The organism is Pseudonocardia sp., from assembly GCF_029263155.1.
GTDB lineage: Bacteria > Actinomycetota > Actinomycetes > Mycobacteriales > Pseudonocardiaceae > Pseudonocardia.
Genome location: NZ_JAJCYB010000028.1, coordinates 1 through 54,755, shown reverse-complemented (window position 1 = coordinate 54,755; position 54,755 = coordinate 1). Strand labels below are relative to the sequence as shown.

Annotated in this window: 57 protein-coding genes and 3 pseudogenes (1 of these 60 running past the window's edge); 38 read left to right on the top strand and 22 right to left on the bottom strand. The window is 72.9% G+C overall.

Translation table 11 applies throughout. The annotated features are described in order from the left end of the window. The 14 genes from glyA to Q1K26_RS04720 form a co-directional block, all read left to right on the top strand. On the top strand, nt 1-942 hold the 3' portion of the coding sequence (glyA, locus tag Q1K26_RS04785) for a serine hydroxymethyltransferase (RefSeq protein WP_300007934.1). Its footprint begins 339 nt before the window's first position; 942 of the gene's 1,281 nt are visible here — the last part of the coding sequence; its start codon lies off the left edge, out of view; it ends in the stop codon at nt 940-942. A gap of 5 nt (nt 943-947) precedes the next feature. After that, on the top strand, nt 948-2,114 hold the full coding sequence (locus tag Q1K26_RS04780) for an MraY family glycosyltransferase (protein WP_300007933.1): 1,167 nt from the start codon (nt 948-950) through the stop codon (nt 2,112-2,114). Between the two features lie 275 nt (nt 2,115-2,389). Then, nucleotides 2,390-2,590 (top strand): AtpZ/AtpI family protein, encoded by a 201-nt coding sequence (locus Q1K26_RS04775; protein ID WP_300007932.1) that lies wholly within the window; start codon nt 2,390-2,392, stop codon nt 2,588-2,590. A 16-nt stretch (nt 2,591-2,606) separates the two neighbouring features. Beyond that, nucleotides 2,607-3,002 (top strand): hypothetical protein, encoded by a 396-nt coding sequence (locus tag Q1K26_RS04770; RefSeq protein WP_300007931.1) that lies wholly within the window; start codon nt 2,607-2,609, stop codon nt 3,000-3,002. 28 nt (nt 3,003-3,030) lie between these two features. Next, on the top strand, nt 3,031-3,765 hold the full coding sequence (gene atpB / locus Q1K26_RS04765; protein WP_300007930.1) for a F0F1 ATP synthase subunit A: 735 nt from the start codon (nt 3,031-3,033) through the stop codon (nt 3,763-3,765). 78 nt (nt 3,766-3,843) lie between these two features. Beyond that, nucleotides 3,844-4,122 (top strand): ATP synthase F0 subunit C, encoded by a 279-nt coding sequence (gene atpE, locus Q1K26_RS04760; protein WP_300007929.1) that lies wholly within the window; start codon nt 3,844-3,846, stop codon nt 4,120-4,122. Between the two features lie 10 nt (nt 4,123-4,132). Continuing rightward, complete coding sequence (locus Q1K26_RS04755; protein ID WP_300007928.1) at nt 4,133-4,699, top strand: F0F1 ATP synthase subunit B; 567 nt, start codon at nt 4,133-4,135, stop codon at nt 4,697-4,699. Next, nucleotides 4,699-5,229 carry a F0F1 ATP synthase subunit B gene (gene atpF / locus Q1K26_RS04750; protein ID WP_300007927.1) on the top strand — a complete coding sequence of 177 codons (531 nt, stop codon included), beginning with the start codon at nt 4,699-4,701 and terminating at the stop codon, nt 5,227-5,229. The genes Q1K26_RS04755 and atpF overlap by 1 nt, the downstream gene beginning before the upstream one ends. Continuing rightward, the gene (locus tag Q1K26_RS04745) at nt 5,229-6,059 is read left to right on the top strand and encodes a F0F1 ATP synthase subunit delta (RefSeq protein WP_300007926.1); all 831 of its coding nucleotides are present in this window, start codon (nt 5,229-5,231) and stop codon (nt 6,057-6,059) included. Before atpF ends, Q1K26_RS04745 begins: the two co-directional genes overlap by 1 nt. Before the next feature lie 75 nt (nt 6,060-6,134). Continuing rightward, nucleotides 6,135-7,790, top strand: a complete 1,656-nt coding sequence (gene atpA / locus Q1K26_RS04740) for a F0F1 ATP synthase subunit alpha (RefSeq protein ID WP_300007925.1) — start codon at nt 6,135-6,137, stop codon at nt 7,788-7,790. A 10-nt stretch (nt 7,791-7,800) separates the two neighbouring features. Further along, nucleotides 7,801-8,772 (top strand): F0F1 ATP synthase subunit gamma, encoded by a 972-nt coding sequence (locus tag Q1K26_RS04735; protein WP_300007924.1) that lies wholly within the window; start codon nt 7,801-7,803, stop codon nt 8,770-8,772. Nucleotide 8,773: 1 nt separating this feature from the next. Continuing rightward, a complete protein-coding gene (atpD, locus tag Q1K26_RS04730) occupies nt 8,774-10,207 on the top strand; it encodes a F0F1 ATP synthase subunit beta (RefSeq protein WP_300007923.1) in 1,434 nt (477 codons plus the stop codon). A 5-nt stretch (nt 10,208-10,212) separates the two neighbouring features. Beyond that, entirely contained in the window at nt 10,213-10,596 is a 384-nt protein-coding gene (locus Q1K26_RS04725) for a F0F1 ATP synthase subunit epsilon (RefSeq protein ID WP_300007922.1), read from the top strand. Between the two features lie 9 nt (nt 10,597-10,605). Then, nucleotides 10,606-11,055, top strand: coding sequence for a DUF2550 domain-containing protein (locus tag Q1K26_RS04720; protein WP_300007921.1), 450 nt, complete (start codon nt 10,606-10,608; stop codon nt 11,053-11,055). A gap of 13 nt (nt 11,056-11,068) precedes the next feature. Here Q1K26_RS04720 and Q1K26_RS04715 read toward each other — a convergent pair whose 3' ends face one another. Beyond that, a complete protein-coding gene (locus Q1K26_RS04715; protein WP_300007920.1) occupies nt 11,069-11,647 on the bottom strand; it encodes a cob(I)yrinic acid a,c-diamide adenosyltransferase in 579 nt (192 codons plus the stop codon). A 116-nt stretch (nt 11,648-11,763) separates the two neighbouring features. Here Q1K26_RS04715 and murA point away from each other — a divergent pair, with 116 nt between their 5' ends. Continuing rightward, nucleotides 11,764-13,032, top strand: coding sequence for a UDP-N-acetylglucosamine 1-carboxyvinyltransferase (gene murA, locus Q1K26_RS04710; RefSeq protein ID WP_300007919.1), 1,269 nt, complete (start codon nt 11,764-11,766; stop codon nt 13,030-13,032). A 25-nt stretch (nt 13,033-13,057) separates the two neighbouring features. On the opposite strand, the gene Q1K26_RS04705 is transcribed toward murA, so the two are convergent. Beyond that, a complete protein-coding gene (locus tag Q1K26_RS04705) occupies nt 13,058-13,387 on the bottom strand; it encodes a hypothetical protein (RefSeq protein ID WP_300007918.1) in 330 nt (109 codons plus the stop codon). 113 nt (nt 13,388-13,500) lie between these two features. Between Q1K26_RS04705 and Q1K26_RS04700 the strand changes: the two genes are divergently transcribed. Continuing rightward, the gene (locus Q1K26_RS04700; RefSeq protein ID WP_300007917.1) at nt 13,501-15,492 is read left to right on the top strand and encodes a protein meaA; all 1,992 of its coding nucleotides are present in this window, start codon (nt 13,501-13,503) and stop codon (nt 15,490-15,492) included. A 93-nt stretch (nt 15,493-15,585) separates the two neighbouring features. Then, nucleotides 15,586-16,383 (top strand): ion transporter, encoded by a 798-nt coding sequence (locus tag Q1K26_RS04695; RefSeq protein WP_300007916.1) that lies wholly within the window; start codon nt 15,586-15,588, stop codon nt 16,381-16,383. Here Q1K26_RS04695 and Q1K26_RS04690 read toward each other — a convergent pair. After that, the gene (locus Q1K26_RS04690; protein ID WP_300007915.1) at nt 16,340-17,365 is read right to left on the bottom strand and encodes a hypothetical protein; all 1,026 of its coding nucleotides are present in this window, start codon (nt 17,363-17,365) and stop codon (nt 16,340-16,342) included. The two genes, Q1K26_RS04695 and Q1K26_RS04690, sit on opposite strands and share 44 nt — an antisense overlap. 276 nt (nt 17,366-17,641) lie before the next feature. Here Q1K26_RS04690 and ehuB point away from each other — a divergent pair, with 276 nt between their 5' ends. Genes ehuB through ehuD form a run of 3 tightly spaced genes read left to right on the top strand, consistent with a single transcriptional unit; the run spans nt 17,642 to nt 19,923 of the window. After that, nucleotides 17,642-18,553, top strand: a complete 912-nt coding sequence (ehuB, locus tag Q1K26_RS04685; protein WP_300007914.1) for an ectoine/hydroxyectoine ABC transporter substrate-binding protein EhuB — start codon at nt 17,642-17,644, stop codon at nt 18,551-18,553. A gap of 12 nt (nt 18,554-18,565) precedes the next feature. Beyond that, nucleotides 18,566-19,270 carry an ectoine/hydroxyectoine ABC transporter permease subunit EhuC gene (gene ehuC, locus Q1K26_RS04680; protein WP_300007913.1) on the top strand — a complete coding sequence of 235 codons (705 nt, stop codon included), beginning with the start codon at nt 18,566-18,568 and terminating at the stop codon, nt 19,268-19,270. Then, nucleotides 19,267-19,923: an ectoine/hydroxyectoine ABC transporter permease subunit EhuD gene (ehuD, locus tag Q1K26_RS04675; RefSeq protein WP_300007912.1), complete on the top strand. Its 657-nt coding sequence runs from the start codon at nt 19,267-19,269 to the stop codon at nt 19,921-19,923. The genes ehuC and ehuD overlap by 4 nt, the downstream gene beginning before the upstream one ends. A gap of 144 nt (nt 19,924-20,067) precedes the next feature. On the opposite strand, the gene Q1K26_RS04670 is transcribed toward ehuD, so the two are convergent. Next, complete coding sequence (locus tag Q1K26_RS04670) at nt 20,068-20,274, bottom strand: hypothetical protein (RefSeq protein ID WP_300007911.1); 207 nt, start codon at nt 20,272-20,274, stop codon at nt 20,068-20,070. A gap of 545 nt (nt 20,275-20,819) precedes the next feature. On the opposite strand from Q1K26_RS04670, the pseudogene Q1K26_RS04665 reads away from it, so the two are divergent. The 3 genes and pseudogenes from Q1K26_RS04665 to ehuA form a co-directional block, all read left to right on the top strand. Further along, nucleotides 20,820-20,954 (top strand): annotated as a pseudogene (locus Q1K26_RS04665) (IS5/IS1182 family transposase); the annotation flags it as partial. 126 nt (nt 20,955-21,080) lie between these two features. Then, nucleotides 21,081-21,206 (top strand): annotated as a pseudogene (locus tag Q1K26_RS04660) (ectoine/hydroxyectoine ABC transporter permease subunit EhuD); the annotation flags it as partial. A gap of 16 nt (nt 21,207-21,222) precedes the next feature. Then, nucleotides 21,223-21,984 (top strand): ectoine/hydroxyectoine ABC transporter ATP-binding protein EhuA, encoded by a 762-nt coding sequence (ehuA, locus tag Q1K26_RS04655; protein WP_300007949.1) that lies wholly within the window; start codon nt 21,223-21,225, stop codon nt 21,982-21,984. 6 nt (nt 21,985-21,990) lie between these two features. Here ehuA and Q1K26_RS04650 read toward each other — a convergent pair whose 3' ends face one another. From Q1K26_RS04650 to Q1K26_RS04610, 9 genes are all read right to left on the bottom strand, one after another. Further along, nucleotides 21,991-22,416, bottom strand: coding sequence for a type II toxin-antitoxin system VapC family toxin (locus Q1K26_RS04650; RefSeq protein ID WP_300007910.1), 426 nt, complete (start codon nt 22,414-22,416; stop codon nt 21,991-21,993). A gap of 3 nt (nt 22,417-22,419) precedes the next feature. Beyond that, nucleotides 22,420-22,677: a hypothetical protein gene (locus tag Q1K26_RS04645; protein ID WP_300007909.1), complete on the bottom strand. Its 258-nt coding sequence runs from the start codon at nt 22,675-22,677 to the stop codon at nt 22,420-22,422. A 27-nt stretch (nt 22,678-22,704) separates the two neighbouring features. Continuing rightward, the gene (locus Q1K26_RS04640) at nt 22,705-23,562 is read right to left on the bottom strand and encodes a transporter substrate-binding domain-containing protein (RefSeq protein WP_300007908.1); all 858 of its coding nucleotides are present in this window, start codon (nt 23,560-23,562) and stop codon (nt 22,705-22,707) included. A gap of 101 nt (nt 23,563-23,663) precedes the next feature. Continuing rightward, nucleotides 23,664-24,434 (bottom strand): enoyl-CoA hydratase-related protein, encoded by a 771-nt coding sequence (locus tag Q1K26_RS04635; protein ID WP_300007907.1) that lies wholly within the window; start codon nt 24,432-24,434, stop codon nt 23,664-23,666. A 47-nt stretch (nt 24,435-24,481) separates the two neighbouring features. Further along, a complete protein-coding gene (locus Q1K26_RS04630; protein ID WP_300007906.1) occupies nt 24,482-24,817 on the bottom strand; it encodes a helix-turn-helix domain-containing protein in 336 nt (111 codons plus the stop codon). A gap of 270 nt (nt 24,818-25,087) precedes the next feature. Continuing rightward, the gene (locus tag Q1K26_RS04625) at nt 25,088-25,876 is read right to left on the bottom strand and encodes an FHA domain-containing protein (protein WP_300007905.1); all 789 of its coding nucleotides are present in this window, start codon (nt 25,874-25,876) and stop codon (nt 25,088-25,090) included. Nucleotides 25,877-25,906: 30 nt separating this feature from the next. Then, the gene (locus Q1K26_RS04620; RefSeq protein ID WP_300007904.1) at nt 25,907-27,082 is read right to left on the bottom strand and encodes an acyl-CoA dehydrogenase family protein; all 1,176 of its coding nucleotides are present in this window, start codon (nt 27,080-27,082) and stop codon (nt 25,907-25,909) included. 1 nt (nt 27,083) lies between these two features. Further along, nucleotides 27,084-27,380 (bottom strand): hypothetical protein, encoded by a 297-nt coding sequence (locus Q1K26_RS04615; protein ID WP_300007903.1) that lies wholly within the window; start codon nt 27,378-27,380, stop codon nt 27,084-27,086. A gap of 100 nt (nt 27,381-27,480) precedes the next feature. Then, nucleotides 27,481-28,011, bottom strand: a complete 531-nt coding sequence (locus tag Q1K26_RS04610) for an NUDIX hydrolase (protein ID WP_300007902.1) — start codon at nt 28,009-28,011, stop codon at nt 27,481-27,483. 17 nt (nt 28,012-28,028) lie between these two features. Here Q1K26_RS04610 and Q1K26_RS04605 point away from each other — a divergent pair, with 17 nt between their 5' ends. Beyond that, the gene (locus Q1K26_RS04605) at nt 28,029-29,015 is read left to right on the top strand and encodes a WYL domain-containing protein (protein WP_300007901.1); all 987 of its coding nucleotides are present in this window, start codon (nt 28,029-28,031) and stop codon (nt 29,013-29,015) included. Nucleotides 29,016-29,181: 166 nt separating this feature from the next. On the opposite strand, the gene Q1K26_RS04600 is transcribed toward Q1K26_RS04605, so the two are convergent. Then, nucleotides 29,182-30,363, bottom strand: coding sequence for an amidohydrolase family protein (locus tag Q1K26_RS04600; RefSeq protein WP_300007900.1), 1,182 nt, complete (start codon nt 30,361-30,363; stop codon nt 29,182-29,184). Between the two features lie 190 nt (nt 30,364-30,553). On the opposite strand from Q1K26_RS04600, the gene nucS reads away from it, so the two are divergent. From nucS to Q1K26_RS04580, 4 genes are all read left to right on the top strand, one after another. Next, on the top strand, nt 30,554-31,213 hold the full coding sequence (gene nucS, locus Q1K26_RS04595) for an endonuclease NucS (RefSeq protein ID WP_300007899.1): 660 nt from the start codon (nt 30,554-30,556) through the stop codon (nt 31,211-31,213). 67 nt (nt 31,214-31,280) lie between these two features. After that, nucleotides 31,281-32,753: an aldehyde dehydrogenase family protein gene (locus Q1K26_RS04590; protein ID WP_300007898.1), complete on the top strand. Its 1,473-nt coding sequence runs from the start codon at nt 31,281-31,283 to the stop codon at nt 32,751-32,753. 86 nt (nt 32,754-32,839) lie between these two features. Continuing rightward, on the top strand, nt 32,840-34,624 hold the full coding sequence (locus Q1K26_RS04585; RefSeq protein ID WP_300007897.1) for a 3-hydroxybutyryl-CoA dehydrogenase: 1,785 nt from the start codon (nt 32,840-32,842) through the stop codon (nt 34,622-34,624). A 2-nt stretch (nt 34,625-34,626) separates the two neighbouring features. Then, a complete protein-coding gene (locus tag Q1K26_RS04580) occupies nt 34,627-34,914 on the top strand; it encodes a hypothetical protein (RefSeq protein WP_300007895.1) in 288 nt (95 codons plus the stop codon). Here Q1K26_RS04580 and Q1K26_RS04575 read toward each other — a convergent pair. The 3 genes from Q1K26_RS04575 to mce all read right to left on the bottom strand — a co-directional run bounded on the left by Q1K26_RS04575 (nt 34,911) and on the right by mce (nt 37,977). Next, entirely contained in the window at nt 34,911-36,032 is a 1,122-nt protein-coding gene (locus Q1K26_RS04575) for a hypothetical protein (RefSeq protein WP_300007894.1), read from the bottom strand. The genes Q1K26_RS04580 and Q1K26_RS04575 overlap by 4 nt on opposite strands. A gap of 72 nt (nt 36,033-36,104) precedes the next feature. After that, nucleotides 36,105-37,436, bottom strand: a complete 1,332-nt coding sequence (ccrA, locus tag Q1K26_RS04570; protein WP_300007893.1) for a crotonyl-CoA carboxylase/reductase — start codon at nt 37,434-37,436, stop codon at nt 36,105-36,107. Nucleotides 37,437-37,542: 106 nt separating this feature from the next. Then, nucleotides 37,543-37,977 (bottom strand): methylmalonyl-CoA epimerase, encoded by a 435-nt coding sequence (gene mce / locus Q1K26_RS04565; protein ID WP_300007892.1) that lies wholly within the window; start codon nt 37,975-37,977, stop codon nt 37,543-37,545. A 158-nt stretch (nt 37,978-38,135) separates the two neighbouring features. On the opposite strand from mce, the gene Q1K26_RS04560 reads away from it, so the two are divergent. Continuing rightward, entirely contained in the window at nt 38,136-39,323 is a 1,188-nt protein-coding gene (locus Q1K26_RS04560; RefSeq protein WP_300007891.1) for an acetyl-CoA C-acetyltransferase, read from the top strand. A gap of 8 nt (nt 39,324-39,331) precedes the next feature. Continuing rightward, nucleotides 39,332-40,279: a methylmalonyl Co-A mutase-associated GTPase MeaB gene (meaB, locus tag Q1K26_RS04555; RefSeq protein WP_300007890.1), complete on the top strand. Its 948-nt coding sequence runs from the start codon at nt 39,332-39,334 to the stop codon at nt 40,277-40,279. Nucleotides 40,280-40,444: 165 nt separating this feature from the next. Here meaB and Q1K26_RS04550 read toward each other — a convergent pair whose 3' ends face one another. Together Q1K26_RS04550 and Q1K26_RS04545 are read right to left on the bottom strand one after the other, a co-directional pair. After that, the gene (locus Q1K26_RS04550; RefSeq protein WP_300007889.1) at nt 40,445-41,755 is read right to left on the bottom strand and encodes a hypothetical protein; all 1,311 of its coding nucleotides are present in this window, start codon (nt 41,753-41,755) and stop codon (nt 40,445-40,447) included. 306 nt (nt 41,756-42,061) lie between these two features. Then, entirely contained in the window at nt 42,062-42,565 is a 504-nt protein-coding gene (locus Q1K26_RS04545; RefSeq protein WP_300007888.1) for a MarR family transcriptional regulator, read from the bottom strand. Between the two features lie 90 nt (nt 42,566-42,655). Here Q1K26_RS04545 and Q1K26_RS04540 point away from each other — a divergent pair, with 90 nt between their 5' ends. Next, nucleotides 42,656-42,997, top strand: a complete 342-nt coding sequence (locus tag Q1K26_RS04540) for a thiamine-binding protein (RefSeq protein WP_300007887.1) — start codon at nt 42,656-42,658, stop codon at nt 42,995-42,997. After that, nucleotides 42,994-43,833 (top strand): alpha/beta hydrolase, encoded by an 840-nt coding sequence (locus tag Q1K26_RS04535; protein ID WP_300007886.1) that lies wholly within the window; start codon nt 42,994-42,996, stop codon nt 43,831-43,833. Before Q1K26_RS04540 ends, Q1K26_RS04535 begins: the two co-directional genes overlap by 4 nt. 36 nt (nt 43,834-43,869) lie before the next feature. Here Q1K26_RS04535 and Q1K26_RS04530 read toward each other — a convergent pair whose 3' ends face one another. Beyond that, nucleotides 43,870-44,163 (bottom strand): hypothetical protein, encoded by a 294-nt coding sequence (locus tag Q1K26_RS04530; protein WP_300007885.1) that lies wholly within the window; start codon nt 44,161-44,163, stop codon nt 43,870-43,872. Nucleotides 44,164-44,388: 225 nt separating this feature from the next. On the opposite strand from Q1K26_RS04530, the gene Q1K26_RS04525 reads away from it, so the two are divergent. Together Q1K26_RS04525 and Q1K26_RS04520 are read left to right on the top strand one after the other, a co-directional pair. After that, nucleotides 44,389-45,279 (top strand): hypothetical protein, encoded by an 891-nt coding sequence (locus tag Q1K26_RS04525; RefSeq protein ID WP_300007884.1) that lies wholly within the window; start codon nt 44,389-44,391, stop codon nt 45,277-45,279. A gap of 123 nt (nt 45,280-45,402) precedes the next feature. After that, nucleotides 45,403-46,323: a tetratricopeptide repeat protein gene (locus tag Q1K26_RS04520; protein WP_300007883.1), complete on the top strand. Its 921-nt coding sequence runs from the start codon at nt 45,403-45,405 to the stop codon at nt 46,321-46,323. A gap of 24 nt (nt 46,324-46,347) precedes the next feature. Here the strand turns inward: Q1K26_RS04520 and Q1K26_RS04515 are convergent, their stop codons facing one another. Further along, complete coding sequence (locus Q1K26_RS04515; RefSeq protein ID WP_300007882.1) at nt 46,348-47,688, bottom strand: neutral zinc metallopeptidase; 1,341 nt, start codon at nt 47,686-47,688, stop codon at nt 46,348-46,350. A 79-nt stretch (nt 47,689-47,767) separates the two neighbouring features. Between Q1K26_RS04515 and Q1K26_RS04510 the strand changes: the two genes are divergently transcribed. Continuing rightward, nucleotides 47,768-48,991 (top strand): glycosyltransferase family 87 protein, encoded by a 1,224-nt coding sequence (locus tag Q1K26_RS04510; protein WP_300007881.1) that lies wholly within the window; start codon nt 47,768-47,770, stop codon nt 48,989-48,991. Between the two features lie 785 nt (nt 48,992-49,776). Here Q1K26_RS04510 and glgB read toward each other — a convergent pair. Beyond that, nucleotides 49,777-51,966, bottom strand: a pseudogene (glgB, locus tag Q1K26_RS04505) (1,4-alpha-glucan branching protein GlgB); the annotation flags it as partial. Nucleotides 51,967-52,115: 149 nt separating this feature from the next. On the opposite strand from glgB, the gene Q1K26_RS04500 reads away from it, so the two are divergent. The 3 genes from Q1K26_RS04500 to Q1K26_RS04490 all read left to right on the top strand — a co-directional run bounded on the left by Q1K26_RS04500 (nt 52,116) and on the right by Q1K26_RS04490 (nt 54,586). Next, a complete protein-coding gene (locus tag Q1K26_RS04500) occupies nt 52,116-52,703 on the top strand; it encodes a DUF3558 domain-containing protein (protein WP_300007880.1) in 588 nt (195 codons plus the stop codon). A 96-nt stretch (nt 52,704-52,799) separates the two neighbouring features. Continuing rightward, a complete protein-coding gene (locus Q1K26_RS04495) occupies nt 52,800-53,144 on the top strand; it encodes a hypothetical protein (RefSeq protein ID WP_300007879.1) in 345 nt (114 codons plus the stop codon). Continuing rightward, nucleotides 53,141-54,586: a hypothetical protein gene (locus Q1K26_RS04490; RefSeq protein WP_300007878.1), complete on the top strand. Its 1,446-nt coding sequence runs from the start codon at nt 53,141-53,143 to the stop codon at nt 54,584-54,586. The genes Q1K26_RS04495 and Q1K26_RS04490 overlap by 4 nt, the downstream gene beginning before the upstream one ends. The last annotated feature ends 169 nt before the right edge of the window (nt 54,587-54,755 follow it).

Below are 54,755 nucleotides of genomic sequence, written 5' to 3'. Positions count from 1 at the left end.
TTCACCCAGCCCGGCGACACCGTCCTCGCGATGGACCTCAAGCAGGGCGGGCACCTCACCCACGGCTCGAAGGTCAGCTTCTCCGGCAAGTGGTTCAACGCCGTGAGCTACACGGTCCGCCAGGACACCGAGCTGATCGACTACGACCAGGTGCGCGACCTCGCCCGCGAGCACCGGCCCAAGATGATCATCGCCGGGGCCACCGCGTACCCCCGGCTCATCGACTTCCAGGCGTTCCGGGAGATCGCCGACGAGGTCGGCGCCAAGCTGATGGTCGACGCCGCGCACTTCATCGGCCTGGTGGCGGGCAAGGCGATCCCGTCGCCGGTGCCCTACGCCGACGTCGTCACGGCCACCACGCACAAGGTGCTGCGCGGCCCGCGGGGCGGCATGATCCTGGCGCGCGAGGAGCACGCGAAGGCCGTCGACAAGGCGGTGTTCCCGTTCTCGCAGGGCGGCCCGCTGATGCACGGGGTGGCCGCGAAGGCGGTCGCCATGCGCGAGGCGGCCCAGCCGGAGTACCAGGCCTACGCCCGCCAGGTGATCGCCAACGCCCAGGCGCTGGCCAAGAGCCTGGAGGCCGAGGGCATGCGGGCGGTGTCCGGCGGCACCGACACCCACCTCGCGCTGGTCGACCTGCGCCCGATCGGCGTCACCGGCGCCGACGCCGAGACCCGCTGCGACGCCGCGCGGATCACGCTCAACAAGAACGCCATCCCCTACGACCCGGCGCCGCCGATGAAGCCCTCGGGGCTGCGGGTCGGCTCGCCCAGCGTCACCACCCAGGGGATGACCGAGCCGGACATGGCCGAGATCGGGTCGCTGCTGGCCCGCGCGGTCAGGGCCGAGCACGGCACCGCGGGTGGGGACGCCGAACTGGCCGCCGTCGCCGACGCCGTCACCGCGCTCGTCTCCCGGGCCCCCGCCTACCCGCGTCCCTAGCGGGCATGTTCTCCCAGGTGCAGGTCCTGCCGTCGCAGATCCTGCCCATCAAGGAGTACATGCTCGCCGGCTTCACGGCCGCGGTCGTCACGTTCCTGCTGGTCGGGCCGGTCCGGTTGCTGGCGCTCCGGCTCGGGGCGGTGGCCTGGCCGCGCGGGCGCGACGTGCACGTCACCCCGACGCCGCGCTGGGGCGGCATCGCGATGCTCGGCGGCGTGCTCGTCGGCGTGCTGATGGCCTACCAGCTCCCGGCGCTGCGCCTGGCGTTCGACTACTCCGGCGAGGTGCTCGGCGTGCTCGGCGCGGCGGTGATCCTCGTGGTCGTCGGTGCGCTGGACGACCGCTACGACCTCGACGCCTTCACCAAGCTCGCCGGGCAGGTCACCGCGGCGGGCGTGCTCGCGCTGTCGGGCACCCAGTGGATCGTCATCCCCGACGTGTTCTTCGGCGGCTCCCCGGTGAGCCTGGGCCGGGAGCTGGGCGTCCTACTGACGGTGCTGGTGACCGTCGCGCTCGTCAACGCCATGAACTTCGTCGACGGCCTCGACGGGCTGGCGGCCGGGGTCGGGGCGATCGCCGCGGGCGCGGTCGGGCTCTTCGCCCTCGGGCTGGTGCTGCGCTTCGGGCAGGATCCGTCGGTGTTCGTGCCGGCGCTCGTCGCGGCCGTGCTGCTGGGCGCGTGCCTGGGCTTCCTGCCGCACAACTTCAACCCGGCCCGGATCTTCATGGGTGACTCGGGCTCGATGCTGATCGGCTTGCTGCTGGCCGCCGCCACGACCAGTGCGTCGGGCAAGCTCCCGGCGTTCGGCTCGACCCCGGGTGACCTGCTCGGACTGTTCGCGCCGCTGATCGTGCTGGCCGCCGTCGTGTTCGTGCCGGTGCTGGACCTGCTGATGGCGGTCGTGCGCCGCACCCGCGCGGGGGTGAGCCCGTTCTCGCCCGACAAGATGCACCTGCACCACCGCCTGCTGGAGATCGGCCACAGCCAGCGCCGCGCGGTGCTGCTGATCTACCTGTGGGCGGGGGTGCTGGCGTTCGGCGCCGTGGCACTGGCGTTGATCGACGACCCGTTCGTCGTCCTGGGGGTGGTGGGGGTCGGCCTGGTGCTGGCCGTGCTCGGCTCGGCCGTGCCGAAGATGCGACGAGCCGCGCCCGGCCGGGGGCCGACATGATCGGAAGCGGTGGTCGTGGCGCTGTCGCGCGACGGCCCGGAGTGACCTGGCCGACAGTGTCCCGCCGCAGGTCAGGGCAGGCGCGGGGAGCCCGTTACGCTGTGATAGCGTCGCCGTCAACGGCGGAAGTCCACCGTGCTTGCCGGTCAGATCGACCCTGCTGGGAGAGCAGGACGAGTCACCGGGCCGATGACGATGGAGGAGTGTTCGTGAGCGGTCCAACCCGGCGGTGGTCGCGCCGAGCGGGCGGCGACCCCTCACCGGACGACTGAGCCATGAGCGGTCCGGGTCCGGGTCTCGGTGATCTGCTCTCGATGGGCATGACGCTGGCACTCTGCCTGGTGGCGGGATTCGGTCTGGGTTGGTTGGCCGACCTGCCGATGGGGACCTTCCCCGTGTTCGCCATGGTCGGTCTGCTCCTCGGGGTGGTCGCGGCCTGCCTGTACACCTACAAACTGTTCCAGAGGTTCATGTGAGCGAGAGACAGCCATCGTGACCGCGACGCCCTACGTCCCGCCCGTCACGCGGGCGACGTTCCGGCGGTCGGCCATCGGGGCCGCCGTCGCCGCCGTGCTCGGACTGGCCGTGCTGGTCCCGGCGGGCCTGGGCATGTACGGCCTCTTCGGCGTCCTCGGTCTCGCGCTCGGCGTCCTGAACTCCTACCTCACCGTCCGGTCCGTGGCGCGGTTCGCGGCGGACACACCGTCCAAGGGGCAGTTCTCCGCGTCCGTGCTCGGTCGCCTCGCGGTGATCACCGTGCTCGCGTTCGTCTGTGCCCTGCTGTTCCGACCGGCCGGCGTCGCCGTCTTCGGGGGGCTGGTCGTGTTCCAGTTCGTCGGGATCGTCAGCTCGATGCTGCCGCTGATCAAGGAGATCCGACAGAAATGATGAGGGTTTCGGGATGATGGGTTCCGGGATGACCACCACGGTCCTCGCCGCGGAAGGCGGGATCCAGCCGGGCGCGCACACGACGGTGGAGCTGCTGGGCGTCACCCTCAACATCGACACGATCCTCGCCACCGTGTTCGCCGGTGCGGTGGTGTGCGGGGTGGGCCTGTACATGGCCCGGGGCGCGACCAAGGGCCGGCCGAGCAAGCTGCAGCTGGTGTTCGAGGCGCTGACCGGCTGGGTGCAGGGCCAGGTCCGCGAGGGCATGGGACTGCGGGCGCCGCGGGGTGTCGTCGCGCTCTCGGTCGCGCTCTTCGCGTTCATCCTGGTCTCGAACCTGGTCACCCAGATCCCCGGTCACGCGGTGGGGGTGCTGCCCCCGACGGCGGACGTGAACCTGGTCTACCCGATGGCGCTGCTCGTGATCATCTGGGTGAACGTGGCGGGGATCAGGCGGCGGGGCGCGAGGGCCTACTTCGGGCACCTCAAGGAGCCCTACCTGGCGCTGGCGCCGATCGAGGTCATCACCCAGTACATCGCTCGGCCCGCGTCGCTCGCGCTGCGGCTGTGGGGCAACATCTTCGCCGGTGGGATCATGATCTCGCTGATCGCCCTGATGCCCGCCTACATCCTGTGGGCGCCGACCGCGGTCTGGAAGTCCTTCGAGCTGTTCATCGGCCTGCTGCAGGCACTGATCTTCACGCTGCTCACCATCATCTACTTCAGCGAAGCGGTGGGCAATGAAGAAGGGGCAGCGCACTAGCAGGCGCTGGCCCTTGCTCCCCCAACAATCACGCGTGCCGCGCCCCCGCGCACGGCACGAGGAAGAACGAGGAGAACCATGAGTGCAACCTACGTCCTGGCGCAGGCCGGCGGGGGCGACCCGACCCTGGGCCTGGCGATGGTCGGCGGCGGTATCGCGCTGGCAGGCGGCGCGATCGGTGCGGCGATCGGCGACGGCCTGGCCGGCGCCGCGGTGATCAACGGTGTGGCGCGCCAGCCCGAGGCGGCCGGTCGGCTCAACACCACGATGTTCCTGATCATCGGCCTGGTGGAGGGCATGTACTTCATCAACCTGGCCTTCATGGCGCTGTTCGTGTTCGTCACCGGCGCGGGCTGAGAGGTAGATCATGACGACGACGGTTGTACTGGCCGCCGAGGGTGGTGGCGCGAGCGAGAACTTCCTGGTGCCCAACGCCACGATCGTCGTCGAGCTGCTGCTGTTCGTGATCGTGTTCTTCGTCTTCTACCGCTGGATCGTGCCCCCGCTGTCGCGCTCGATGGCCGAGCGCGAGGAGATGATCCGACAGCAGGCGAAGGACCGCGACGAGTCGGTTCGGAAGCTCGAGCAGGCACGTGAGCGTTACGAGGCGGCGCTCGCCGAGGCCCGTGCCGAGGCGACCAGGATCCGCGACGAGGCCCGGGCCGACGCCGCGAAGGTCCGCGAGGAGCTGCGCGAGCAGGCCGACCGCGAGGTCGACCGGATGCGTGCACAGGGCGAGGAGCAGCTGGCCACGCACCGCGAGGAGGCCGTGCGCCGGCTGCGCGGCGAGATCGGTGGGCTCTCCACCGAGCTGGCCGCGCGGATCACCGGGGGCATTGCGTCGGATGCGGACCGCAGCGGCCCCACGGTCGAGCGTTTCCTCGCCGACCTCGAGTCGTCGCCGGCCGGGAACAAGGGTGGAGGGACCGACTGATGGCTGTCCTCATTGCCGAGATCTTCGCGTTCGTGGTCGTCGCGGCGCTGCTCTACCGCTACATCTGGCCGCTGCTCAAGCGCATGCTGGAGCAGCGCCAGGATGCGGTGCAGAAGCAGGTCGAGGAGAGCGAGGAGGCGGCGCGCAGGCTGGCCGAGGCCGAGCAGCGCCTCGAATCGGCCGTGGCCGAGTCGCGCGAGCAGGCCGCCCGGATCCGCGACGACGCCCGGGCCGACTCCCACCGGATCCGCGAGGAGCTGCGCGAGCAGGCCGAGCGCGAGTCCGATCGGATCCGCCAGCGCGGCGAGGAGCAGCTGGTGGCCCAGCGCGACCAGATCGTCCGCGGGCTGCGGGCCGAGATCGGCATGCTCTCGATGCAGCTGGCCGAGCAGATCGTCGCCGATTCTCTCTCCGACGAGCAGTCGAGGTCGGCGAGCGTCGACCGGCTGCTCGACGAGCTCGACCGGATGCCGAGCAGTGACCGCGCCGGGACACGGGAGTCCGCTCCCACCGGGGGAGGAGCGAGCTGATGGCACTCACGATGCACGCGTCCAGCCGCGACTCGCTGGCCGAGGCCGGTACGCGGCTCGACGCCCACGTCGACGGCGCGTCGGGCGGTGACCTCGCCCGGCTGGGCGACGACCTGTTCGCCGTGCTGCGGCTGGTCACCGGTGACGTCTCGCTGCGTCGGCACCTCGCCGATCCGGCGGTCCCGGCGGCCTCCCGCTCCGGGCTCGCCGACCGCCTGCTCGAGGGCAAGATCGGTCGCCCGGCGCTCGACGTCGTCTCCGATCTCGTGTCGGCCCGCTGGTCGGCCTCGCCCGACCTGGTCGAGGCGATCGAGACGCTGGCCCGACGCGCCACGCTGGGCGTCGCCGAGAAGGACGGCACCCTCGACGAGGTCGAGGACCAGCTGTTCCGCTTCGGCCGGATCCTCGACCGCGAGGCCGAGCTCGGTTCGTTGCTGGTCGACCCGAACACCCCCGCCGACAAGCGGGTGGCGCTGCTCCGTGACGTGCTCGGCGGGAAGGTCGCGCCGGTCACGGCCACGCTGCTGGAGCAGACGGTCCGCACGCCGCGCGGTCGCAGCCTGGACCTGGCGGCCGAGGAGCTCTCCGAGCTCGCGGCCGCCCGCCGAGACCGCTACGTGGCCCACGTCCGGACCCCCGTACGCCTCACCGGGCAGCAGGAGCAGCGGCTCACCGACTCGATGACCAGGCTGTTCGGTCGGCCGATCTCGTTGCAGGTCGAGTTCGATCCCGATCTGCTCGGTGGCCTCGTCGTCCGGGTCGGCGGCGACCTGATCGACGGCAGCGTGTCCGGAAAGCTCGCCGCCGCCCGCCGCAAGCTGCCGGGCTGACCCGGTCCTCGCCCAGACCGTTCGCCCAGACCGTTCGCGCAGAACGTCCTCGACCAGAAGGAACCAGAGAACGCCATGACAGAGCTGACGATCTCCTCGGAGGAGATCCGGAGCGCGATCTCCAGCTACGTCTCGTCGCTGGACACCGACACCTCCCGCGAGGAGGTCGGCACCGTCGCCGACACCGCCGACGGCATCGCCCACGTCGAGGGCCTGCCCTCGTGCATGACCAACGAACTGCTCGAGTTCGAGGGCGGCGTGCTCGGCGTCGCCCTCAACCTCGACCAGCGCGAGATCGGTGCGGTCGTCCTCGGCGACTACGCAGGCATCGAGGAGGGGCAGCAGGTCAAGCGCACCGGCAACATCCTCTCGGTCCCGGTCGGCGACAAGTTCCTCGGTCGGGTGATCGACCCGCTGGGCGCGCCGCTCGACGGCCTCGGCGACATCGAGGCGGAGGAGCAGCGCGTCCTCGAGCTGCAGGCCGCGTCGGTGATCGACCGGCAGAGCGTCAGCGAGCCGCTGCAGACCGGCATCAAGGCCATCGACGCCATGACGCCGATCGGGCGCGGTCAGCGGCAGCTGATCATCGGCGACCGCAAGACCGGCAAGACGGCCGTCTGCGTCGACACGATCATCAACCAGAAGGACAACTGGGCCAGCGGCGACGAGCGCAAGCAGGTCCGCTGCATCTACGTCGCCATCGGTCAGAAGGGCTCCACGATCGCGGGCATCCGGCAGTCCCTGGAGGACGCGGGCGCGCTGGAGTACACGACGATCGTCGCGTCGCCCGCCAACGACCCGGCCGGCTTCAAGTGGCTCGCTCCCTACACCGGCTCGGCCCTGGGCCAGCACTGGATGTACCAGGGCAAGCACGTCCTGATCGTGTTCGACGACCTGTCCAAGCAGGCCGAGGCCTACCGCGCCATCTCGCTGCTGCTGCGCCGCCCGCCGGGCCGCGAGGCCTACCCCGGCGACGTGTTCTACCTGCACTCCCGCCTGCTGGAGCGCTGCGCGAAGCTGTCCGACGAGCGCGGCGGCGGCTCGATGACCGGCCTGCCGATCATCGAGACCAAGGCCAACGACGTGTCGGCCTACATCCCCACCAACGTCATCTCGATCACCGACGGCCAGGTGTTCCTGGAGTCCGACCTGTTCAACCAGGGCGTCCGTCCCGCGATCAACGTCGGCATCTCGGTCTCCCGGGTGGGCGGCTCCGCGCAGGTCAAGGCGATGAAGACGGTGTCGGGATCGCTGCGGCTGGACCTCTCGCAGTACCGCGAGCTGGAGGCCTTCGCCGCGTTCGGCTCCGACCTCGACGACGCGTCGGCGCGGGCGCTGGGCCGTGGTGGTCGGCTCGTGGAGCTGCTCAAGCAGGGGCAGTTCCAGCCCCAGGCCGTCGAGGAGCAGGTGGTCGGCCTGTGGCTGGGCACCTCGGGGCAGCTCGACTCGGTGCCCGTCGCCGACATCCGCCGTTTCGAGTCGGAGTTCCTCGACAACCTGCGCCGCAACCACGCGGGTGCGCTCGACGAGATCCGCGACAGCGGCAAGCTGACCGACGAGAACATCGAGCGGCTCACCCAGGTCACCGCCGAGTTCAAGCGTGGCTTCGAGACCAGCGACGGCTCGTCGGTGGTGCCGAAGGAGCGCGAGGCCGACGCCCTCGAAGCCGACGAGGTCGACCAGGAGACGGTGAAGGTCAACAGGGCCAAGCCGTCCGGCGCGAAGAAGTAGGCGGCACCCCATGGCGGCACAGATTCGCGTGCTGCGGCGGCGGATCAAGTCGACGCAGTCCATCAAGAAGATCACCAGAGCGATGGAGCTCATCGCCACCTCCCGCATCGTCAAGGCGCGGGCCCGGGTGGAGGAGGCCAAGCCCTACGCCGAGCAGATGACGTCCATGCTCACCGAGCTGGCGAACAACTCGGCGCTGGACCACCCGCTGCTCGTCGAGCGGGAGGAGCCCAGGCGGGCCGCGGTGCTGGTCGTCACCAGTGACCGCGGTCAGGCGGGCGGCTACAACGCCAACGTCCTGCGCGAGGCGGAGCAGCTGCAGTCGCTGCTGCGCGAGCAGGGCAAGGAGCCGGTGCTCTACGTCATCGGCCGCAAGGGCGTGAGCTACTACCGCTTCCGCAAGCGGCCGGTCGCGGCGTCCTGGACCGGGTTCTCCGAGCAGCCCACCTACGCCGACGCCGCCGAGGCGGCCCGCGTGCTGGTCGCCGCGTTCATGGCCGGGGCCGGGGGACGTGACGACGAGGAGGCGGCCGAGGCCGCGGGAGCGCAGACCGACGGCGTCGAGGCCGTCGACGAGCTGCACCTGGTCTACACGCAGTTCAAGAACATGGTCACCCAGACCCCGCAGGCGCGGCGGATGGCGCCGATGGAGGTCGAGTACGTCGAGGGTGAGCCCGAGACCGCCGAGACGTCCACCGAGGTGAAGGCGCTCTACGAGTTCGAACCCGACGCCGAGACGCTGTTCGACGCGCTGCTGCCCAAGTACATCGGCGCCCGGCTGTTCGCGGCGCTGCTGGAGTCGGCGGCCTCGGAGTCGGCCAACCGGCAGCGGGCCATGAAGGCCGCCACCGACAACGCGAACGACCTGATCCGTAGCCTGACCCTGCAGAGCAACCAGGCGCGTCAGGCGCAGATCACCCAGGAGATCAGTGAGATCGTCGGTGGCGCCGACGCTCTCGTGACCACAGGAAGTGAGAGCTGAGATGACCGCCACCGCTGATCACGACACCACGACCAGGACCGGCCGGGTCGTCCGGGTCACCGGCCCGGTCGTCGACGTCGAGTTCCCCCGCAACCAGGTTCCCGAGCTCTACAGCGCGTTGACGCTCGAGGTGGCCTTCGGTGACCTCGCCAAGACGCTGACGCTGGAGATCGCGCAGCACCTCGGCGACAACCTCGTCCGCACGATCTCGATGCAGCCCACCGACGGGGTGGTCCGTGGCCAGCAGGTCACCGACCTCGGCCGGCCGATCTCGGTGCCCGTGGGCGAGCAGGTCAAGGGCCACGTGTTCAACACGCTGGGCGAGTGCCTGGACAAGCCCGACCTGGAGATCACCGGCGACCTGTGGGGCATCCACCGCAAGGCCCCCGCGTTCGACCAGCTCGAGGGCAAGACCGAGATGCTGGAGACCGGCATCAAGGTGCTCGACCTCATGACGCCGTACGTGGTCGGCGGCAAGATCGGCCTGTTCGGCGGGGCCGGCGTCGGCAAGACGGTGCTGATCCAGGAGATGATCCAGCGCGTCGCCCAGAACTTCGGTGGCACCTCGGTGTTCGCCGGTGTCGGCGAGCGCACCCGCGAGGGCAACGACCTCATCACGGAGATGACCGAGAGCGGCGTCATCGCGAACACCGCACTGGTGTTCGGTCAGATGGACGAGCCGCCCGGCACGCGTATGCGCGTCGCGCTCTCGGCGCTGACGATGGCGGAGTACTTCCGGGACGAGCTCAACCAGGACGTGCTGCTGTTCATCGACAACATCTTCCGGTTCACCCAGGCCGGGTCCGAGGTCTCCACGCTGCTCGGCCGGATGCCGTCCGCGGTGGGTTACCAGCCCACCCTGGCCGACGAGATGGGCGAGCTGCAGGAGCGGATCACCTCCACGCGCGGCCGGTCGATCACCTCGATGCAGGCGATCTACGTGCCCGCCGACGACTACACCGATCCGGCGCCGGCCACCACGTTCGCCCACCTGGACGCGACGACGGAGCTCTCCCGCCCCATCTCGCAGAAGGGCATCTACCCGGCGGTGGACCCGCTGACGTCCACGTCGCGGATCCTCGACCCGCAGTACGTGGGCAACGACCACTTCCGGGTGGCCAACGAGGTCAAGCGGATCCTGCAGAAGTACCAGGACCTGCAGGACATCATCGCGATCCTCGGTATCGACGAGCTCTCCGAGGAGGACCGCCAGCTCGTGGGCCGGGCCCGCCGCATCGAGCGCTTCCTGTCGCAGAACCTGCTGGTGGCCGAGCAGTTCACCGGGCAGCCGGGATCGACGGTGCCGCTCAAGGAGACGATCGAGTCCTTCGACAAGATCGCCAAGGGTGAGTTCGACGACGTCCCCGAGCAGGCGTTCTTCCTCTGCGGCGGCCTCGAGGACCTCGAGCGCAACCGCAAGAAGCTCGAGGGCTGACCGGTATGGCGGACATGACGGTCGACCTGGTCGCGGTCGAGCGCAAGATCTGGTCCGGTGAGGCCACGTTCGTCCTCGCCCGCACCACCGTCGGTGAGATCGGCGTGCTGCCGGGTCACGAGCCCACGCTGGCGCAGCTGGAGGAGGCGGGTGTCGTGCGGATCGACGGCGTCGACGGGGACTCCACCACGGTGGCGGTGCACGGCGGCTTCCTGCACATCACGCCCGACGGCGTGACGATCCTGGCGGAGTCCGCCGAGGTCTCCACGGAGATCGACGTGTCGCGCGCGCAGGCCGCCCGCGACCGGGCCGACGCCTCCGAACCCGAGGGCGCGGCCGCGATGGCCCGTGCCCAGGCGCGGCTCAGAGCCGCGGGCGTGGGCGAGTAGCCTCCGACGATGGTGGCCACGGCGCTCGGCATCGTCCTGCTGATCGCCTGCCTCTGTCTTGCATACCTCGCCTTTCGGCGAGTACGCCTCATGCGGGGCGGCGGAGTGGACGTGAGTCTGCGCCGCCGCCCCGCAGGCGTCTCCGCCCCCCGCGACGCGTCGGCGGGATGGCACGCCGGCGTCGCCCGCTACGAGGGCGACCGGCTCGCGTGGCACCGGCTCACCTCCCTGCGTCCCGGCGTCTCGGTGTCCCTGGACCGCGACGGGCTCGAGATCCTCGACCGGCGGGCGCCCGCGGACGCCGAGACCTACGTGATGCCCGCCGCGTCGGCCGTGCTGCTGTGTCGCAGCCACGGCATCGACATCGAGCTGGCGATGGCCCCCGGCGTCCTCACCGGCTTCCTGGCCTGGCTGGAGGCCGCCCCGCCGGGGCGGGGCGGGTACCGGCAGGCGTCCTGAGGAGCGACCGGTCTCAGCCGGCCTGCGGGCCCCCCGGCCGCCACAGCACGTCGCCGCCGGGGTTCGCGACCCGGCCCAGGATGAACAGCAGGTCCGACAGCCGGTTCAGGTACCGCGCCGTGAGCGGGTTGGTGCGCTCGGCATCGGTCTCCAGCAGCGCCCACACCGACCGTTCGGCGCGCCGGGTGACCGTGCGGGCGACGTGCAGGTAGGCCGCGCCGGGGGTGCCGCCGGGCAGGATGAACGAGGCGAGCTTGGGCAGGTCCTCGTTGAACTCGTCGCACCAGCCCTCCAGGCGCGTCACGTAGTCCTCGGTGACGCGCAGCGGCGGGTACTCCGGATCCTCGACGATCGGTGAGCAGAGGTCCGCGCCCACGTCGAACAGGTCGTTCTGGATCTGCGCGAGCGGCACCAGCACGGCCTCGGTGAGCCCCCCGACCGTGACGGCGACGCCGACCGCGGCGTTGGCCTCGTCGGTGTCGGCGTAGGCCGCGAGCCGCACGTGCGTCTTGGGCACGCGGCTGAAGTCCCCCAGTGCCGTGGTGCCGTCGTCGCCGGTCTTCGTGTAGATCCTGGTCAGGTGAACGGCCATGCGGCCGAATCTAGACGGGGACGGGACGGGCCGCCGTGGGAGGCCCGGGTGGGGGACGGAGTGGTCGGGACCCTCCGGCGCCGACGTCGATGTGCGTGGGGATAGCGTCGTCGCTCGTGGCTGAGCATTTCGCGGTGGACGGCGGCGCGCGCCTGGTGGGCGCGGTCGACGTGGTCGGGGCGAAGAACAGCGTCCTGAAGCTGATGGCGGCGGCGCTGCTCGCCGAGGGCACGACGACCCTCACGAACTGCCCGGAGATCCTCGACGTCCCGCTGATGGCCGACGTGCTGCGCAGCCTGGGCTGCGCCGTGGCCGTCGACGGCGGCACCGTCACGATCGAGGTGCCCGCGGAGCCGAGCGCGGAGGCCGACTACCGCTCGGTCTCGAAGCTGCGGGCCTCGGTGTGCGTGCTGGGCCCGCTCGTGGCCCGCTGCCGGCGCGCGGTCGTCCCGCTGCCCGGTGGCGACGCGATCGGCTCACGGCCCCTCGACATGCACCAGGCGGGGCTGCGCAAGCTGGGCGCGACCACCGAGATCGCCCACGGGCGGGTCGTCGCCAGCGCCCGGGACCTGCACGGCGCGCAGATCTGGCTGGACTTCCCGAGCGTCGGGGCCACGGAGAACATCCTGATGGCCGCGGTGCTCGCCGACGGGGTCACCGTCATCGACAACGCCGCGCGCGAACCGGAGATCGTCGACCTCTGCCTGATGCTGCAGCAGATGGGCGCCAAGATCGACGGTGTGGGCAGCTCGACGCTCACCGTGCACGGGGTGACCGGCATGACCCCCACCACGCACCGCGTGATCGGCGACCGGATCGTCGGCGCCACCTGGGCGTTCGCCGCGGCGATGACCCGCGGCGAGGTGACCGTGCGGGGCGTCGACCCGCACCATCTCGACCTCGTGCTCGACAAGCTGCGCAGCGCCGGAGCCACCACGGACATCGAGGCCGACGGGTTCCGGATCGTCATGGACGGACGCCCGCAGGCCGTCGACTTCGTGACGCTGCCCTATCCCGGGTTCGCCACCGACCTGCAGCCGATGGCGATCGCGCTCTCGGCTGTGGCCGAGGGCACGTCGATGATCACGGAGAACGTGTTCGAGGCGCGGTTCCGGTTCGTCGACGAGATGATCAGGCTCGGCGCCGACGCCCGCACCGACGGCCACCACGCCGTCGTCCGCGGGATCGAGCGGCTCTCCAGCGCGCCGGTGTGGGCCAGCGACATCCGGGCCGGGGCGGGGCTCGTGCTGGCCGGGCTGTGCGCGGAGGGCCGGACACAGGTGTGGGACGTCGAGCACATCGATCGCGGCTACCCGCGGTTCGTGGAGAACCTGCAGCGCCTGGGCGCCGAGGTGACCCGCGTGCCGGCCGAGCCCGCGCGCTGAGCTCGGCGGGGCCCGCACCTGTGGGTCATTCGGGCGCGCTGCCGCGCAGGACCAGCTTGGCGGTGCCCAGATCGGCCGGGAACACCAGGATGCGGTAGAGGTCGGGTCCCCGGGCCACGGTGGCCCGGACGCCTGCGGCGTGCAGGCGCGAGCGCAGGACGTGGGCGGCGGCCTCGGTCGGGACCCGGGACACCTCCTCCAGCAGGCCGAGGCCGGTGGGGTCGTCCGGGTCGGTGAGGCGGAGACCGGGTTGGTCGCGACCGGTGGCGAAGGTCCAGCGCAGGAGCAGCACCAGGATGCCCAGCATGGCCACGACGCCGAGGATCGCCAGGACGCGGGTCCCCGGGTCGGTCATCCGGACATCATCGCGTGCTGGATCGATCCGCGCATGTGACGGTCACCCCGCGGGCCGGGACCGAGGCGTACGCGCCAGTAGGATCCGGTGATCCACGATGGCGGAGGTGTCCGGTGCCGTACCCGACCGACCGTGAGCGCGACCGACCCTGGGTGATCCGCACCTACGCGGGCCACTCCTCGGCGGAGAAGTCCAACGCGCTCTACCGGCGGAACCTCGCGAAGGGCCAGACCGGGCTCTCGGTCGCGTTCGACCTGCCGACGCAGACCGGGTACGACCCCGACGACGAGCTCGCGAAGGGCGAGGTGGGCAAGGTCGGCGTGCCGGTCAGTCACATCGGCGACATGCGCACGCTGTTCGAGGGCATCCCGATGGCCGAGGCCAACACCTCGATGACGATCAACGCGCCCGCGATGTACCTGCTGGCCCTCTACGTCGCCGTCGCCGACGAGCACGAGGCCCCCCGCGCGACGCTCGCCGGGACCACGCAGAACGACATCGTCAAGGAGTACCTCTCGCGGGGCACCTACGTGTTCCCGCCCGCGCCGAGCATGCGCCTGATCACCGACATGGTGGCCTGGTCGGTGGCCGAGATCCCGAAGTGGAACCCGATCAACATCTGCAGCTACCACCTGCAGGAGGCCGGGGCCACGCCCGCGCAGGAGCTGGCCTACGCGCTGTCCACCGCGATCGCGGTGCTCGACTCGGTGCGCGACTCCGGACAGGTGCCGCCGGAGAAGTTCGGCGACGTCGTCGCGCGCATCTCCTTCTTCGTCAACGCCGGGCTGCGCTTCGTCGAGGAGATGTGCAAGATGCGCGCCTTCTCCCAGCTCTGGGACGAGATCACGAAGGAGCGCTACGGGATCGAGAACCCCAAGCAGCGTCGCCTGCGCTACGGCGTGCAGGTCAACTCGCTGGGGCTCACCGAGGCGCAGCCCGAGAACAACGTGCAGCGCATCGTGCTGGAGATGCTGGCCGTCACGCTGTCGCGCGACGCCCGGGCCCGCGCCGTGCAGCTGCCCGCCTGGAACGAGGCGCTGGGCCTGCCGCGACCGTGGGACCAGCAGTGGGCGCTGCGCATGCAGCAGGTGCTGGCCTACGAGACCGACCTGCTGGAGTACGAGGACCTGTTCACCGGCTCCGTCGTCGTCGAGGCGAAGGTGAAGGAGCTGGTCGAGGGCGCGCGGGCGGAGATCGACCGCGTGCAGGAGATGGGCGGCGCCGTCGCGGCCGTCGAGTCCGGGTACATGAAGGGCCAGCTCGTCTCGTCGCTCTCGGAACGGCGCCGGCGGATGGAGTCGGGCGAGCACGTCGTCGTCGGGGTGAACAGGTTCGACACCACAGAGCCGTCGCCGCTGCAGGCCGAGGGAGCCGCCGCGATCGAGGCGATCGACCCGGCCACCGAGGCCGCGGCGATCTCCGCGATCCGGGAGTGGCGCGCCCAGCGCGACGCCGGGGCGGTCGAGTCCGCGCTGAACGCCCTGCGCGACGCCGCGAAGACCGACACGAACCTGATGGACGCCTCCATCACCTGCGCCAAGGCCGGCGTCACCACCGGGGAGTGGTCGGGGGTGCTTCGGGAGGTGTTCGGGGAGTTCCGGGCGCCGACCGGGGTGTCGGCGGCGGTCTCCGGGGGCGAGGCGGCCGTGGAGATCGCCCAGGTGCGTGAGCGCGTCAAGCAGGCGGGGGTCGACATCGGCTCGCGGTTGCGGATGCTCGTCGGCAAGCCGGGGCTCGACGGGCACTCCAACGGTGCCGAGCAGGTGGCCGTACGCGCCCGCGACGTCGGCTTCGAGGTGATCTACCAGGGCATCCGGCTCACGCCCGCGCAGATCGTGGCGGCCGCGGTGCAGGAGGGCGTGCACGTCGTCGGGCTGTCGATCCTGTCGGGTTCGCACCTGGAGGTCGTGCCCGCCGTCGTCGAGGGCCTGCGGGAGGCCGGGGCCGACGACGTGCCGGTGATCGTCGGCGGGATCATCCCGCCCGAGGACGCCCGCGCGCTGCGCGACCGCGGGGTGGCCGCGGTGTTCACGCCCAAGGACTACAAGCTCACCGAGATGATGGACGAGATCGTGACGCTGGTGCGCCGCGCCCACGGCGTCTGACCTCGCACACACTTCCGGGGGCCCGCACACAGGGCTGGACCTGTGTGCGAGCCCCGGGACCTGTGTGCGAGCCCTGCCTGGCACGATCCGCGCATGTTCCGGATCGCGGTTCCCGTCGACGAGCCCCGCCGCCCCCGCCGCGTGCCGCTCGTGGACGTCGCGATGCTGCTGCTCGCGATCGTGTCGGTGGCCCTGCTGGTGTGGGTGGCGTTCTTCCCGCACTCCGCGGAGTTCGCGCAGCTGGTGTTCGTGATCGACACCGCGATCTGCGGCGTCTTCGCCGTCGAGTTCCTGTTCCGGTGGCGCGACGCGCGGTGGGAGCGCTGGTTCCCGGTGCGGCGCTGGTACGAGGTGCTCGGCATGATCCCGGTGGCGCACCCGGCGCTGCGCAGCCTGCGGCTCATCCGGATCGTCGTGATCGTCGTGCGGCTGGCCCGCACCGCCGACCGGGTGTTCGGGGAGCTGGCCACGCAGCGGCTGGTCGAGCGGCTGTCGCGGCCGATCGTCATGGCGATCAAGACGCCGATCACGGTGGCGGTGCTCGACGAGGTGGTCAAGGTGATCGGCACCGGCCACTTCCCGCGCAACATCGCGAACTCGCTCGGCGAGAACCAGGAGCTGCTGCGCGGCATCGTCACCGAGAAGATGAAGCAGGATCCCCAGGCCGGGCGGCTGGCGCGGCTGCCGTTCCACGACGAGATCGTGCACACCGTGGTGGACATGACGATGCGCGTGATCGTCGACGTGCTCACCGACCCGCGGATGGACGCGTTCGTGGCCGGGGTGGTGCAGGAGAACGCCGTGCAGATCCGCGAGGCCGTGGTGGCCGGGCAGCACGAGCAGGACGCTACGACTCCTCCTCGCGCTCCCCGCGTCGCATCAGGAGTCTGAACCCGGGCACGCCCTGGATCGCCATCCGCACGTCCTTGAGGACGTCGAGCAGCTCGTGCACGTCCGGCCCGACCCGATCCAGGGTGGCCAGGATCGGCATGATGTCGGCCTCCATGTGCTCGGTGAACTGCGGCACGTGGTCGATCAGCTTGATCGCGGCCTCCACCTCGGCCTCGGAGAGCTCGTCGACGAACCGCTTCGCGAGCGGGGCGGCCCGCGTGGCCAGGGGCTGGTAGAGCGCGAGCAGCTCGGACGCGCCGCGGCTGGCCTGCTGTGCCTCGTCGACGACGGTGCCGGCGCGCTCGGCCACCGAGGTGGCCTTCCCGATCACCCCGCCCGCCTCCTCGGCGACGTCGCCCGCCTTCGCGACGAGCGTGCTCGCGTCGCCGGCCACGCCGTCGGCGCGGCTGACGAGACCGGCCGCACCCTCGGCCACCGTGCCGGCGCGGGTGATCAGCAGCGCGGCACCCTCGGCCACCCCGTCGGCGCGGTCGATGAGGGCTGCGGCCCCGCCGGCCACGCCGTCGGCGCGGTCGATGAGCGTGGCGGCGTCGCCCGCGACCCGGTCGGCCCGGGTGATGAGCGTGGCGGCGTCGCCCGCGACCCCGTCCGCCCGGGTGATCAGCAGCGCGGCCCCGGCGGCGACCTCGCCCGCGTGCGCGACCAGTCCCGCGGCGCCGTCGGCGACGGTGCGCACCTCGGCGAGCAGCGGATCGACGCGGCGGACCATGCCCTCGGCGTCGACCAGCACCGTGTCCACGCGGGTCACGGCCCCGCGCGCGCCGGCGAGCACCTCGTCGATGTCGGTGACGATCCCGTCGGCACGCCCGAGCAGCGTGTCCACCGTGTCGGCGATCCCGGCGATCCGCCCGACCAGCGCGTCCACGTCGTCGAGCAGCGTGGTGACGCGGGCCGGAAGGGCGGCGACGAGCTCGACCGCGTCCTCGGTCCAGCCCAGTACGGCCCGGGCGCCGGAGATCATGTCGGAGGGGCCCCATACGGGTAGCCCGGCGATGCGTATGCTCCGATCCTGGCCTACCGCGGCGCGGGCGGCTCGCCGTGCGGCAGACAGTTTGTCCTTGCGTACTCCTCCCACCCGTGCGACGGCTCCGCTGTTCGGGTGAACCGGACAGGCTCGCCCGAGGGCGGATTGCGGTCGGGTAACGGATCGTCCGGACCAGCCGCCACCACTGGCGCGCGCGCCCGATTCCCCTACGTTCGAAGCGCCCACGACTGCCGACCGGAGGGACTTCCGGACATGTCCGAACGCACCTGGAGCCGCCGCGACTTCTTCCGCCGCACCGCCGTCGCCGGGGCGGTCGCCCTCGGCGGGCCGGCCCTGCTCTCCGCCTGCACCGCCGCCACCCCGCCGCCGGGGGCCCCGGGCAGCGATGCGCTCGCTACCGCCCGCGCGGCGGGCAGCATCCGGATCGGCATCGCGGGGGAGCAGCCCTACGGCTTCACCACTCCCGAGGGGGTGACCACCGGCGAGGCGCCGGAGGTGGCCCGCGCGGTGCTGTCCGCGATCGGCATCGGCGAGATCGTGGCCACGCAGGTGCCCGAGTTCAGCGCGCTCATCCCGTCGCTCAACGCCGGCAACTACGACATGGTCTGCGCCGGCATGAACATCACGCCCGAGCGGTGCGGCCAGGCCGCGTTCTCGGTGCCCGACTACTCGGCGAAGACCGCGTTCCTGGTGCCGGCGGGCAACCCGGCGGGCATCGCGACCTTCGAGGACGTCGCCGCCCAGGGCCTCGGGATCGCGGTGCTCAGCGCCGCGGTCGAGCAGGGCTACGCCGAGACCGCGGGCGTCGCCGACATCCAGGCGTTCGACTCGCAGAACGCGCTGCTCCAGGCCGTGACCGACGGGCGGGTCGCCTGCGCCGCGCTCACCGACATCTCGCTGCGCTGGCTGACCGGCACGCTCAACCCGGACGCGCCGGTGGACGTCACCGAGAGTTTCGACCCCCTCGTCGACGGCGAGCCGGTCGTCTCCGCGGGCGGGTTCGTGTTCCGCACCGGCGAGACGGCGCTGCGCGAGGCCTTCGACGCGGAGCTGCTGGCGCTGCAGGAGAGCGGGCGGTGGGTGGAGATCGCCTCGCCGTTCGGGTTCTCCGAGGCCAACCTGCCGGCCGAGGGGCTCACCACCGAGCAGCTCTGCTCGGCCTGAAGACGGCCTGACGTGGAGGCCGGTCTCGGGCTGTTCCTGCAGGTCATCCTGCAGGGGCTGCCGGTGACGGTTGGCGCGACGGCCGGTGGCATCGGGCTGACGATCGTGCTGTCGTTCGCGGCGGGGCTCGCGCTGCTGTCCGGCTCACGGGCGGTGCGCGTCGTGGCGCGGGTCTACGTGGAGGGGCTGCGCGGCACCTCGGAGGTCGTGCAGCTGTTCTGGGTCTTCTTCGCGCTGCCGCTGCTCGTCGGGTTCCAGATCGTGCCGATCTGGGCGGGGATCCTGGTGCTCGGGCTCAACCACGGGGCGTACGGCGCGGAGATCGTGCGCGGGGCAGTGCAGTCGGTGCCGCGCGCGCAGATCGAGGGGGCGGTGGCGCTGTCGCTCTCGCCCGCGCAGCGGATGCGCCGCGTCGTCCTGCCCCAGGCGGTCGTGGAGATGCTGCCGCCGTTCAACACGCTGTTCATCCAGCTGCTCAAGAGCACGGCATTGCTGTCGTTCGTCTCCATCCTCGACATCACCGGCATCACCCAGCAGCGGCTCATCCCGAACTTCGGTTCGCAGGACTTCGTGATCTGGATCGTGGTCCTGGTGATCTACCTGCTGCTGTCGCTTGTGATCACGGCGGTGATGCGGCTGCTGGAGCGGATCGGCGCCGCGCGGCTGGGCCGCGGCCCGGTGGCGCGCAGGGCGCTGAGCACGGCGGGTGTCGGATGAACCCCGTGTGGGACTGGGGGTTCGCGCTCTCCATCCTCCCCGACCTGCTGGCCGGGCTCGTCCTCACCCTGCAGATCACAGTTCTGGGCTCGCTCCTCGCGTTCAGCCTGGGGCTGGTATTCGCGCTGGCACTGCGGGGTCCACGGGTGCTCGCGATCGTCGTGCGCGGGTTCGTCGAGTTCGTCCGCAGCACGCCGCTGCTCGTGCAGGTCTTCTTCCTCTACTTCGTGCTCCCCGACTTCGGGATCCTGCTCCCGGCTCTCGCGGTTGGCGTCATCGCGCTGGGCGTGCACTACGCCACCTACACCGCCGACATCTACCGCGCCGGGATCGACGCCGTGCCCGTCGGTCAATGGGAGGCCGCGGCGGCGCTGAGCCTACCGCGGTCGCGGATGTGGACCGGCGTGATCCTGCCCCAGGCGGTCCCGCGGGTGCTTCCCGCGCTGGGCAACTACGTCATCTCGATGTTCAAGGAGACGCCGCTGCTGATCGGCATCTCGGTGCTGGAGATAGTCGGGCAGGCGCGCGAGGCGGGCGGGATCTCCTTCCGCTACGTCGAGGCCTACACGCTGGCCGGCCTGCTGTTTCTTGCCCTGAGCTACCCCGCCGCGCTAATGGTGCGGAGGTTGGAGCGCCGTGTCGCCCTCGCGTGAGACTGAAAGGCAGTCGATCGAATCGTGATCCTTTGACCGCCAGGTCCTCGTACTCCACGGGAAGGCGCTGTAGTCGCGAGCAATCGTAACGGGAACCGCCGATCTCCCCCTCTCGTGCCGCATAGCGCTCGTATTTTTGGGGTCTCAATCGAGCAGTTCGCCGTAGTCAGCGTCCTCGGTGAGGAAATGCTTGACTCGACCGCCTGGCTGATGATAGCGTATTTTCGAGAAATTTCCCATCATCAATCGAGGAAGGAATGGCATTGAGGCGAACACGGGCAGTTCTGACGGCAATGCTGCTTGCCATTGTATGGAGTCTATTCGCTGTGCAGCCTGCGAGTGCTCATCCATTTCGTGCGGATTGTATTCGCGGCAGCGTTTACGAGTATTCAAACTCTTTCAGCTGCAATCTGGGGCCCTACCACAATTCGGCGACAGCATATTCTGTTGCTCGCGGGTGGGACGCGACAGGACATCTGGCGAGCTATGACGTCGTGGATGGTGCGGTCTTCATTGTGGTGCTGTTAGTCTGGAATCATTGATGTGTACGGTTGGCTTGGCGGAAAGTGTACTGACGACATCGATGCGCGTGAGGGTGGGTAGCGTAGCTGTTCACGAAGCGGGGAGCGCTCGATCAGGCAAATGAGCCTTTGCCAACCTCGTCAGCGAGTGTGACGGTTGTGCGGCGTGTCGGCTCCGTGCATGGGTGAAGCTCCTAGTAGACTGGCGATTGCCTGGATCAACTCGACGCACTCAACCACGGCGAGATCCAGACCCTGGCCGACACCGCCTACCAGGGGCGGCGGCCCGTTGGTCCGGGTCCCGCAGCGCCGCCGCATCGATCCCGACACCGGCCGCCGCCGACGCCTGTCGGTCACACAGAAGGCGGTCAACACCGCCGGCGCGGCCCGGGCGAACGGGCCAACGCCGAGCTGAAGAACTGGAAGATCCTCCGCAAGATCCGCGCCAGCCCGACCCGCGCCGGCACCCTCGTTGCTGCAGTTCAGACCCTCATGATCGCCAGCTCATGATCAGGTTGGCAAAGGCTCAGTGCTAGTACTGTGCTAGTACACGGAGCTAGCGGTCGGTACGTCTCGCGGCCGTACCGTGTAGATCCAGTCAGGGTCGGCCATGGCCCGTAGTCCGCAATGTGTGCAGAGGTCGGGGCCGAGCCCTTCCGGCTGGTCGAGCCGCTCACCCTGGCCGGGATCCTGTTCCTGGCGATCAGCTACCCCGCATCCCTGCTCGTCCGACGATTGGAGCGCCGTGTCGGCGTCCTCTGAGAAGCTGTCCGAGCCCATGATCGTGTTCGACGGCGTCGAGAAGCGGTTCGGCGACACCGTCGTGCTGTCGGACCTGAGCTTCACCGTCGCGGCGGGCGAGCACGTCACGCTGATCGGGCCGTCCGGGTCGGGCAAGACCACGATCCTGCGGCTGCTGATGTGCCTGGAGTCGGTCACCGGCGGCACGATCCGGGTCGCCGGGAAGCACCTGTCGCACATGGAGCGCGGCGGGAAGCTGGTGCCCGCCGACGAGAAGCACTCCCGCGAGGTGCGCAAGCGCATCGGGATGGTGTTCCAGCAGTTCAACCTGTTCCCGAACATGACCGTGCGCGGCAACCTGATCGAGGCGCCGACCCGGGTGCTGGGGCTGAGCAGGGACGAGGCGAACGCGCGCGCGGTCGAGCTGCTCGACCTCGTCGGGCTGGGGGAGCGCATCGACGAGCACCCGTCGCGGCTCTCCGGCGGTCAGCAGCAGCGGGTGGCGATCGCCCGGGCGCTGGCGATGCGGCCCGACGTGCTGCTGCTCGACGAGGTGACCTCCGCGCTGGACCCCGAGCTCGTCGCCGGCGTGCTGGCGCTGCTGCGCGACATCGGGGAGACCACCGACATCACGATCCTGTGCGTCACCCACGAGATGGGGTTCGCGCGCGACTTCTCCGACCGCGTGATGATGTTCGACGGCGGGCGCGTGATCGAGGACGCCCCGCCCGAGCGCCTGTTCACCGAGCCGGACCACCCCCGCACGCAGGAGTTCCTCAAGGCGGTCCTGGGTCGCTGATCCGGCTCAGCTCAGCAGCGTGTGGCGCACCGAGGGGAAGCGGGCGAAGTCCCGGTCGAGGGTGGCGACCTCGCAGCCGTGCTCGGCCGCGACGGCGGCGAGCACGGCATCGGGCACGAGGTCGCCGGTGGCGGCGCCCTTGTCGCAGAGCCCTCGAAGCAGCGCCAGATGTCTGCTCCCGGGGCCGAGCACCAGGTGGTGGGGCTGAGCGCACGTCGCGTCCACGAACGCGAACGCGTCGGGGAGCGGGGTGGGCACGGCGAAGATGCGCCGGTTCGTCGCCAGCCGCAGGAACGACGCCCAGACCGTCATCGGCACGGTGAACGGCTCGTCGGCGGCCAGCAGGGCATCGAACCACGGTCGCACCACCCCGTGCCGGGGGTGGTCGTCCCGGTGGGCGGCGAGGACGACGTTCACGTCCAGCAGGTACATCGGTCAGCGCAGCGTGGTGAGGTCGGCGTCGTCGTCGAGGGCCTCGATCAGGGCCCGGTTCGAGGTCAGGTCGACCCCGCGGCGCGGGCCGGTGCCGCCGCGGAACACCGGCACGACCGGCCGCTCCGTGTGCCGGGTCGATGCCGCGAACTCCCGGCGCAGGGCGGCGTCGATGACGGCACCGAGAGTGACGCCGCGCTCACGCGCCCGCAGCCTCGCCGCCTCCAGGAGCTCGTCGGAGATCGTCACGGTGGTGCGCATGATGTCCACGCTAACGCATCACGGGCATCACCCGCTGGAGCAGAGCGCCCCGGTCGTGAGGCCGGGGTCGGGGAGGTTGTCCTCGTCGAGGCCGAAGGGTTCGGTGAGGCGCGCCCACTCGCCGGATTCCTGCAGGGCGGTCAGCTCGGGGTCGAACGCGCGCAGCAGGTCGCCCTCGCCGAACCGCACGGCGAACGCGGCGGCCGGCACGATCGGGCGACCCTCGACGGTCGGTGCGACCGGCCGGGTGACCTCGACTCCGGTGCCGGGGTTGCGGCGCAGCTCGGCACGCAGCGAGACGGCGGTGAGGGCGCCGGCCTGCGCCCGCCCGTCGACGACGGCGCGGAACAGCGTCCGCTGGTCGTCGACGACGGTCAGCCGTTCCGGCGGGATCTCGGCGTCAAGGGCGTAGCCCAGCTCGGCCGAGCCGTCGAGCACGGCGAGCACGACCCCGGCCCGCCCGACGCCCTGGAAGGTGCCGATGCCGCGGGGATTGCCCTCGGGCACCAGGAAGGCGGGCGCGGCGACGAAGTCCGGGCGGCTGAACGCCACGAGGCCGCAGCGCTCGGGGGTGACCGTCATCCCCGCGGCGATCATGTCGAACTGCCCGTCGCGCAGTCCGGGTACCAGGTCGGCGAACCGCACCTGCACCGCCGACAGCCCGCCGATGCCCAGCCGGGCGAGCACGGCGCGGGCCACCTCCGGCTGCGCGCCGGTCACGCGGCCGGAGCCGTCGACGTAGGCGTAGGGCCGCTCCCCGGAGATGCCGATGCGCAGCACTCCGGACCGGCGCGCGCGCTCGAGCACGGTGCCGGTGGGCTGGGCGCACGCCGCGGCGAGCACGGCCGGTGGGCCGAGCGCCAGTAGCCGCCTGCGGGTGAGCATTCACGCCAGGCTAGGTGCCGGCGGGCCTCGCCGCCGGGTCGGAGACCGCCGCGGCGGCCCGCAGGCCGGACGGGTGCGGGAGCCGGCGCCCTGACCGGCCCTCAGTCCGGCCAGACCGGCTTGCGCTTCTCCAGGAACGACGCCATGCCCTCGCGCGCTCCCGGGCTCTGCGACATCGACGCCATCACCTCGACGGCGATCGCGTAGGCGTCGGCCTCGGGACGGTCGAGCTGGGCGTAGAGGGTCTGCTTGCCCACACCCTTGCCGAAGCGGGTGCCGCGGGTGGCGCGGGCGAGCAGCTCGTCGGTGCGGGCGTCGAGCTCGTCGTCGGGCACGGCGTAGTTGACCAGGCCCCACTCGGCGGCGGTGCGGGCGTCGATCGCGTCGCCGGTCAGCGTCATCTCCATCAGCCGCTTGCGGCCGATGGTGCGCGCCACCGGCACGGCGGGGGTGTGGCAGAACCAGCCGCCCTTCCCGCCGGGCAGCGCGAAGGACGCCGACTCCGCGGCCACGGCGAGGTCGCAGGTGGCCACGAGCTGGCAGCCCGCGGCCGTGGCGATCGTGGCGACCTTGGCGATCACCACCTGGGGCACCTGCTCGATGGTGATCATCACCCGCGTGCAGAGCCGGAGCAGGTCGCGCACGCCGGCGAGGTCGCGGGAGGAGACGTCGGCGAAGTCGTGGCCCGCGGAGAACGCCCGGCCCTCCCCGGCCAGCACGATCCCGGTGGCGTCCGAGCGGCCCGCGGCCTCGAAGGCGTCGAGCAGCTCGCGCAGGTGCGGCTCGGAGAGCGCGTTGCGGCGCTCGGGGCGGTTCATCGTGATGCGGACCGTGTCGCCGTCGTGCTTGACGGACAGGTACTCGTACTCCATGCCTACGACGGTAGCCCGCGTGGAACCGCGATGGGACCCCTCCCGGCTCAGCCGTCGGCGTCCGCCTCGCCCGTCCGCTCCGGTGGCCGCTCGCGCTCGAGCTCGTCGATGCGGGCCTGCGCGACGCCGAGCTCGTCCTGCAGGCCGACGATGCGGGCGGCGGCGTCGAGGGTCATGCCCTCGTCGAACAGCTCGCGCATCCGGGCCACGAACACCAGCTGGCGGCGCGAGTACCGGCGGTGCCCGCCACCGGACCGGTGCGGGTGGAGCACGCCCGCCGCGTCGAGGCTGCGCAGGAAGGCCGGCTGCACGCCCAGCAGCTCGGCGGCCTGACCCATCGTGACCGACGGATAGTCCTCGTCGTCGAGACGACCGACGCCCATCGGTGTCCACCTCCCGTCCCCGGCCCTCGGGCGGGTTCGACCGGCAAAGAAGGCGGGCCCGGCCTGGTGGCCGGGCCCGCGTCGACGGAGGACTAGTCGTGATGATCCTGATGCTTCGGGCTGTTCGTGATCGCACCCTCCGCTCGTCGTGACCGGCGCCGTCCCGGTGGCGTCGCGTCCTTCTCGTACCGAAAGCCTACATCGACGACTGGAGATCCTGTCAAGGCTCTGATGTGTTTTCCTGCCGCCGTCGCCGGAGACCCACCGGGGTCAGGCGTCGCCGAGCCGCTCCAGGTCCGGCGGCACGAGCGTGGTGGAGAGCACCAGTTCGCGGATCAGGTTGTCGTTGAGCGCGTTGCCCACCGGCTCGCCGACCTCCTCGCGGGTCAGCCCCGGCACCCCGCCCCGCGACATCCGCGTGCGGACGGCGGTGACCGCGTGCTCCACCCGCTTCGGTGTCCAGCCCGCATCGGGCGCCAGCTCGGCGAGCTGGTCGGCGGCCTGGCGCCAGGACAGCGGCTGGGGGCGGTGCTCGTGGAGCAGGTAGCGCTGGCCGAGCACGGTCAGGACGAGACGCTCGTCGTCGTCGAGGCGCCACAGGACCGGCTGCTGGGTGGCATCGCGGTGCCGGGCGGCGGGGCGGCCGCCGTCGGCTCCGGTGACGAACACCTCCAGCAGGTGCTCGCGGCCGCTGGACCCCCGCACGAACACCGGCGTGTACCCCTCGCCGAGCGGGACCGGCTCCTCCTCGGGGAACAGCAGGCGCCCGCCGGGCAGCCGGACCGGCAGCCGCCCGGTGTTGCGGATCCACCACTTCCCGCCGCGGTGCTCGAGCGTGCCGTGCTCGCGGCTGACGCGGGGGTCGTCCTCGCCGACGCAGACGTGCACGTCGGGCCGGTTGCGGCCGAACAGCAACGTGCGGCCCTCCTTCGGGCCGACCGACATGCCGCCGCCCACGGACAGGGCGAAGATCGTGGCGCGCGCGGCGGGGGGCACGCCGTGGGCGAGGCTGGCGTGCGAGTCCGGCAGCTGCCGGTCGGGTCCGGGGTGCGGGTGCACGCCCCGCATCCTCTCAGGGCGGTCCCGCCGTCAGTAGCTGCGCGGCAGGCCCAACGTGTGCTGGGCGATGAAGTTGAGGATCATCTCCCGGCTCACGGGAGCGATCCGCGCCGTGCGTACCGCACCGATCAGCGTGCCCACCCCGTACTCGACGGCCATACCGTTGCCGCCGTGCGCCTGCACCGCGGCGTCGACGGCGTTGATCGCGGCCTCGGCCGCGGAGTACTTGGCGATGTTGGCCGCCTCGGCCGCGGCCGCCATGTCCCCGGCGTCGTAGAACCAGGCCGCGCGCGTGGTGGCCATCCGGGCGAGCTCCACCTCCACGTGCGCCTTCGCCAGCGGGTGCGCGATGGCCTGGTGCGCGCCGATCGGGGACTTCCAGACCGTGCGGTCCTTCGCGTAGTCGGTGCCCTTGCGCAGGGCGTAGCGGGCGAGGCCGTTGGAGTAGGCCGCCACCGTGATGCGCTCGGGGTTCAGCCCTGCGAACAGCGCGGCGAGCCCGGCCTCCTCGCCGCCGACCAGGGCGTCGTCGGGCAGGTAGGCGTCGTCGAAGAAGACGGTGAACTGCTTCTCCGGGCTCTGGATCGCCATCTCGATCGGCTGGTAGGTCATGCCCGGGGTGTCGGTGGGGACGATGAACATCGCCGGGCGCAGCGTGCCCTGTGTGGAATCCTTCTGGGCACCCTCGAGCCGGGTGACGACGAGCGTCGCCTCGGTCTCGTCGACACCGGAGATGTAGTACTTGGTGCCGCTGATCCGCCAGCCCCTCCCGTCGGGGTCGCGGCGCGCCGTCGTCGTGATCTTGTGCGAGTTGGATCCGGCGTCGGGTTCGGTGATCGCGAACGACATCTTCGCGCTGCCGTCGGCGAAGCGCGGGAGCCAGCGCTCCTTCTGGTCGACCGTGCCGCTCGTGGCGATCACCGTGGCCGCGATGGCGGGCGAGACGACGATCAGCAGCAGCGGGCAACCGGCCGCCGCGATCTCCTCGGCCACGATGGACAGCTCGACCATGCCCGCCCCGCCGCCGCCGTACTCGGCGGGGACCGCGACGCCGAGGTAGCCGTTCGCCCCCGCCTCGGCCCACAGCTCGGTGGTCTTGCCGCCGGTGCGGGCCTTGTCGATGAGGTAGTCGTGGCCGTACTTGCCCGCCATCCGGGCCACGGACTTCCGCAGCAGCTGCTGTTCGTCGGTCTCGCGCAGGTCCATCTCATGCCTCCGGGCGGTCAGTGGTCAGTCGGTGGTCGAGCTGTCGGGCCCGGTCGTCGAGCAGGTGTCGGCGGCGCCCGGCGGCTCGACGGTCCTCCAGCGGGACGGCCGCGGCGCACAGCGCGTCGTCGGTGCGGGCGGCGACCCACAGCTCGAGCATCGCCCGGTACAGCGGCCCGGTGTGCAGATCCGCCAGCATGTGCAGCACGGCCACGGTGCGTCCCGGTCCGAGGTCGGCGGCCCGCCTCCTTGCCTCGGCGAACCGGGCGGCGCCCAGGTGCGCCACGGCGGCGAGCACCAGCTCCGCGCGGGTGGGGTAGTGGTGCTGATCATTGCAGCAAGGCCACCTTGCTGCAATCTCGTTGCGGCATGGTGGCCTTGCTGCAACTCCCGCGCCGTCAGCCGCGGTCGTGGAGGAGCAGGAGCAGGTAGGCGGCCAGGGTCTGGGCGTCCACCACCTCGCCGCTACGGACCATCACCTCGAAGTCCGCCGTGGTGAACCACGCCGCCCGCATGTCCTGCTCCTGGTGCTCGCGCGACGGTGGCCCCTCCGTCAGGTCCGTGGCGAGGAAGACGTGCTCGCGCTGGCTCGACATGCCGGGCGCGATGTCGAGCCGGCCCAGCAGCTCCATCCGCCCGGCGACCAGGCCGGTCTCCTCGGCCAGCTCGCGGGCCGCGAGCCGCGCGGGTTCCAGCTCGGCCCGCTCGGGCGCGGTGCCCATCGGGAACTCCCAGCGCCGCTGCCCGACGGGGTAGCGGAACTGCTCCACCAGGTGCAGCCGGTCCCCGTCCCGGGCGATCACGACGGCGGCGGTCGGCTTGTCGACGACGCCGTAGATGCCGTCGGAGCCGTCGCCGCGGCGAATCTCGTCCTCGCGCACGGTCATCCAGCTGTTGGCGTAGACCTGGCGGCTGCTGATCGTCTCCATGACGGCAGTATCGCGACGTGCGAGCGTCCCGGCTGATCACCCTGCTGTTCACCCTGCAGCGCAGGCGTGGCGCCACCGCGGCCGAGTTGGCGGCGGAGCTGGAGGTGTCCGAGCGCACCATCTACCGCGACGTCGCCGCCCTGTCCGACGCCGGGGTGCCGCTGTTCACCGAGGCCGGCCGCGGCGGCGGCATCCGGCTCGTCGACGGCTGGCGCACCCGGCTCGACGGCCTCACCGCGCGGGAGGCGGCCGCGCTGTTCGCCGTCGGTGCCCCGCAGGTGGTGGCCGAGCTGGGGATGAGCGCGGCGCTGGCCGGGGCGCAGGCCAAGCTGCTCGCGACACTGCCCGCGGGCCTGCGCGAGCACGCGCGCACGGTGGCCGAGCGGTTCCACCTCGACGCGCCCGGTTGGTTCCACACGCCGCACGAGGTGCCCCGGCTCGACGCCGTCGCGGCCGCGGTGTGGGAGGGGCAGCGGCTGCGCATCTGTTACCGGCGGCGCGAGGAGGTCGTCGAGCGGCTGGTCGATCCGCTGGGGCTGGTACTCAAGGCGGGCACCTGGTACCTCGGCGCCCGCAGCGCGGCCTCCCCGGAGGTGGACCGGGTGCTGACCTACCGCGTCGAGCGCATCGTCGCCGCCGAGGCCACCGGGGAGCGGTTCGCCCGGCCGCCGGGGTTCGACCTCCCGACCTGGTGGGCCGGGGCGTCGGCCGGGTTCGAGTCGACGATGCTGCGGGCGACGGTGCGGCTGCGGGTGGGGCCGCGCGGGCGGGCGTGGCTCCCGCACGTGACCGACGCCGCCGCCGCCGCACGGGCGCTCACCGCGGCCGGTCCACCCGACGCCGACGGCTGGTGCGAGCTCGAGCTGCAGGTGGAGGGGGTGGCCGTGGCCACCGCTCAGCTCGTGGGCCTGGCCGGGGAGGTCGAGGCCCTGGAGCCGGTGGAGCTGCGCGTGGCCCTGGCCGCGGCCGGCTCGGCGCTCGCCGCCCGCAACGCACCTCGCTGAGGTCGGTCCCGGTCCGCCGCGCTCGGCCCGTCGTGGCGATGGTCGAGGTGGAGGTGCCGGGGCGCGGGGCCGAAACCCCAGACCCAGCACCAGCCGTTCTCGGTCGCGAGGCCCGCCAGCGCCGCGCGACCGACCGCGCGGGCCGCGCCGGCCAGCCGCTCCCGGATCATCGGACCGTCTCCGGCGTCGGCAGGGGCTCGCCGCGGAGCAGGACCGCCACCGGTCGCAGCAGCGCGGCCAGATCGGCGAGCGGGTCACCGTCGACGGCGAGCAGGTCGGCGTCGTAGCCGGTCGCGATCCGGCCCTTGCGATGGCCCAGCCCGCAGACCTGCGCGGCCACCTGCGTGCCGGCGCGCAGGGCGGCGGCGGTGCTCATGCCCAGGCCGGCCAGCTCGGCCAGCCCGTGCGGGAGCACCCCGTGCGGCTTCGGCGGCGCGATGCCCGCATCCGTGCCCGCCACGACGACGGCCCCCTTGTCGACGAGGCGGGCGTGCGCGGCGAGCAGGTGCGGGAGGAGCGCCGCGAGCTGCGGCGGGGGGACGAAGTCGCGGGCGCACGGCGCGAGACCGACCGTGGAGCCGATCGCGATCCGCCGCGCCACGATCGCCTCGACCAGCGCGTCCGGCACGACCACGCCCTCCGGGCCCAGGAACGAGCAGTGCTCGATCCCGTCCACCCCGGCAGCCACGGCGTCGCGCACCGCCGCCAGCGCGTGGGCGTGCGCGGTGACCGGCAGCCCGTGGCGGTGCGCCTCGTCGACGACGACCGCCAGCTCGCCCGCGGAGAACTGCGGCGCGTGGAAGTCGGAGCCCGCGGTCATCATGCCGCCGCTGGCCATCACCTTGATGACGTCGACGCCGCGCTCGACGTGCGCCCGCACCGCGGCCCGGATGCCGGCCGGGACCACCTCGCCGCCCAGGAAGTGGCAGTGCCCCCCGACGGAGGTGAGCGGCGGCCCGGCCGCGACGATGGTGGGCAGCGGCCCGGCACCCGACCCGCGCAGGCCCAGGACCGAGAAGTCCCGGTCGCCGAGGTCGCGCACGGTCGTGACGCCCGCACGCAGCTGCGCGGCCGCCGCCTCGGCCATCGCGGCCGTCAGCGCGTCCCCGTCCCGCTGGGCCAGCGACCCGATCGGGTCCGGGCCGCCGTCGAACGCCAGGTGCACGTGGGTGTCGACGAGGCCGGGCAGCAGCGTCGCGCCGCCCAGGTCGAGCACCTCCCAGCCCGGAGGCGCCGCGCCGTGCCCCACGTCGACGATCCGGCCGTCCTCGACCAGGACCAACGGGTCGGGGCTGCTGTCCGCGCCGTCGAAGAGGCGCGCGGCGCGGACCGCGATGCGTCGGCTCATCCGCCCGGTCGTAGGAGCACCGGCGGCGGACGGTGCGGGCCGCACGTCTGTGCGGGCCGGCATCCCCTCGATGTGTCGCATGCCGCAGTTCTACGAGCGCGGCGGGTCGGAGCCATCGTGGAAAACACGTAGCCGCGCCACGTAGCCGCCGGTACGCGCCCGGCCCGGGGCGCCGGTAGGGTCGCTCGCCGTGCGCCTGGTCATTGCCCGCTGCCAGGTCGACTACGTCGGCCGCCTCACCGCCCACCTGCCGATGGCGCCGCGGCTGCTGCTGGTCAAGGCCGACGGTTCGGTGAGCGTGCATGCCGACGACCGCGCCTACAAGCCGCTGAACTGGATGAGCCCGCCGTGCTGGCTGTCCGAGGAGCCGGGCGTGTGGACGGTGCGCAACAAGGCCGACGAGTCGCTCGTCATCACCATCGACGAGGTGCTGCACGATTCCACCCACGAGCTCGGCGTCGATCCCGGGCTGGTCAAGGACGGGGTGGAGGCTCACCTGCAGGAGCTGCTCGCGGCGCACCCCACCACGCTGGGCGAGGACTTCACGCTGGTGCGCCGGGAGTACATGACGGCGATCGGCCCGGTCGACCTGCTGTGCCGCGATCCCGCGGGCCGCCACGTCGCCGTCGAGGTCAAGCGGCGCGGCGAGATCGACGGCGTCGAACAGCTGACCCGTTACCTGGAGCTGATGAACCGCGACCCGCTGCTCGCACCCGTCACCGGCGTGTACGCGGCGCAGCAGATCAAGCCGCAGGCCCGCACGCTGGCGCAGGACCGCGGCATCCGCTGCGTGGTGGTGGACTACGACGCCCTGCGCGGCACGGAGTCGACGGACCTGCGCCTGTTCTGAACCGGCGCGGCCCGGGCGGGCCGACCGCGGCCTGTGCGGACCTCCACCCGCGTCCTACTCTCAGGTAATGACGGCCACGCAGACGCCCGCGCAGAGCACGTTCGAGTCCCTCGACCCGCGGACGGGGGAGGTCGTCGGCACCCACCCGGATCACACCGCGGCCGACGTCGGCGCCGCGGTGGCCCGGGCGGCCGACGCGGCGCAGTGGTGGGCCGACCAGGGCTTCGACGGTCGCCATCGGTTGCTGGGGGAGTGGCGCCGCGCGCTGGTACGCGGCCTCGACGACCTCGCCGGGGTCGTCGCCGCGGAGACGGGCAAGCCGCTCGACGACGCCCGGCTGGAACTGGTGCTGGCCGTCGACCACCTCGACTGGGCGGCCAAGCACGCCGCGAAGGTGCTCGGGACGCGCTCGGTCCCGTCGGGGCTGCTGATGGCCAACCAGGCGGCCACGCTCACCTACGCCCCGCTCGGTGTCGTCGGCGTCATCGGGCCGTGGAACTACCCGGTGTTCACCCCGATGGGTTCCATCGCCTACGCGCTGGCGGCGGGCAACGCCGTGATCTTCAAGCCGAGCGAGCTGACGCCGGGGGTCGGCGTCGCGCTGGCCGACTCGTTCGCCGAGATCGTGGCGGGGCGGCCGGTGTTCCAGGTGGTCACCGGGCACGCGGAGACCGGCGTAGCCCTGTGCCGGGCGGGGGTGGCCAAGATCGCGTTCACCGGGTCGACGGCCACCGGCAAGCGGGTGATGGCGACCTGCGCGGAGACGTTGACGCCGGTGCTGATCGAGTGCGGCGGCAAGGACCCGCTGATCGTCGACGTCGACGCCGACCTGGACGCCGCAGCCGACGCCGCGGTCTGGGGCGGGATGTCCAACGCCGGGCAGACCTGCGTCGGGGTGGAGCGCGTGTACGTCGTGGATACGGTGGCCGATGCGTTCACCGCGAAGGTCGTCGCGAAGGCCCGGGCGCTGGAGCCGGGGCGCGAGTTCGGCCCGATGACGATGGAATCGCAGGCCGCCGTCGTGCAGGGGCAGATCGACGACGCGCTCGCGAAGGGCGCCCGGGCGCTCGTCGGCGGTGCCGGCAGCGCGGACCGGCGACTCGTCGAGCCCGTCGTGCTCACCGACGTGCCCGAGGACTCCACCGCCGTCACCGAGGAGACGTTCGGGCCGCTGCTCGTCGTCAACCGGGTACCGGACGTCGACGAGGCGGTGCGCCGCGCCAACGCCACGGGCTACGGCCTCGGCGCCACGGTGTTCTCGAAGGCCCGAGGCACCGAGATCGCGGCGCGGCTGCGGTGCGGGATGGTGTCGGTGAACAGCGTGATCTCCTTCGCCGGGATCCCGGCGCTGCCCTTCGGCGGGGTCGGCGACTCCGGGTTCGGGCGGATCCACGGCGAGGACGGGCTGCGCGAGTTCACCCGGCCGCAGGCGGTGGCGCGCCAGCGGTTCGCGCTGCCGATCGCGATCACCAGCTTCACCCGCCCCGCCGCCGTCATGAAGGTGCTCGTCGGGCTGATGCGGGTGCTGCACGGGAGGTAGCTCACACGCCCCGGGCCCGCGGAGATGGGAGGATGCGCGGCAAGCATCCCCCAACGGCGGAGGTCGTGACATTGAAGGACGGCAGCGTGGCACGCGAGTTCCGGACGGTCGGTGTGGTCGGCCTGGGGACCATGGGGGCGGGCATCGTCGAGGTGTTCGCCCGCAACGGGCTGCAGGTCATCGCGGCTGAGGTGGACGCCGACGCCGTCGCGCGTGGCCGCTCGCACCTCGAGACCTCCCTCTCGCGTGCCGTCGGGCGCGGGAAGCTGACCCAGGACGACGCCGACGCGCTGCTCGGCCGCGTCACCACCACCACGTCGCTGTCCGACATGGCCGACGCCGACCTGGTCATCGAGGCGGTCCCGGAGAGCCTGGACCTCAAGGCGAAGGTGTTCGCCGAGCTGGACTCGGTCTGCCGGCCCGACGCGGTGCTCGCATCGAACACCTCGTCGCTGTCGGTCACCGAGCTGGCGGTGCGCACCGGCCGCCCCGGCAAGGTCGTCGGCCTGCACTTCTTCAACCCGGCGCCGGTGCAGAAGCTCGTCGAGGTCGTGCGGACGGTCGTCACCGAGCAGGACGTGGCCGACGACGTCAAGGCGTTCGCGGCCACCCTGGACAAGGTGCCTGTCGTCATCGGCGACCGCGCCGGCTTCATCGCCAACGCGCTGCTGTTCGGCTACCTCAACCACGCCGCGGCGATGTACGAGCAGCGCTACGCCAGCCGCGAGGATCTCGACGCCGCCATGCGATTCGGCTGCGGCTACCCGATGGGTCCGCTCGCGCTGCTCGACCTGATCGGGCTCGACACGAGCTACGAGATCCTCGACACGATGTACAAGCAGTCCCGCAACCAGACCCACGCCCCCGCCCCGGTGCTCAAGCAGATGATCACTGCCGGGCTGCTGGGCCGGAAGTCGGGCCGCGGCTTCTACACCTACGCCAAGGCGCACAGCTCCGAGGTCGTGCCCGACGCGCTGACGCCCAGCGGCACCGTGCCCGACGACGTCACCGTCCGCGACATCTCCCGCGTCGGCGTCGTCGGCACCGGCACCATGGCCAGCGGGATCGTCCAGGTGCTCGCCGCCGCCGGGCTCGACGTGATCGTGCGCGGGCGCAGCGACTCGAAGGTCGAGGCGTCCATCGGCGGGATCAGGAAGTCGCTGGACAAGGCCGTCGTGCGCGGCAAGGTCACCGAGTCCGACCGGGACGCGACGCTCGCGCGGATCACCGGCACCACCCGGCTGGAGGACTTCGCCGACGTCGACCTCGTCGTCGAGGCCATCGCCGAGGAGCTCGACGTCAAGCGCGCGGTGTTCGCCGCGCTCGACGAGATCTGCAAGCCCGGCGCGATCCTCGCCACCACCACGTCCTCGCTGCCCGTCGTCGAGTGCGCGGCGGTCACGTCGCGGCCCCAGGACGTCGTCGGCATGCACTTCTTCAACCCGGCCCCGGCGATGAAGCTGGTGGAGGTGGTCTCGACGATCACCACGGCCCCGGACGTGGCGGCCTCGGTGCTGGCGCTGTGCGAGCGGATCGGGAAGGTGCCGGTGAGCTGCGGCGACCGGGCCGGGTTCATCGTCAACGCGCTGCTGTTCCCGTACCTCAACGACGCGGTGAAGATGCTGGAGGCGCACTACGCCACCGCCGACGACATCGACGCGGCCATGAAGACCGGCTGCGCGCTGCCGATGGGGCCCTTCGAGCTGCTCGACGTGGTCGGTCTCGACGTGTCGCTGGCGATCGAGCGCTCGCTCTACCTGGAGTTCCGCGAGGCCGGGTTCGCGCCCGCGCCGCTGCTGGAGCACCTCGTGACCGCCGGGCGCCTGGGGCGCAAGACCGGGCACGGGTTCCGGGACTACGCCGCGCGCTGACCATGGCACGCAGGCACCGGCCGCAGCGGGCGGAGCACGTCCCGCTGCGGTCGGCGTCGTTCACGCGTACGGAGAGCTGGCCCGACGGCGAATGGGTGGTGCGCAGCGTGCCCGGGGCGTCCTCGGACCGCTTCTACCGGTGCCCCGGTTGTGACCACGAGATCCCTGCGCGCACGCCGCACGTGGTCGTCTGGCCGGCGGGGGAGTACGGCTCGGTGGACGAGCGGCGGCACTGGCACGCGCCGTGCTGGGCCGCCCGCGCCCGGCGGGGGCCCGGCCGCAGGCGTTAGCGCCGACCGGCGGTGGCGCGGGTGCGCTGGCGGGGAGTGGGCCGGGCCCGGTCGACGGCGACCGGCTCGGAATCGGTGAGGGTGTCGGGGTTCAGCCGCACCGTCGCGGGTTCGGCGCCGGCCGGGTGACCGTTGACGGCGGCGCCGGGCTCGCCCGGGACCGGCTCCAGCGAGCCGATGACGCGGCCCAGCGCGTTGCGCGCGGCGTCGAGCTGCTCGGCGACCCGCCCGCGGACGTTCCCCAGCTCGGCGACCCGGTGCTCGGCGTCGGCGATCATGCGCCGGGCCCGGTCCTCGGCCTCGGTGACCTGCTCGCTCGTCCGGGCGGCGGTCTCCTCACGCATCTGCTCGATCTCGCGGCGGGTGGCGTCGCGCTCGGCGTGCAGCTCCCGGAGGGCCTCGCTGCGGCGCTGGTCCATCGCGATCGCGAAGTCCTCCTCCACGACCGCGCGCTCCTGCTCGGACCGCCGCAACCGCTCGGTGATCTCCCGCTCCAGCTCCGCCCGCTGTCCCTCGAGCAGGGCCTCGACGGTGGCGCGCTCGTCGGCGAGGCAGCGCTCGGCCTCGGCGCGACGCTCGGCGAGCTCCCGGTCCAACTCCGCGCGGTCGGCGGCGAGCTTGCGCTCCATCGTGATGCGGTCCTGGCCGATCTGCGCACGTTCCCGCACGGTGCGCTCGGCGAGCTCGGTGGCCTCCAGCTGGGCCGGTCCGAGGAATGCGGCCGCCTCTTCCTGCGCCGCGGCGACGATCTGCGCGGCCTCCTGCTCGGCCTCCTGGCGACGCTGCGCGGCTTCGGTCTCCGCGCGCCCGAGCATCTCCGCGACCTCGTCCTCGGCCAGGCGCAGCATCGAGCGCATGCGCTCGCTCATGCCCTGCACGCTCTGCGGCGGCCCGGCGAGCGTGCGGACCTGTGCCCGCAGCTTCTCCGCGCGCTCCCGCGCGTCGTCGAGCTCGCGGGCGAGCTGCGCGGCCTGGTCGACGGCGGCGTTGCGGTCGGCGGTCAGGATCGCGATCTCGGCATCGATCCGGCGGAGGTGCGAGTCGACCTGACCCTGGTCGTATCCCCTGCGCGCGACGTCGAATCCGGCGTCGGGCAGGGACTCAGCGGGGACCGGCATGCCACTCACCGTACCGGGCGGGCCGGTGACGGCTGCCACCACGCGTCGTGGCAGCCGTCACCGGGTCGGGTATCAGATGCCCCGGAACCGGTTGATCGCGTCGAGGTGCTTCGCCCGCTTGTCGGGGTCGGTCACGCCCAGCCCCTCCTCGGGGGCCAGCGCCAGGACCCCGACCTTGCCCTGGTGGCTGTTGGTGTGCACGTCCAGCGCGGCCTGCCCGGTGTCGGCCAGGGGGTAGACCTTGGACAGCGTGGGGTGGATGAGGCCCTTGTCGATGAGCCGGTTGGCCTCGAACGACTCGCGGTAGTTCGCGAAGTGCGAGCCGATGATCCGCTTGAGGTTCATCCACAGGTAGCGGTTGTCGTAGCTGTGCTCGTAGCCCGAGGTGGACGCGCAGGTCACGATGGTGCCGCCCTTGCGGGCGACGTAGACGCTCGCGCCGAAGGTCTCGCGGCCGGGGTGCTCGAAGACGATGTCGGGGTCCTCGCCGCCGGTGAGCTCGCGGATCTTCGCGCCGAGGCGCTTCCACTCCTTGGGGTCCTGGTTCTGCTCGTCGCGCCAGAACCGGTAGCCCTCCGCCGACCGGTCGATGATCAGCTCGGCGCCCATCCTGCGGCACACCTCCGCCTTCTCCGGGGAGGACACCACGCAGACCGGGGTGGCACCGCCGTTGAGCGCGAACTGGGTGGCGTAGGAACCGAGCCCGCCCGACGCGCCCCAGATCAGGACGGTGTCGCCCTGCTTCATGTTGGCCCCGTTGCGGGAGACGAGCTGGCGGTAGGCGGTCGAGTTGACCAGCCCGGGCGCGGCCGCCTCCTCCCACGTGAGGTGCGCGGGCTTGGGCATGAGCTGGTTGGACTTGACCAGGGCCAGCTCGGCGAGCCCGCCGAAGTTGGTCTCGAAGCCCCAGATCCGCTGCTCGGGATCCATCATCGAGTCGCCGTGCCCGTCGGGACTCTCCATCTCCACCGACAGGCAGTGCGCGACGACCCGGTCGCCCGGCTTCCACGCGTTGACACCCGGCCCCGTCTTGAGCACCACGCCGGCCAGGTCCGAGCCGACCACGTGGTAGGGCAGGTCGTGACGGGCCGTCAGTGGGGACACGCGGCCGTAGCGCTTGAGGAAGCCGAACGTCGACACCGGCTCGAAGATCGACGTCCACACGGTGTTGTAGTTGATCGCGCTGGCCATCACGGCCACGATCGCCTCCCCCGGACCCAGCTCGGGCGTGGGGACCTCGTCGAGGTGCAGGCTCTTGCGCGGGTCCTTCTCCTTCGACGGGATCCCGGCGAAGATCTCCGTCTCGTCGGCGTGCACGGTGACGCCCCGGTAGTGGTCGGGGACGTCGAGCGAGCCGACGGCGTCGAAGCGACCGGCGAGAATGGCGTCGCGGATCTCCTGCACGGCTGGGCCTCCGATGGCGAGTGCTTGGTATCCCGAAAGTTACTGCGCGGTATGGTACCCGTACCGACGGTGTCGCGCCCCGTCCAGGTGGTCAGTACCACCCGGTTCAGTGCGAGGCGGCCGGTTCGACCAGCTCCACGAGCACGCCGCCCGCGTCCTTGGGGTGCAGGAAGTTGATCCGCGACTCGGCGGTGCCGCGGCGGGGCTCGTCGTAGAGCAGGCGCACCCCCTGGGCCCGCAGCGCGGCGCTCGTGGCCTCGATGTCGACGACGCGGTAGGCCATCTGCTGGATGCCGGGACCGTTGCGGTCCAGGAACTTCCCGATCGGGGAGTCCGGCCGCAGCGGGGCGAGCAGCTGGATGGCCGCACCGCCGTCGTCGCCAGGGGCACTGAGCATGGCCTCGCGGACACCCTGCTCCTCGTTGGTCTCCTCGTGCGTGGACACCAGACCGAGCGCGGCGCCGTACCAGGCGATCGCCTCGTCGAGGTCGGCGACGGCGATGCCGACGTGGTCCACACCGATGATCCTGTGTTCTCCCATGGCCGGAGAATCTAGCCGGGCACGGGCGGCCCGCGGAGGGTGAGGCGTGCCCCGATGGTGTCCTGACGTGCGGTTGTGCGCGGTGTCACCCCGACCGGGTGGACCGTCGGCGGGTATGTTCGGCCAGACCCTCTTCCCACCGCCGCTGGAGGCACTCGATGTCCGGATCCGTCATCGTCGCTGGAGCTCGCACGCCGATGGGACGGTTGCTCGGCCAGCTCAAGGACTTCACCGGCGCCCAGCTCGGGGGCATCGCGATCAAGGCCGCACTGGAGCGCGCCGGCGTCGGCCCCGAGCAGGTGCAGTACGTGATCATGGGCCAGGTCCTCACCGCGGGCGCGGGACAGATCCCGGCGCGGCAGGCCGCATCGGCGGCCGGCATCGGCATGGAGGTGCCCGCGCTCACCATCAACAAGGTATGTCTGTCCGGGCTCAACGCCATCGCGCTCGCCGACCAGCTCATCCGTGCGGGCGAGTGCGACATCATCGTGGCCGGTGGCCAGGAGTCCATGACGCAGGCCCCGCACCTGCTGGCCAAGTCGCGCGCCGGCTTCAAGTACGGCGACGTCACGATGCTCGACCACATGGCCCACGACGGCCTCTACGACTCCTACGACCAGGTCTCCATGGGCGCGTCGACGGAGAAGCACAACTCCCGCTACGAGATCAGCCGCGCCGACCAGGACGAGTTCGCGGCGCAGTCGCACCAGCGGGCCGGGCGGGCGGTCCAGAGCGGGCTGTTCGGTGACGAGATCACCCCGGTGCAGGTGCCCCAGCGCAAGGGCGACCCCCTGGTCGTCGACGCCGACGAGGGCATCCGACCGGAGACCACCGCCGAGGGCCTGGGCACGCTGCGCCCCGCGTTCTCCGCCGACGGCACGATCACCGCGGGCTCGTCCTCCCCGATCTCCGACGGCGCCACGGCCGTCGTCGTGATGAGCCGGGCCAAGGCCGACGAGCTGGGCCTGAGCTGGCTCGCCGAGATCGGCGCCCAGGGCATGGTGGCCGGTCCGGACGACTCCAGCCTGCACGAGCAGCCCGCCAACGCCATCGTCGCGGCCTGCCGCAAGGAGGGCATCGAGCCCACCGACCTGGACGTCATCGAGATCAACGAGGCGTTCGCGGCGGTCGGTGTCGTGTCCACCCGCAAGCTGGGCGTCGACCCGGAGAAGGTCAACCCGAACGGCGGCGCCATCGCGCTCGGTCACCCGATCGGGGCGTCCGGTGCCCGGCTCGCGCTGCACCTCGCGCTGGAGCTCAAGCGCCGCGGCGGCGGTGTCGGCGCCGCGGCGCTGTGCGGCGGCGGTGGCCAGGGCGACGCGCTGATCCTGCGCGTCCCCGCCTGATCCGCGACGTGCCCCCGGTCGACGTCCCCGATCTCGTCGAGCGGGCCCGCCGCGGGGAGCACCGCGCGGTGGCCCGGTTGATCTCGCTGGTCGAGAACGGCGGTTCCGAGCTGCCGGCGGTGACGGCTGCGCTGGCGCCGCACACCGGGCACGCGCATGTCGTCGGGCTGACCGGGCCCCCCGGCGTCGGCAAGTCGACCTCCACGTCCGTGCTGGTCACGGCCCTGCGGGCGCAGGGCCGCCGCGTCGGGGTGCTGGCGGTCGACCCGTCGTCCCCGTTCTCGGGCGGGGCCCTGCTCGGCGACCGGGTGCGGATGGGGCAGCACGCCACCGACGACGGCGTGTTCATCCGGTCCATGGCCACCCGGGGCAGGCTCGGCGGGCTGGCCCGGGCCACCCCGCAGGCCCTGCGCGTGCTCGACGCCGCGGGCTGCGACGTGGTGCTGGTCGAGACCGTCGGTGTGGGCCAGTCCGAGGTGGAGGTGGTGGCCCTGGCTGACACCACCGTCGTCCTGCTCGCGCCGGGCATGGGCGACGGGGTCCAGGCGGCGAAGGCCGGCATCCTCGAGGTGGCCGACGTGTTCGTCGTCAACAAGGCCGATCGCGATGGCGCCGCACAGACCGCACGGGACCTCAAGCACATGATGTCGCTGGGCGACGCGGGTTCCTGGACCCCTCCGGTGGTGTCGACGGTGGCCGCCCGCGGGGAGGGCGTCGAGGAGCTGGTGGCCGCCCTCGACGCGCACCGCGCGCATCTCGACGCGAGCGGGGAGCGCGAACGGCGCCGGATCGCCCGCGCGGAGTCGGAGATCGAGGCCATCGCGCTGGAGCGGGTGCGGGCGCGCCTCGCCGACGTCCGGGGCGCCACCGGCCTGGTGTCGCTCGCGAAGCGGGTGGTGGCGGGCGAGCTGGACCCCTACGCCGCGGCCGAGGAGCTTGCACGCGGCGCGGGCTGAGCCCGGCGCCGTGGGGCCGAGCGTGCTTCGCGCGCCGATTGTCGATGTGCGCGCCGCCGGCGCCGCGCGAGACCCGGTTCTGCGCGCGAGACCCGGTCGCGGAACGTCCGTCGCCCGCGTGGGGGTGGCCGTCTCGCGGACGATCGGGCCCGCACGCGGTGGGGGTCACCGGCCCAGGATGCCCCCCACCTGCCGCGGGAACCCGCTGGATGCCAGGCGGGCGGCGATGCGCTGCGAGCCGATCCGCTCGGCCAACCGGCGTGCCGCTCCGGCGTGCTCGGCGGCCTCGTCGCTCCGGCCCACGGTGGCGAGGCTGACCGCGAGGTCGGCGTGCAGGGCCGCGCGGTGTCGCGCGGCGCGGGGCGCGGCGGCGAGCGCGCTCTCCAGCGGCGGCACGGCGGCCGGGTCGTGCAGCGCGGCCAGGGCGTGGCCGTGCCAGCGGTGCAGGTCGGCCAGCTCGATCCGTGCCTCGGCCCAGCCGAGGTCGGGTGGGCGCAGTTCGGGTGGCGGCTGGTCGGCCCGGGGCTGACCGGGAGGGCGCGGGTCCGGCGAGGGCCGGTCGGGGGGGTGGGGTGGGTCGGGCGCACCCCGGTCGGGTTGTTGCCGGTCGGGCCGGCCCCGGTCGGCCCGGCCCGGATCGGGCCGGGTACCGGCGAGCCCGCCGGTCGCCAGGGCGCGCGCGGCGCGGTCGAACTCTCGTTGCGCGCCGGCGGCGTCGCCTGCCGCGGCGTACGCCGCGCCGCGGGCGGCCGCCAGCCGTACCCGGGCCGCGGGCGGGCCGTCGGATGCGGCGTGCTCGAGCAGCCCGACGGCCTCGGCGGCCTCTCCGATCTCCCGCAGCACCTCGGCCTGGCCGGCGAGGGCTCGGACGAGTGCCCCGGGCGATCCCGCCTCCTGCGCGGCCGCGCGGGCCGCGCCGTACTGCTGCCACGCCTCTTCGGGGTCTCCCTGGTCGAGGGCCTGCCGGCCGGCGAGCGCGGCCGCTCCGGTCAGCACACCGGCGACGGTGGCCCGAGCGTCCGAGGACAGGGTGTGCTCCAGCGTGCGCTGCAGTAGACCGACCTGGACGCGGACCAGCTCCCCGGCTCCCGTGGCACCCAGCTCGTCGTCGAGCCGCTGCGCGAGGGTGAGTTGTTCGGTCCACAGGGCCACCACCTGGTTGTCGACGGCGGCCGCGGCGGCGAGCCGGGCTCGCACCCGTTCGGTCGCGGTGGACGCGTGCTCGGGCTCCGGAAGCAACCCGAGCTGCTCGGGCGTGCGGCCGTAGAGCTCGGCGAGCAGGACCCGGTACTCCGGCTCGGGAACGGCGTGACCGTTCTCCCAGCGCGACAGCTGGGTCTTGAGGCTCGCCGCGGTGGCCTCCGGACCGTCGCGTGCGCGCGCGAGCGCACGCAGCTCCCGAGCGGCGGCCGTCTGGGACCACGCGCGCTCGGTGCGGGCCGTCCGCAGGGCCGCGCGCTCGGGTCGTCGGTTCACGGCGCCAGAGTGTCGGACCCCCGTCGTACTGTCAACGCTGTTGACGCAACCAGTCGTCAACACACTCGGGGAAGGGATCGGTCGTGGATCTGACGACGTGCTCGGTGTGCGTGGTGGCGGGATCGGCAGGGGGCGCCGTCACCGGCTTCTACGCGGGGAGGCGGCGGCGCCGTCGGCGCTCGGCGCGCGCGTCGCGCCGGTCGCGCACCATGCAGGTGTGGCCGGGCCGACCGAAGGACGAACCCGACGGGGACGGGCCACCCCGGTCCGAGGGGTCGTCGTGAGCGCCCCTCCCGGGCGCGCGGCTCAGGTGAAGTCGCCCGCGGCCCGGCGCACCTGGCCGAGCAGCGTGGTGAGCTGGGTCTCCTCATCGGGGCTCAGCCCGGCGAGACCGAAGTCGATCGCCATCACCGACGCGGTCGCCTGCTCGCGCAGCGCCGACCCGGTCGGGGTGATCTCCACCAGCGTCGCCCGCCGGTCGGTGGGGTGCGGCACGCGCCGGGCCAGCCCGTCGGCCTGCAGGCGGTCCACGATGTTGGTCACGCTCGTCGGGTGCAGCTGCAGCCGCTCGCCCATCACCCGCATGGGCAGCCGGCCGCTGCGGGCGAAGGTGAGCAGGACCAGTGCCTCGTACCGGGCGAAGGTCAACCCGTGCGGGCGCAGCGCGCCGTCCACGGCCGAGAGCAGGATCTGCTGCACGCGCATCACGCTGGTCACGGCGGCCATCGTGCGTGCCGGGCCGATCCGCTCGTCCCACAGTTCCGCGGCCCGCATGATCGGATCGAACGGCAGCGGATCGCGGGAGGCCATGACGGGCGACGCTAGCAGTGTGCGGTCCCGCGGCCGTCCCGGTCATCGGGACCTCGCGCCGGGGGTGCGCCGTGAGGCACGCTGGCGACCATGCTCTTCGCCTTCAGCATCGCCCCCGCGGGGGTCACCGGACCGGACTCCGCGGGCTCGGGCCCCGACGGCGTCGGTGACATCGTCGCCGACGCGGTCCGGGTGGTCCGTGAGTCCGGCCTGCCCAACGAGACCACCGCCATGTTCACCACCATCGAGTCCGAGACATGGGACGAGGGGATGGCGGTGATCAAGGCGGCGGTCGAGGCGGTGCAGGCCCGCGCGCCGCGGGTCAGCCTGGTCCTCAAGGCCGACATCCGGCCCGGTCACTCCGGGCAGCTCACCGCGAAGGTCGAGCGGGTGGAGCACGCGCTGGGCACACCCCCGGCACCCTCGGCGTGACCGGGGTCGCCGGTTCGGCGCCGGTCGTGGCGGGAGCGGGGGGCGCCGGCCCGGTCCGCATCGTGCTGGTGCACGGGGCGTGGCACGACGGGACGTGTTGGGCCCCGGTGGTCGAACGGCTGGAGCGGCGCGGCCACGAGGTGCGCGTCGTGGACCTGCCGTCCGAGCGGCCGGAGGCGGCGGGTCGGCAGTACGCCGACACGGTGGTCCGGGCGGCGCAGCCCCTCGGGCCCGGCGAGCGGGTGGTGCTCGTCGGGCACTCCCTCGGCGGGCTCACGGTGCCGGTGGCGGCGGAAGTGCTCGGGCCGGAGCGGGTCGCGGCGCTGGTGCTGGTGGCGGCGCTGGTGCCGAGGCCCGGGACTTCGTGGGCGCAGCAGGCGCGGGCGCAGCCGAGCCCGATGGCGCCGGGGTTCGGTCGCGGGCAGGTCCGCCACGACGACGGCACCACGTCGTGGCCGCCGGATGCGGCTGCGGCCGGGCTCTACGCCGGGGTTGCGGCGGAGTCCTCGGTCGCGGAGGTCGACGCCGCGGTGGCCCGTCTGCGGCGGCAGGGGTGGGCGATCAGTCGTGAGGTCACGCCACTGCGGGCCTGGCCACCGGTGCGCACGGTACGGGTGATCTGCGCCGAGGACCGGGTCGTCGACGCGGGGTGGGCGCGATCGGCGGCCGGGGTGGTGCCGGGGTCCGAGGTCGTGGAGCTGCCCGGGGGCCATTTCCCGATGCTGACCCGGCCCGACGAACTGGTCGAGGTGATCGACGGGGTGATGATCGACGGGTTGATCGCGAGCGTGCCGGACGCCTACGCCGCCGACCGTTCGGCCGGCGGCGAGCAGTGACGGTGCGGCCCGGATGGGGATGCGGAGGGGGCGGGGTCAGCCCCGCGCGATGTTGAGCGTGAAGAAGAAGACGCCGATCAGGATCGCCGCCGTCCCGAGCGCCATCGCGATCTGCGCCTGCCTGGCCACCAGGGGGCGGCGCACAGCGGCCACGCCCACGCCGATGGCGGCGGCACCGAACACCCATCCGAGGATCGAGATCGGGCTGACGAGCACGGCCACCACCCCGATGATCAGCGCGATCTTGCCGATGGTCGGGCTGTCGGAGCGGGCGGCCTTGGAGCGGGCCTCGTCGAGCAGGCGGTCGGCGACGTTCTTGTCGGTGCTCATGGCAGGGTCCTCCGGGTGCGGGAAGCCGCGCGAGGCGGCCGGCGATTGTCTACGGAGAGCGACACCTGTGTCACTCACACATCCTCAACGAGTGCCCCTGCGCTGTGGTGCTCGGCCGGAACGGTGATCGAATCGACCGGCTGCGGCCGACAGTGGTCACGGAGGGTCAGCTGAAATGACCGGATCGGGTGATGCCCTCCGGTGCGTCACGACAGGGAGGTACGCATGACCGGCAAGGCTGATCAGCACGGACACCGGGCGCGACGGATGTGGCGGGCGCTCGAGCCCGTGCACGCCGTCACCTACTTCGCCGCCGAGCCCAAGGCGGCGTGTGACGCGCTGGGCACCCGCGGATACTGGATGAGCTACTTCGCGCAGCGGGCGGCGCCGCTCGGGGCGGCCCCGCCCGAGCTCGTCACCGCGCTGTTCTACAACTTCGCCCCCGGCCTGGTCGCCCGCGCGGTGCCGGACGTGTGGGGGGTGGCCTCCCCGCAGACCTTCCTCGACGTCCGGCTGACGGCGGTCGACGCGGCCCTGCGCCGGCTCGCGGGGACCGATCTGCTCGCCGGTCCGGGTGTCGTCGAGGCCGCCGAGATCGCCCGGGTCGCCGCGCTCGCGGCGCCCACCGCCGGGCGTGCGCTCGCCGCGGCCAACGCGGCGCTCCCGTGGCCCGATGCCCCGCACCTCGTGCTCTGGCAGGCCCAGACGGTGCTGCGCGAACACCGCGGCGACGGGCACGTCGCCGCGCTGCTCACCGCGGGCCTGGACCCGGTGGAGGCACTGGTCCTCTTCGCCGCAGCCGAGGACCTCGACGGGCCGTGGCTGCGACAGCGCAGAGGATGGTCGGAGCAGGAGTGGGACGACGCGTCGGCCCGCCTCGCCGGGCGCGACCTCCTCGACGCCGCCGGGCGGCCGACGGTCGCGGGTCGGGCGATGCGCGAGGAGGTGGAGACCCACACCGACGCGCTGGCCGACGTGCCGTGGGCCGCGGTCGGAGACGAGCGGGCCGAGCGCCTGGTGCACCTGGTGGAACCTCTGGTGGCGGCGATCGTGGCGGGTGACGGCTTCCTGACCGCCAATCCGATGGGTCTGAAGCTGCTCCCGACCCGCGCCTGATCCGGCCCCCGGCGTCGATCGACCCGGGCCGGGCGCCGGGACCGGGTCCGCCGTGCCAGGATGGTCGTCGTGTCACGCCCAGACCCACGTCAAGCAGCCCAGACCGCGGCCCTGTCGTCGAAGATGGCAGGCGCGATCGACCTCTCGGCCCTGAAGGCGCGGTCCGAGGCCGCGAACCGGCCCGCCCCGCCGCCGCCCCCCGGCGGGCAGCCCGCGGGCGGCGCGTTCGTCGTCGACGTCTCGGAGGCGAGCTTCCAGGCCGACGTGCTGGAACGGTCCCTGCAGGTGCCGGTGCTCGTGGACCTGTGGGCGGAGTGGTGCGGGCCCTGCAAACAGCTCTCGCCGGTGCTGGAACGCCTGGCCCACGCCGCGGGCGGGGCCTGGATCCTGGCCAAGGTCGACGTCGACGCCAACCCGCGCATCGCCCAGGCGTTCGGGGCCCAGTCCATCCCGATGGTGGTGGCGGTGGCCGGCGGACAGCCCGTCGACGCGTTCAGCGGTGCGCAGCCCGAGCCCCAGGTGCGTGAGTGGATCGCAGCGCTGCTCGACGCCGTCCGCGACCGGATGCCCGCGGTCGCCCAGGCCGAGGCCGCGGCCCGCGGCGGCGCCCCGGCCGAACCCGTCGAGGAGCCGGAGGATCCGCGCTTCACCGCCGCCGAGGACGCCCTCGAACAGGGCGACTACGCGGCGGCCGAGGCCGCCTACCGGGAGATCCTCAACGTCGAGCCGGCCAACGAGCAGGCGGTCGCCGCACTCGCCCAGGTGCGGTTCCTCGCCCGTGCCGAGGCCGTCGACCCGGACGCCGTCGCGAAGGCCGACGCCGCGCCCGACGACGTGGACGCCCAGCTGGCCGCGGCCGACGCCGAGATCGCCATGGACGGCGTCGAGGCCGCGTTCTCGCGGCTGGTCAGCACGGTCGGCCGCACTGCTGGCGACGACCGCGACCGCGTGCGCGAGCACCTGGTCGGGTTGTTCGAGCTGTTCGCGGCGGACGACGCGCGGGTCACCGCTGCCCGCCGGGCGCTCGCCCGCGTGCTGTTCTGAACCGACGGATCCCGGCCTCCCGCGTCACACCGCACAGGCGGCGGGCCCGCCGCGCAGACCCACCTCGTAGCGGGCCACCCGCTCGTAGCCCCGCTCGGCGGGATCGGAACGGCCGAGCACGTCACGGGCGGCCGTGTCGTCGGTCAGCAGCACCTGCACGGCCTCGTCGAGGTCGCCGGGCGAGAGCCGGAACCCGTCCGGGGCGAGGAGCAGTCGCCCGGCGTACGCACCGGCCAGGCAGACCGCCGCGTGCCCGGCGCCGGCGCCCTCCACCGCGGTTCCGGTGGCGGCCAGCGCGGCGAGGGCGTAGCGGCCCGACAGCAGGGTGGCCCCAGCGAAGTCGCCCAGCTCCCGGTGCAGCGGGGTGAGCTCCGCGATCTCGACGTCGACGCCGGCCGGCCCGGAGGGGCCCAGGCACAGCCGCGCCGGGCCCTGCGCGGCGGCGTCGGGGCAGACGTCGACCGTCAGCGGCGGGGCGTTCCAGCCGGGTGCCCTCGCGGACGCCAGCTCGGTGGCCCAGGCCCGCGCGTCACGCTCGACCGCGGTGAGCAGGTCGCGCAGCGGCAGGTCGCCGGCGCGGGCCAGATCGTCGGCGGACCCGAACCGCACCTGGGTGAACCCGCGCTCCGGCACCGTCATCGCGGCGCAGCGCCCGGACCCTCCCTCGTACCCCGCCTGGAACGCCGAGAGCCGGTCGAACGCGTTGCCGTGCGCCCCCTCGTCACCGGCGGCCACACCGAGCGGGTCGCGGAACCCGACGAGCGTGCGCAGCGCGGCGTCGCGCTCCACCGGCCCGACGGGCAGCCCGGCCACCGGCCGGTCCGCCAGTCCGCGCAGGGCGACGCCGGTGTAGCAGTCGGCCATCGCCTCCAGCAGGATCGTCGGGTACCGCTGCGGGTCGCGGGCCTGCGCGGAGTCGATGCCCAGCCGCGACTGCACCGCGTGGCCGATCTCGTGGGCGAGCACGACCAGCACGCCGACGTGCCCGAACTCGTCGAACAGGGCCGGGACGAGACCGTCGGCGTCCCAGACGACGGCGTCGGCGGAGGGGCAGTAGTACGCCTGGTCGGCGACGTCCGCGGCCCGCTCGACGCACGGTGGCGGGTCCGCGGCCGCGGGCGAGATCCCGGCGAAGGTGGCGACGTCGGTCCACTGCCCACCGAGCGCGGGGAACTCGGCCCGCCAGAAGTCCTGTACGGCGGTGATCGCGGCCTCGGCGGCGGCCCCGGCATCACCCGGCGATGCGACGTCGACGGGCACGGACGGGTCCGGGGGGCCGGCGGCCACCCCGATGCCGGGCACCACCTGCGTGCACCCCGACGAGAGCACCGTCAGTGCCACGAGCAGGGCGGTCAGGACACGCACGCGGTCCATCATGGCGCGAACCCGCCCGTCGGGGGAGCGGTGCGGCCCGCCGGGGTGCTGCCGGATACCGTCGATCCCCGTGCCCGACCTGCGCGTGCCCTCCCCGGTCCGGACCGGTGTCGCCGTCGTCGTGGTGCTGGCGTCGCTCGCGACCACGGTGCTGTTGCACCTCCGACACCCCGATGCCCTCGTCACGCTGGTGCCGCTGACCGACATGCGCGACCTGCACGTCGACTTCGACACGTTCTGGCACTCCGCCGCCGCGCTCACCCAGGGTGGGGACATCTACGAGACACCGGCGAAGCTGACGAACCTCAACCCGCCCCTGCTCACCGTGCTGCTGGCGCCGTTCGCGGCCCTCGACGCGCTGACCGCCTACCGGATCTTCGTCGGCCTGACGCTGCTGCTCGTCGTGGGAGCGGTGCTGGCGGTGGCGCGGGAGCTGCGGCTGGCGGCCGGGACGACGGTGGCGGTCGTGCTGGCGGTGCTGGCCTCGTCGCCCCTGCACGGCACGCTGGTGCTGGGCCAGATCTACCCGCTGCTGCTCGTCGGGCTGGTCGCCGGCTGGCTCGCCGAGCGCCGGGGCCGGCCGGTGCTCGCCGCCGCCTGCGTCGGGATCACCGTGGCGCTCAAGCCGTCGCTCGCGCCGTTGCTGCTGCTTCCCGCCGTGCAGCGGCGGATGGTGCCGCTGCGCGCGGGCCTCGTCTCGGCGGCGGTGGCCACGCTGGTGGGGGTGCTCGTCGCCGGCCCGAGCAGCGCGATCCAGTGGATGACGATCGCGCTGACCGAGGGCGTTCCCGACACCGTCGACAACGCCTCGTTGCCGGGTCTCGCGATGCGCCTCGGGGTGGCACCGATGCTCGGGTTCGTCGCCGGGCTCGCGGTGCTGGTCGGCACGCTCGCGTGGCTCGGCCGCCACCGCGACCGCGTGGACCCGGCGGGGACCGCCCCGTGGGCGGTGGTCGCCGCCGGGCTGCTGTTCTCACCGATCGCGTGGCACAACTACCTGCTCATCCTCGTGCCGGGCGTGCTGCTGCTCCTGGCCGGCGGCCGCCGGGCGCTCGCGGCGGCGCTGCTGGCGGTGGCGGTGATACCGGTGTCGTGGAACGCGATGTGGCCGCCCGACGCCGGTTGGTGGACGGACGTCGGGCAGTCCCTGCACTGCGCGATCCTGGTGGCCTACTGGGTGTCGTTGCTGCGGTCCGCGGTGCGGTCGCCCCAGCCGCCGGACGGCACCGCCGACGACCCCGAGCCCGGGGTGACCACCCGGCCCCCGTCGACGTCGGTATCCCCGACCTGCTGAACCAGCGCGTGGCGGCCCGCCGGTTCGGGATCGGGTGCCGCGTCCGGCGATGCGCGGTCGGCGACGACGGTCTCCCCGCGGACGACGTCGACCACCATCGGGTCGGTGGCCGGTGCGCCCCTGTCCGGCCCGGCCTCCGCGATCGATGCGTCGGCCTCACGGGCGTCCGGCCCGGAGGCGTCCGGATCCGGCCCGTGCGGCGTCGAGCCGTCCGCCGGCTCGTCCTCGGCCCGCTCGGTGCCGGAACCCGCCGCGGCGGGCTCGACGGGGGGCGGCCCGACGGGGGACGCCGCGACGGGGGGCGGCCCGACCGGGGACGCCGCAACCGGCGACGACCCGACCGGGGACGCCGCGACCGGCGACGACCCGACCGGCGACGGCGCCGTGGGCGGCCCGGCCGCGGCCGGGCCCGCGGGTGATCCCTCCGCGGTGGTGTCAACCGCGGTGGTGTCGACCGCGGTGGTGTCGACCGCTGGGGGTTCGACCGCGGTGGCTTCCATGTCGGCGGGCTCGTCGGGCGAGCCGGCCGGGTCGGGCCGGGTGGCGCCGACCGGACCCGCTGCCGCCTTGGCCGCCTCGGCTGCCTCGGCCGGCGCGGGGTCGGCCGGTGCCCGGTCGGTCGCCGGGGGCGGCCCGGGTGCCACGGCCGGGGTCCCGTCCGTCACCGGGGCGGCCGGGTCGTCGTCCGTCACGGGCGTGGCCGCGGGAGCGCCCCCGGTCACCGGTCCCCCCGCGGGTCGCTCGGCGCCCCCGGCCCGGGGGCGCCGGACGGCTCCCTCGAACGGCTCCGGGGCCAGCCACAGCACACCGGCGGGAGGCAGCCGCAGCACGACCGACGCGGGCCGCCCGTGCCACACCATCTCGTCGGCGTCCACCCCGCCGAGGTTGCCGACGCCAGACCCGCCGTAGATCTCGGCGTCGGTGTTGAGCACCTCGCGCCAGCGCCCGGCGAACGGGAGGCCGATCCGGTAGCCCTCCTGGGCGCTGCCGGAGAAGTTGGCGACGCAGGCGAGCACCGTCGGCTTCCCGTCGGGGTCGACGCCGTGGCGCAGGAAGCTGAACACGTTGCCGGCGGTGTCGTTGGCGTCGATCCAGGAGAAGCCCTCGGGCGTGGTGTCCTTCGTCCACAGTGCCGGGTGGGCCCGGTAGGCGCGGTTGAGGTCGCCGACCATCGTCTTGATGCCGCCGTGCAGCGGGTCGGTGAGGCTGTCCCAGTCCAGCGAGCGCTGCTCGGACCATTCGCGCGTCTGCCCGAACTCGCTGCCCATGAACAGCAGCTGCTTGCCCGGGTGGGCCCACATGAACGCCAGCAGGGCGCGGATGTTGGCGGCCTTGTTCCACGGGTCGCCGGGCATCCGCTCCCACAGCGACCCCTTGCCGTGCACGACCTCGTCGTGGCTGATCGGCAGGACGTAGTTCTCGCTGAACGCGTACATCAGCGAGAACGTCATCTGGTTGTGGTGGTAGCCGCGGTACACCGGGTCGTGGGCGGTGTAGTCGAGCGTGTCGTGCATCCACCCCATGTTCCACTTGAACCCGAAGCCGAGGCCGCCCAGGTGCGTGGGGCGGGTGACGCCCGGCCACGCCGTGGACTCCTCGGCGATCATCACGGCGCCGGGGTGCTCCCGGTAGACCGTGGCGTTGACCTCCTGCAGGAACGCCACCGCGTCGAGGTTCTCGCGACCGCCGTGGATGTTGGGCAGCCACTGCCCGTCCTTGCGCGAGTAGTCCAGGTACAGCATCGAGGCGACGGCGTCGACGCGCAGGCCGTCGATGTGGAAGGACTCCAGCCAGTACAGGGCGTTGGCGACGAGGAAGTTGCGCACCTCCTTGCGCCCGAAGTCGAAGACCAGCGTGCCCCAGTCGGGCTGCTCGCCGCGGCGGGGATCGGCGTGCTCGTAGAGCGGGCCGCCGTCGAACCTCGACAGCGCCCACTCGTCGCGCGGGAAGTGCGCGGGCACCCAGTCGACGATGACGCCGTACCCCGCCTGGTGCAGGTGGTCGACGAAGAAGCGGAAGTCGTCCGGCGTGCCGAACCGCGCCGTCGGCGCGTAGTAGGAGGTGACCTGGTAGCCCCACGAGCCGCCGAACGGGTGCTCGGCCACCGGCAGCAGCTCGACGTGGGTGAACGCGGTCTCGTCCAGGTAGGCGACGAGCTGCTCGGCGATCTCCCGGTAGGACAGGCCCTGGCGCCACGACCCGAGGTGCATCTCGTAGACGCTCATCGGTTCGGCGTGTGCCTGCCGCTGCGCGCGGGCCGACATCCACGCGTCGTCGCCCCACTCGTGGGTGGCGACGTCGACCACGGACGCCGTGGCCGGGGCGACCTCGGCGCGGAACGCCATCGGATCGGCCTTGTCCCGCCACCGTCCGTCCTGGCCGAGCACGCGGAACTTGTAGCGCGTGCCGGGCTCGATGCCCGGAACGAACAGCTCCCAGACCCCGGCGCTGCCCAGTACCCGCATCGGGTGCGTCCAGCCGGCCCAGCCGTCGAAGTCCCCGGTGACGCGCACGCCCTGCGCGGTGGGCGCCCACACCGCGAAGCTGGTGCCGGTGACGACCCCCGCGGGTGTCTCGTAGCTGCGCAGGTGCGCGCCGAGCACGTCCCACAGGCGCTCGTGGCGGCCTTCCCCGATCAGGTGCAGGTCCACCTCGCCGAGTGTGGGCAGCCAGCGGTAGGGGTCGTCGACGATGTCGACGCGGTCGCCGTAGCGCACGGCCAGCCGGTAGTCGGCGGCCGCCCCGGGGACCACTCCGGAGAACAGGCCCGCGTCGTGGACGCGGACGAGCGGGTACCCCTCCCCGCCCTTGCGCACCACGTGCACCTCGTCGGCGTGCGGGCGCAGCACGCGCACCACGGTGCCGTCCGGGTGCGGGTGGGCGCCGAGCACCGAGTGCGGGTCGTGATGGGCACCACCGAGCACCCGGTCCACGGTGGCCGGGTCGGGCGGGCAGGGGTCGATCGGCTGGCTGATCGTCTGGGTCCTGTTCTCCTCGCGATCCACCCGCGCACCCTATGGCCCCGCTACCCGCGTTGCCGAGCCTGGCGGCAACGATCGGGTTGCGCCGGTGGGGTGATTGCCAATCGGCCCATGGGACCGGCCGCGGACGATACCGTCGTCGGGTGCGTCGACTGCTGGTCCTGTGCCTCGTGATCGGGGGGTTGTGCGGTTGCACGGCGGGGACCGCGGGTGTGCCCTCGCCGGTCCCGGAGACCGGGGTGTCGGGGGTTCCGGTGATCGAGTTGCCGCCTCGGCCTCGGGAGGTGCGGCTCGACGGTCTGGACCCGTGCACGTTGTTGACGGTGGAGCAGCGGGCGGAGTTGGGGTTGGACCGGGATCCGCTGCTGGATGTCGGCCCGTCCGGGCTCTACGGCGGGGTGACGCAGCTGTGCTCGATCCGGCGGCTGGACAGGCCGAGCTACGCGCTTGCGATCGAGCTGTCGGTCACGTCCGGGGTCGAGGTGTTCCTGCAGCCCGGCATCCGGGCGGATGTCGCCCCGACCGACGTGCGTGGGTTCCCGACGCTGGAGATTCGACCGACGGAGCTGCGCGACACCTGCACCGTGGCTCTCGACGTCGCCCCCGGCCAGTTGCTCGACGTGCAGGTGTCCAACGGCGGCGCCACCCCCGTCGCGCCGCAGAACCGGTTGTGCGAGCGGGCCCGCGAGGCCGCGGACCTGGTGATGACGACGCTGCTCGGGCTGCGCTGATGGATTCACGAGTGCGAACAGTTTCCCGGAAGCACCACGTGGCAGGAGGGCATGTGGATAGCCTCCGCGCCGATCGCCGTCCGAGGGGAGCCAGCCGTGCCCGACCCGACCCAGTACCCGCCCGCCGTGCTGCGCCTGCACCCGGACGCAGTTCCCGGTGTGCGGGTAGCGATCGATGCCACTCTCGATGAGCTCAGCCCGCTGCTCCGCCGGATGGAGGACGAGGCGGTCATGCCCGAGCCGTGGCTGGGAGACTCTGCCAGCCACTCGGTGTGGACGGCGTACAACGAAGGCGTCATGCGCGCGCCGGACGGCGCGTTCCGGGCGGTCCTTGCCTACGAGTCCCAGCTTCTCACCATCCGGGACCGGCTCGTGGAGATCGAGCGTCACTACGCTCGCAACGAGGCCGACACCGGCGCCCTGTTCGGGAACCGGCTGTGAGCGCGCCGAGGGACTGGCGCGAGATGACCCATGAGGAGCTCCATGCTGCCGTGCACAGCGGCGCCGGCCCGGGGGCGTCCACCATCGCCGAGATCCAGTGGCGCGACCTGGAGAGAGTGATCATCGACGCCGAGGCGCGGATGCATGCGGCGGCCGCACGCACCGCCGAGGTGTGGGAGGGGGCTGGGGGCGACGCCGCGCGCATCGGGCTGCACTCGCTCAACTCCTGGGTGCTCGGGGCCACCACCGACGCGCAGACCACACTGGCCGCGCTCGCCGGGCAACGGGCGTCCGCCGGCGAGCTACGGACGCTGATGCCGCCGCCGAACACGGCGGAGGTGGCGGCCGCCGACGCCGAGGTCGCCGCCCACCCCGGGGACGCGGAACGGGAGTGGGCGCTGGTGGACGCGCGGGCCGCGGCGGCCGAGGACGCCCGGCGTGTGATGGAGCAGTACCACTGGGTCTCGGTCGAGACGCGGCGGATCATCGACTTCTGGACCACCCCGCCGACGGTGCTCGTCGAGGTGGCGCTTCCCGGCACCGGAACGACGGGGAACCCCGCGCGGGACGGCCTGCCGGACCTCGGCGCGGGACCCGCGGTGTCGAACACATCCTCCGGGGCGGGCGCGGCTCCCGGAGGCGGGCCGCCGGTCGGCCCCGTGGTGGCGGGTCTGTCGCCGACGGGTGTCGGACCGGAGGGTGGCGGAACTCCGGGTGGGGCCGGATCGGCTCCGGCCGGCCAGACCGGGACCGGTGGGCCGGGAGGCGGTGCCGGGACGGGCGGAGCGGTCGGAGCCGGCGGGGCGGGAGGTGGCGCACCCGTGGCCGGAACCGGGTCGGGCGGTGCGGTCGTCGGCGCCGGTCCGGCCACGGCCGGCGTTCCCGGGTCCCGTGCCGTGGAGCCGTCGCGTGGTGGCCCGGCCGGCTACGGCGCGGCGCCGGTCACGGGACCCGGTGTCGGGGGAGCGTCGCCCGTGTCGGGCCGGGACGCCCTTCCGCCGGGCGCAGGCGGGCGCGGTCCACGCAGCGGCCCCGGTGTGGGCTCGTGGCCCGGGACCGGCTCGCGCGGGGCCTTCCCGGTCGCCCCGCCCGGTGGTGGCGCCGCGCCCACCTGGCGCGATGTGGTCGCCGGCCTCCGGGGCGGCGGGCCCGGCGGTACCGGCGGGGTGGCCGAGCCGCCCGCCGCACCGCGAGCCGGTGGGATGGCGCGACCGGAGGCCCGGCCCGTCGGCGCCCCGCCGGTGGCCGACGCCGGGCGGGGCGGCACCGCCCACGGCTTCTACCCGCCGATGGGCGGGGGCACGGCAGGCGGCCAGGGTGAGAGCAGGAAGCGGGCGCCGTTCCTGGTGGACGACTCCGGTGTGTTCGACGTGGACGTCCCCTGCACGGACCCGGTGATCGGCGCCGTCGGCCCCGCGGCCGACGGGACGGACCGCCGATGAACCGGTGGCTCAGACCCGGTTCCGCAGTTAGTTCATGGGATGATCTCCAGTGGTGACCGTTGATCTTCGTGGGCGGTTGAGGAGTCGGCGCGCAGGTCGAGGGCCCGGATGTCGCGTCCGGGTGGGCGGAGTTCCAGGGCTCGGGGGTGCTGGTCGGGGCCGTGGTGGC

Excerpts from the sequence above, each read along its gene's own strand:
- Q1K26_RS04690 (WP_300007915.1), bottom strand. The coding sequence starts at position 17,365 with ATGATCTCCGGCGCCCGGGCCGTACTGGGCTGGACCGAGGACGCGGTC.
- Q1K26_RS04640 (WP_300007908.1), bottom strand. The coding sequence starts at position 23,562 with ATGCTCACCCGCAGGCGGCTACTGGCGCTCGGCCCACCGGCCGTGCTC.
- Q1K26_RS04540 (WP_300007887.1), top strand. The coding sequence starts at position 42,656 with ATGCTCTTCGCCTTCAGCATCGCCCCCGCGGGGGTCACCGGACCGGAC.
- Q1K26_RS04620 (WP_300007904.1), bottom strand. The coding sequence starts at position 27,082 with ATGGACCTGCGCGAGACCGACGAACAGCAGCTGCTGCGGAAGTCCGTG.
- Q1K26_RS04670 (WP_300007911.1), bottom strand. The coding sequence starts at position 20,274 with ATGGATGAGCACTCGCAGGCTGCACAGCGAATAGACTCCATACAATGG.
- atpB (WP_300007930.1), top strand. The coding sequence starts at position 3,031 with ATGACCACCACGGTCCTCGCCGCGGAAGGCGGGATCCAGCCGGGCGCG.
- Q1K26_RS04525 (WP_300007884.1), top strand. The coding sequence starts at position 44,389 with ATGACCGGCAAGGCTGATCAGCACGGACACCGGGCGCGACGGATGTGG.
- Q1K26_RS04695 (WP_300007916.1), top strand. The coding sequence starts at position 15,586 with ATGTTCCGGATCGCGGTTCCCGTCGACGAGCCCCGCCGCCCCCGCCGC.
- Q1K26_RS04650 (WP_300007910.1), bottom strand. The coding sequence starts at position 22,416 with ATGTACCTGCTGGACGTGAACGTCGTCCTCGCCGCCCACCGGGACGAC.
- mce (WP_300007892.1), bottom strand. The coding sequence starts at position 37,977 with ATGGGAGAACACAGGATCATCGGTGTGGACCACGTCGGCATCGCCGTC.
- Q1K26_RS04560 (WP_300007891.1), top strand. The coding sequence starts at position 38,136 with ATGTCCGGATCCGTCATCGTCGCTGGAGCTCGCACGCCGATGGGACGG.
- Q1K26_RS04590 (WP_300007898.1), top strand. The coding sequence starts at position 31,281 with ATGACGGCCACGCAGACGCCCGCGCAGAGCACGTTCGAGTCCCTCGAC.
- Q1K26_RS04725 (WP_300007922.1), top strand. The coding sequence starts at position 10,213 with ATGGCGGACATGACGGTCGACCTGGTCGCGGTCGAGCGCAAGATCTGG.
- Q1K26_RS04755 (WP_300007928.1), top strand. The coding sequence starts at position 4,133 with ATGACGACGACGGTTGTACTGGCCGCCGAGGGTGGTGGCGCGAGCGAG.
- Q1K26_RS04635 (WP_300007907.1), bottom strand. The coding sequence starts at position 24,434 with ATGGAGTACGAGTACCTGTCCGTCAAGCACGACGGCGACACGGTCCGC.
- Q1K26_RS04545 (WP_300007888.1), bottom strand. The coding sequence starts at position 42,565 with ATGGCCTCCCGCGATCCGCTGCCGTTCGATCCGATCATGCGGGCCGCG.
- Q1K26_RS04705 (WP_300007918.1), bottom strand. The coding sequence starts at position 13,387 with ATGACCGACCCGGGGACCCGCGTCCTGGCGATCCTCGGCGTCGTGGCC.
- atpE (WP_300007929.1), top strand. The coding sequence starts at position 3,844 with ATGAGTGCAACCTACGTCCTGGCGCAGGCCGGCGGGGGCGACCCGACC.
- Q1K26_RS04715 (WP_300007920.1), bottom strand. The coding sequence starts at position 11,647 with ATGGCCGTTCACCTGACCAGGATCTACACGAAGACCGGCGACGACGGC.
- Q1K26_RS04780 (WP_300007933.1), top strand. The coding sequence starts at position 948 with ATGTTCTCCCAGGTGCAGGTCCTGCCGTCGCAGATCCTGCCCATCAAG.
- atpA (WP_300007925.1), top strand. The coding sequence starts at position 6,135 with ATGACAGAGCTGACGATCTCCTCGGAGGAGATCCGGAGCGCGATCTCC.
- Q1K26_RS04775 (WP_300007932.1), top strand. The coding sequence starts at position 2,390 with ATGAGCGGTCCGGGTCCGGGTCTCGGTGATCTGCTCTCGATGGGCATG.
- Q1K26_RS04600 (WP_300007900.1), bottom strand. The coding sequence starts at position 30,363 with ATGAGCCGACGCATCGCGGTCCGCGCCGCGCGCCTCTTCGACGGCGCG.
- Q1K26_RS04735 (WP_300007924.1), top strand. The coding sequence starts at position 7,801 with ATGGCGGCACAGATTCGCGTGCTGCGGCGGCGGATCAAGTCGACGCAG.
- atpF (WP_300007927.1), top strand. The coding sequence starts at position 4,699 with ATGGCTGTCCTCATTGCCGAGATCTTCGCGTTCGTGGTCGTCGCGGCG.
- Q1K26_RS04530 (WP_300007885.1), bottom strand. The coding sequence starts at position 44,163 with ATGAGCACCGACAAGAACGTCGCCGACCGCCTGCTCGACGAGGCCCGC.
- Q1K26_RS04720 (WP_300007921.1), top strand. The coding sequence starts at position 10,606 with ATGGTGGCCACGGCGCTCGGCATCGTCCTGCTGATCGCCTGCCTCTGT.
- ehuA (WP_300007949.1), top strand. The coding sequence starts at position 21,223 with ATGATCGTGTTCGACGGCGTCGAGAAGCGGTTCGGCGACACCGTCGTG.
- ehuB (WP_300007914.1), top strand. The coding sequence starts at position 17,642 with ATGTCCGAACGCACCTGGAGCCGCCGCGACTTCTTCCGCCGCACCGCC.
- Q1K26_RS04610 (WP_300007902.1), bottom strand. The coding sequence starts at position 28,011 with ATGGAGACGATCAGCAGCCGCCAGGTCTACGCCAACAGCTGGATGACC.
- atpD (WP_300007923.1), top strand. The coding sequence starts at position 8,774 with ATGACCGCCACCGCTGATCACGACACCACGACCAGGACCGGCCGGGTC.
- Q1K26_RS04645 (WP_300007909.1), bottom strand. The coding sequence starts at position 22,677 with ATGCGCACCACCGTGACGATCTCCGACGAGCTCCTGGAGGCGGCGAGG.
- Q1K26_RS04580 (WP_300007895.1), top strand. The coding sequence starts at position 34,627 with ATGGCACGCAGGCACCGGCCGCAGCGGGCGGAGCACGTCCCGCTGCGG.
- Q1K26_RS04745 (WP_300007926.1), top strand. The coding sequence starts at position 5,229 with ATGGCACTCACGATGCACGCGTCCAGCCGCGACTCGCTGGCCGAGGCC.
- Q1K26_RS04520 (WP_300007883.1), top strand. The coding sequence starts at position 45,403 with ATGGCAGGCGCGATCGACCTCTCGGCCCTGAAGGCGCGGTCCGAGGCC.
- Q1K26_RS04630 (WP_300007906.1), bottom strand. The coding sequence starts at position 24,817 with ATGGGCGTCGGTCGTCTCGACGACGAGGACTATCCGTCGGTCACGATG.
- ehuD (WP_300007912.1), top strand. The coding sequence starts at position 19,267 with ATGAACCCCGTGTGGGACTGGGGGTTCGCGCTCTCCATCCTCCCCGAC.
- Q1K26_RS04575 (WP_300007894.1), bottom strand. The coding sequence starts at position 36,032 with ATGCCGGTCCCCGCTGAGTCCCTGCCCGACGCCGGATTCGACGTCGCG.